The following is a 57,671-nucleotide window of genomic DNA, read 5'->3' on the forward strand; positions in this document are numbered from 1 at the left end:
CTTTTGTATAATGGGTCAGCGACTTATATTCAGTGGCGAGCTTAACCGAATAGGGGAGGCGTAGCGAAAGCGAGTCTTAATAGGGCGTTTAGTCGCTGGGTATAGACCCGAAACCGGGCGATCTATCCATGGGCAGGTTGAAGGTTAGGTAACACTGACTGGAGGACCGAACCGACTACCGTTGAAAAGTTAGCGGATGACCTGTGGATCGGAGTGAAAGGCTAATCAAGCTCGGAGATAGCTGGTTCTCCTCGAAAGCTATTTAGGTAGCGCCTCACGTATCACTCCAGGGGGTAGAGCACTGTTTCGGCTAGGGGGTCATCCCGACTTACCAAACCGATGCAAACTCCGAATACCTGGAAGTGCCGAGCGTGGGAGACACACGGCGGGTGCTAACGTCCGTCGTGAAAAGGGAAACAACCCAGACCGTCAGCTAAGGTCCCAAAGTCATGGTTAAGTGGGAAACGATGTGGGAAGGCTTAGACAGCTAGGAGGTTGGCTTAGAAGCAGCCATCCTTTAAAGAAAGCGTAATAGCTCACTAGTCGAGTCGGCCTGCGCGGAAGATGTAACGGGGCTCAAACCATGCACCGAAGCTACGGGTGTCACGCAAGTGACGCGGTAGAGGAGCGTTCTGTAAGCCTGTGAAGGTGAGTTGAGAAGCTTGCTGGAGGTATCAGAAGTGCGAATGCTGACATGAGTAACGACAATGGGTGTGAAAAACACCCACGCCGAAAGACCAAGGTTTCCTGCGCAACGTTAATCGACGCAGGGTTAGTCGGTCCCTAAGGCGAGGCTGAAAAGCGTAGTCGATGGAAAACAGGTTAATATTCCTGTACTTCTGGTTATTGCGATGGAGGGACGGAGAAGGCTAGGCCAGCTTGGCGTTGGTTGTCCAAGTTTAAGGTGGTAGGCTGAGATCTTAGGTAAATCCGGGATCTTAAGGCCGAGAGCTGATGACGAGTGTCCTTTAGGACGCGAAGTGGTTGATGCCATGCTTCCAAGAAAAGCTTCTAAGCTTCAGATAACCAGGAACCGTACCCCAAACCGACACAGGTGGTTAGGTAGAGAATACCAAGGCGCTTGAGAGAACTCGGGTGAAGGAACTAGGCAAAATGGCACCGTAACTTCGGGAGAAGGTGCGCCGGTGAGGGTGAAGGACTTGCTCCGTAAGCCCATGCCGGTCGAAGATACCAGGCCGCTGCGACTGTTTATTAAAAACACAGCACTCTGCAAACACGAAAGTGGACGTATAGGGTGTGACGCCTGCCCGGTGCCGGAAGGTTAATTGATGGGGTTAGCGAAAGCGAAGCTCTTGATCGAAGCCCCGGTAAACGGCGGCCGTAACTATAACGGTCCTAAGGTAGCGAAATTCCTTGTCGGGTAAGTTCCGACCTGCACGAATGGCGTAACGATGGCGGCGCTGTCTCCACCCGAGACTCAGTGAAATTGAAATCGCTGTGAAGATGCAGTGTATCCGCGGCTAGACGGAAAGACCCCGTGAACCTTTACTATAGCTTTGCACTGGACTTTGAATTTGCTTGTGTAGGATAGGTGGGAGGCTTTGAAGCGTGAACGCCAGTTTGCGTGGAGCCATTCTTGAAATACCACCCTGGCAACTTTGAGGTTCTAACTCAGGTCCGTTATCCGGATCGAGGACAGTGTATGGTGGGTAGTTTGACTGGGGCGGTCTCCTCCTAAAGAGTAACGGAGGAGTACGAAGGTGCGCTCAGACCGGTCGGAAATCGGTCGCAGAGTATAAAGGCAAAAGCGCGCTTGACTGCGAGACAGACACGTCGAGCAGGTACGAAAGTAGGTCTTAGTGATCCGGTGGTTCTGTATGGAAGGGCCATCGCTCAACGGATAAAAGGTACTCCGGGGATAACAGGCTGATACCGCCCAAGAGTTCATATCGACGGCGGTGTTTGGCACCTCGATGTCGGCTCATCACATCCTGGGGCTGAAGCCGGTCCCAAGGGTATGGCTGTTCGCCATTTAAAGTGGTACGCGAGCTGGGTTTAGAACGTCGTGAGACAGTTCGGTCCCTATCTGCCGTGGACGTTTGAGATTTGAGAGGGGCTGCTCCTAGTACGAGAGGACCGGAGTGGACGAACCTCTGGTGTTCCGGTTGTCACGCCAGTGGCATTGCCGGGTAGCTATGTTCGGAAAAGATAACCGCTGAAAGCATCTAAGCGGGAAACTTGCCTCAAGATGAGATCTCACTGGAACCTTGAGTTCCCTGAAGGGCCGTCGAAGACTACGACGTTGATAGGTGGGGTGTGTAAGCGCTGTGAGGCGTTGAGCTAACCCATACTAATTGCCCGTGAGGCTTGACCATATAACACCCAAGCAATTTGCGTCGAATGAGCAGATTGCGGTGTATGAAGACGAAGTGAACCGAAAGTTTGCCACGCACAAAGCACCAAAGACTGTCACGTACCCGATTCGCTGGAGCGTTGCCCAGGCAACGAGCTGGCTACCGAATTTCTTGACGACCATAGAGCATTGGAACCACCTGATCCCATCCCGAACTCAGAAGTGAAACGATGCATCGCCGATGGTAGTGTGGGGTTTCCCCATGTGAGAGTAGGTCATCGTCAAGATTAAATTCCAAAACCCCTATCTGCGCAGGCAGGTAGGGGTTTTGTCTTTTCTGGGCTCCGACGCGGCGCACCCCGACAAATTTGCACAGTTATTTTCGAGCCAGCCCACTAGAATAGGCTCAATTTCCTACAGAGTCAGAGCCTCTATCTATGCCGGATCCGGTTGACACCCCTCAGGTGTCGGAACTGCCCCTGGACGAGCTGGTGGCTTGCCACGAGTGCGATCTGCTGATGCGCAAGCCCCAGCTCGGCCTGGGTGAAAAGGCCCAGTGTCCACGCTGTGGCTACGAACTCTATGCCCACCGCCACAATGTCGTCGAACGCAGCCTGGCGCTGGTGATCGCGGCCCTGCTGCTGTACGTCCCGGCGAACTTTTTGCCCATCATGCAACTCAATCTTCTGGGGCGTACTTCCGACGACACGGTGTGGAGCGGCGTCCTGGGCCTGCACCACACCGGCATGACCGGCATCGCCGTCGTGGTGTTCCTGTGCAGCATGGGCATCCCCCTGCTCAAGCTGTTGTGCCAGCTGGCGGTGCTGCTGAGCATCCGCTGGGATATCGGCCGCAGCTATGGCCTGCTGCTCTATCGCATTTACCATCACCTGCGTGATTGGGGCATGCTCGAGGTCTACCTGATGGGCGTGCTGGTCGCCATCGTCAAGTTGGCGGACCTCGCGGAGTTGAGCCTGGGTCTTGGCCTGGCCTGTTTTGTCGGTCTGTTGTTGCTGCAGATCCTGTTGGAGGTGGTGATGTCTCCCCATCAGATCTGGCAGGCGTTGTCGGGAGAGGATGAACATGCGGGCGATTGATGCAGGTATCCTGATCTGCACGGAATGCCATGAGCTGAACCGGCACGAGCCGGATACCGACGGGCAGCTTTGCACCCGCTGCGGTGCCCAGGTGCATCCGCGCCGTCCCAACAGCCTGATGCGCACCTGGGCCCTGCTGCTGACCTCGGCGATTCTCTATATCCCGGCCAACATGCTGCCGATCATGACCGTCAGCTCCCTGGGCAAGGGCGACCCGGACACCATCATGTCCGGCGTCATCACCCTGGTGCAACATGGCATGTTTCCGATTGCCGCCGTGGTTTTTGTCGCCAGTATTCTGGTACCCACGTTCAAACTGGTGGGCATCGGCCTGCTACTGTTCTCGGTACAGCGTCACCAGCCGCTGTCGGCCCGGCAGCGAATCATCATGTACCGTTTCATCGAATTCATTGGCCGCTGGTCAATGTTGGATATTTTCGTGATCGCCATCCTGGTGGCGATCGTCAACTTCGGCAGAATCGCCAGCGTCGAGGCCAACCTCGGCGCGGTGGCCTTCGCCAGTGTGGTGATATTGACGATGCTTGCTGCAATAACCTTTGACCCCCGACTGATTTGGGACAACACGGAGTCGGACGACGACAATGAGTGATCTGCCAAAAGCCAAAACCCGCCCGGCATCGAACTGGTCGGCCATCTGGGTTCTGCCACTGATCGCCCTGATCATCGGCGGCTGGCTCGGCTGGCGGGCCTACAACCAGACCGGTATCGAGATCCAGGTACGTTTCGAGAGCGGCCAGGGCATCCAGGCCAACAAGACCGAAGTCGTCTACAAGGGCATGCCGATCGGCAAGGTCAAGGCCTTGACCCTGGACACCGAAGGCTCTACCAAGGGGGTGAACGTCACCATCGAGATGAACAAGGACGTCGAGTCGTCCCTGCGCACCAACACCCGCTTCTGGCTGGTCAAGCCGAATGTCTCCCTGGCTGGTATCACCGGCCTGGAAACCCTGGTCTCGGGCAACTACATTGCCGTCAGCCCGGGCGATGGCGAACCGGCGCGCAAGTTCAAGGCACTGTCCGAGGAGCCGCCGCTCTCGGACCTCAAGCCCGGCCTGCATATCACCATCAAGGCTGACCGACTGGGTTCGCTCAATCGCGGCAGCCCGGTGTTCTACAAGCAGATCCAGGTCGGCCAGATCAAGAGCTATGCACTGTCGCCGGACCAGAACATGGTTGAGCTGAAGGTTTTCATCGAGCCGGCCTATGCCAGCCTGGTGCGCAAGCACACGCGTTTCTGGAACGCCAGCGGCATCAGTATCGACGCCAACCTGTCGGGGGTGAAGTTGCGCAGCGAGTCCCTGGCCAGCATCGTCGCCGGTGGCATCGCCTTCGCCACGCCGGAAAACCGCAAGGACAGCCCGCCCACCGACCCGAGCCTGCCGTTCCGCCTCTACGAGGACTTCGATGCGGCCCAGGCGGGGATCCGGGTGAAGGTGAAGCTCAGCGATTTCGAAGGCTTGCAGGCCGGCCGTACGCCGGTGATGTACAAGGGTATCCAGGTCGGCAGCCTGAAGACCCTGAAGATCGATCCCGACCTGACCAGCGCCAATGCCGAACTGACCCTCGACCCCCTCGCCGAGGATTACCTGGTGGAGGGCACGCAGTTCTGGGTGGTCAAGCCGTCGATTTCCCTGGCCGGGATCACCGGCCTGGAAGCGCTGGTCAAGGGTAACTACATCGCTGTGCGGCCTGGCGACAAGGGCGGCCGTCCCCAGCGCGAGTTCGAGGCACGGGCCAAGGCGCCACCGCTCGACCTGCGTTCACCCGGCCTGCACCTGGTGCTGTTCACCGACAACCTCGGTTCGCTGGAAGTCGGCAGCCCGATTCTCTACAAGCAGGTCAAGGTCGGTTCGGTGCAGAGCTACCAGTTCTCCCGCGACCGCAAGCAGGTGGTGATCGGCGTCCATATCGAGAAAGAGTACGAGGGCCTGGTCAACGCCTCGACCCGCTTCTGGAACGTCAGCGGCATCACCCTGACCGGCGGCCTCACCGGCGGCATCCAGGTCAAGAGCGAGTCGTTGCAGACCCTGATCGCCGGCGGTATCGCCTTCGAGACCCTGCGCGAGAAGGCTCCGCTGAAACGGCGTATTCCACGTTTCCGTCTGTTCCCCAACCACGAGGCGGCCGAGCAGCAGGGTACCCTGATCACCATCCGGGTCGACCGTGCCGACGGCTTGCGCCCTGGTACGCCGATCCGTTTCAAGGGACTGGATGTCGGCAAGATCGAAAGCGCCGACCTCAGCGATGACCTGCAGTCGGTACTGCTGTCGGCACGCATTACCGAGGTGCCGGAGAAGATCGCCCGGGTCGGCAGCCAGTTCTGGGTGGTCAAGCCGGAGCTGGGCCTGATCAAGACCGCCAACCTGGAAACCCTGGTCACCGGCCAGTACATCGAGGTGCAGCCGGCGACGAAGAAGCAGGGTGCACAGACGAGCTTCGTCGCACTCAAGCAGCCGCCGGATGTACAGGTGGCCGAGGCCGGCCTGAGCCTGACCCTGAGTGCCCCGCGCCGTGGTTCGCTGAAGGAGGGTGTTCCGGTGACCTATCGCGAGGTGGCGGTGGGCAAGGTCACCGGCTACGAACTGGGCGCGACTGGCGACCGGGTACTGATCCATATCCTGATCGAGCCGCGTTATGCGCCGCTGGTGCGCACTGGCAGCCGCTTCTGGAACAGCAGCGGGTTCGGTTTCGATGTCAGCCTGTTCAAGGGCGCGACGGTGCGTACCGAGTCGCTGGAGACCCTGATCCAGGGCGGTATCGCCTTCGCCACGCCGGATGGCGAACGGATGGGCGCGGCGGCACGGCCGCAGCAGACCTTCGCGTTGTTCGACAAGTCAGAGGATGAATGGCTGACCTGGGCGCCGAAGATCCCGCTGGGCAAGTAGCCACGAATCCGGGACAAACAAGAACGCCGCGATCCAATGATCGCGGCGTTCTTGTTTACAGCCCGTGGAATCAGGCCTCGTCCAGCTCCGGCTCCGCAGCCTCGCTGTTGAGCGTGGCCCGAACCTGGTCCAGGCGACGAATGTACTTCCAGTCCGCTTCGTCGATATAGATCCCGTTCGGGCCGCTGCCGCCTTCCAGGTCGATGGCCACATGGGCCGAGACCTGCGGCTTCACGCTCGCCAGGATCGGCACGAAGCCCAGTTGCAGGCTGGTCTCCAGCAGCGCCGCCTGGTTGCGCTCGTCGATGTCCGCCGCCTCGTCGAGGTAGTACGGCAGGCGCACGCGACCGGCCAGGTCACGGTCCATCAGGTGCAGCAACAGGTACATATTGGTCAGCGCCTTGATGGTCATGGTGGTGCCGTTGGACGCCGCGCCATCGATGTCGGTGTGGATCACCGGCTGGCCATGGACCTTGGTGATTTCGAACGCCAGTTCGAACAGGTCCTTCAGGCCCAGCTGGTTGTGGTTGGCCGCCACCAGCCGCGCCAGGTATTCCTTGGCCTCTTCGTTCTTGTTGTCCTGCTCGGCGCTCTGGGTCAGGTCGAACACCGACAGCGTCTCGCCTTCCTCGTACTGGCCGGCGCTGTGGATGATCTGGTCGATGTGCTTGAGCGCTTCCTTGTTCGGCGCCAGAACGATGCGGAAACTCTGCAGGTTGGACACCTGGCGCTTGTTGATCTCGCGGTTGAACAGCGCCAGTTGGTGCTCGAGGCTGTCGTAGTCGCTGCGGATGTTGCGCAGGGTCCGGGCGATGTCGGTGACCGCGGCGCGACGGGCCTTGCCCAGGGTCAGGGCTTCGTCGGTGCGATGGTCATAGGCGTTGATCAGCAGTTGCAGGCGGCGCTCGACGTCGTCTTCGCTGTCGAACTTGGCCACGCCCTTGAGGCGGACCTGGGCATACAGCGCCTCGATCTGCCCATCGACCCGCTGCAGGCCCTGCCAGCTGTCCTGGTAGTCGTTGAGCAACGGCAGCAGGTTGTCCATGGAGTCATCGACCGGCTCCATGAACGGCGTACCGAACGGCAGGTCCGCCGGCAGCAACTGCCGACGACGCAGGGCATCGTCGAGGGTGCGTTGCTTGGCTTCCATGTCGCCGATCTGCCGGCCGACCAGTTGCAGCTTGGCCGACAGTTGCTGGACGCGTTCGGTGAAGGCATCGCTGGAACGCTTGAGTTCGTCCTGGGCGGCTTCCATCTGCGCCAGTTGTTCCAGCTTCTCGGGCTCTTCGGCGGACAATGTCTCGGCCCGGCGGAAGTCTTCCAGCGCCTTCTGCGCATCCAGCACCTGCTGGTACAGCGCTTCGGTCTGCGACTTGCTCGCTGCCCGGTCGGCGGCCACGGCCTGCTGGGTCTTGAGCTGCTTGAGTTCCTTTTCCAGGCGCTCCTTCTGGTCACGCAGGGCCGCGCGGTCGGCCAGGGCCTGCAAGGCCGGCGGTTCGATGTGCGACAGGTCGATGGCAAGGCCGGGAGCGACGAAGCGTTCACCCTTGAAGCCGTCGAGGATCAGTTCCAGCGACTTGACCCACTCGCCCTCGTCATCCAGGGCGATGCCATGTTCACCCAGCGGCAGGCTGAACAGCGAACTGTTGAACAGGCGCATCAGGCGCTCGACGTCCTGCTGCGAGAACTCTTCGCGCAGGCGGGCATAGCTGTTGTTGTCGGCGTGATCGAGTTGCTGCTTGACCGACTTGAGGCGTTTTTCCAGATCGCGCAGGCGCTCTTCCAGATCCTCGGCACTGAACTGCCGGGACTGGGCCAGGGCGCCGGCGAGTTCGTCGTGGGCATCCTTGGCGGCCAGCAGTTGCTGTTCCAGTACCTTGACGTCGTCGACCAGGGCGAAGCGATGCTTGAGCACCGACAACTCGCCGAGCCAGCGCTGGATACCGCTGATCTCCCGCTCCAGGCGCATCAGTTCCTGGGTACTGCCGCGCTGGTCGTTCTGCAGGGCGTCCTGTTCCCGGCGGTAGTGCTCGGACTGGATCACCAGTTCTTCCTTGCGCGCTGTGGCGTAGTCCGACCAGGTGCCCAGCAGCGAGTCCAGCAGCGGCGAGATGCGGTGCAGCTTGCCGCGCAGCACGTCGCGCTGGCGTACCCCGGCGGCCAGCGCCTCCACCAGCGGACCGGCGGCGACCAGCGAGTTGTAGTCCTGCTCCATGCGCCGCACATCGCGGAACGCTTCCTCGCAGGCGGCGATATAGTCGACGCTGCCGGAACGCAGGCTGTGCTCGAAGGCATCGAGGAACAGTTGCTTGAGCTTGGCCGCGGTGATCTCGCGCATGTGCAGCAGGTTGATGAACAGCGCGCGGAAGGTCTTCAGGCTCTGCTCGCTGGTGGAGCGCAGCGGGATCAGGGTCAGGTCCAGCGGGATCGAGGTGTGCCCGCCGACCAGCAGCCGCCGCAGCTCATCGGGCTTGAGCTCATAGGCCTTCAGGCCGTTGCGCTCAAGGTTGTTGAACAGCTCCTTCTGGCGCAGGCAGGTGTCGTCCTTCTGGTAGTGCGCCAGGTCCAGTTGTCCGGCATAGGCGAAGAACTGGTGGCCGAAACCGCCGCCCGGGCCGCGCCCGACCACGCCGATCACATGCGGGCCGTGGGGCAGCGAAACTTCCACGAGGATGTAGCTGGTGTCGCTGGCGAAGTAGAAGCGGCGCGACTGCTCCAGGCTGTACTTGCCGAAACTCATGTCCGACATGCGCGCCAGGATCGGGAACTGCAGGGCGTTGATCGACGCCGACTTGCCGAGGTTGTTCGCCCCGTACACCGACAGCGGGTTTTCCAGCGGGAACAGCCCGAGGCTGTAGCCGGCGGTGTTCAACAGGGCGAAGCGGCGAATGCCGTAGCGTTCCTGGCTCATGCATCCATCTCCTGCTGCTCGTCGGCGATGGCCCGGGCCAGCGCGTCTTCTTCACTTTCTTCCTGGCCTTCGTCGAATTCGCTGAGGTCCAGCGGGTCGTCGGTCTCCAGGAGTTTTTCGTCGCTGTCCTCGTCGACGATCACCGGCGTCGGCAACGGCAGCACGCTGTGCAGGCTGGCCGCCATGTCGCGGTCCTGCTGGACCGACAGGCAGACATCGAGGAAGCGGTGCATCGGCGGCAGGAAGCGGAACAGGCCAGGTTCCTCCAGGGCAAAGCCGAGTTGCGTCATGCGGCGCATGATCTTCTCTTCCAGCTCGTCCTGGCTGGTGACTTCAGCCTGGACGAACAGGTCGCGGTACTTCTCCAGCAGCGACGGCAGTTCATCGCGGCCGAGGCTGCCGCCGTCGAGCACGGCGATCGGGTCGCGGCCCTGGTCGGCCAGGTGCTCGACCAGGATGAAGGTGAACAGCGCCAGGCGCTGGGCGGTCTTGTTCACCTGCGCCGTGGCATTGTCCGGGACGAAGTAGTAGAAGCCGCGGGTATCGCAGACCAGTTCGAAGCCGAGCGCCTTGAACAGCGTGCGGTACTGGTCCTGGCAGTTCGACAGTTGGGCGTACAGCTCCGGATCGCGGCGGCTGATGTGATAACCCTTGAACAGCTCGCGAAAGATCGGCGCCAGCTGGGACAGTTCGGAAAGATCAAGATGCATGAGGTGTGCTCGCGGAATTCTCGGCGCTGTCTTCGACACGCGAGAGCAGGGCGAAGGAGCGCAGGCTGACCAGGTGCTCCTGTGTGTAGTAGTCGCGGCGTTCGAGACGCTCGCGCTGGAAACGTTTCTCCCGCGACAGGCGCGAGAACCAGTAGAGCAATTCGTCGGTGGCGCCGTCCGGCTCCTGTTCCAGCAGCCAGCTCATCAGGTCCGGCATCGGCAGGGCGTCGGTGCAGCGTTCGAGCATTTCCTTGACCGTGCGCGGGGCTCGTGGCGAATCGCCGCCGCGGGTTGCCTTGTGCGCCTTGGGGAAGCGCGACGGCTTGGCCTCGAAGCGGGCCAGCGCATAGACATAGGCTTCGACCTGGCCGGAACTGCCGAGGAAGGTGCTCTGCGGTCGGGTGAACATCGGCATCGCCGCCTGCGGCACGGCGTCGAGGCCCTTGCGGCGGATCACCGACAGTGCCAGCGCCGCGCCACGGGTCACGGCGTTGTGCCGGCGGGCTTCTTCACGCAGTGGCAGCAGCAGTTCGCGGGCATGACGCAGGGTCAGCTGGGCGCTGGTCTGCATTTCCAGGATGCGCGCGTGGGTGCGCAGCAGCATGTCGTCATCGACCAGGTGACCCAGGCGCTGCTGCTCGCCGAGCATGCGCAGCAGGACGTTCTCGACCTTGCGCACGCCCTGTTCGAAGGCACCGTCGGCGTTCACCAGCTGGATCATCGGCTCGACGTATTCGTCCCAGGTCGCCAGGACCTCGGCATAGCGCTGGCGCAGCGGGATCTGCCGGTCGCTGGTCTTGGCCCGTTCGGCCACGGCGACCAGGGCCTGTTCGTCGTTGGCGAGTTTTTTCAGCACGTCGCGCACGCGCATGTCGAGCAGGCGCAACTGGCGCGCCAGGTCGTTGCCATCGCGGATCTCGAAGGCATCCTGGATGTAGCCGGCCAGGCGTTCGAGGTGACGCAGGTAGGCTTCGATCTCCAGGCACAGGCCCAGGCGATGCTCGCGGCGCAGGTAGGCCAGGAAATCATGGATCTGCGCGTTCAGCTCGAAGCGGTTCGGGCTTTTCGCCACCGGCACCAGGATGTCGAGGCGGATCCACACGTCCAGCAGGCTGGTGATGTCCTGGGGCGTGCTTTCCAGTTGCTGGGCGGCCAACTGCTGACGCAGCTCGCCAAGGCTCATGGTGCCTTGGTCGAAGTGTTCGCACAGAGGCTCCAGGAGTGCCCAGTGTTCGGCGAGGGCGCGCAGGACGCGCTTGGGTTCGATCATGGGAATGGCCGACTGATTGGCAAATTAAAAGGGGAGATTGTACTGCATGAAACGGCTTGTTGACCCGCGGGCGATCAGAGGTACGCGGTTATTGCGATCAACTGCGGGCGATCTTGGCCGAAGGGCGGTAGAATCAGCGCCCTGAACTTATCCACAGATGGCCGCCCCTTGTTGATCGAGTCCCGCCGCCGCGCCTATCTGACCGCCATGCAGGTGGTCCACTGGCTGCCCCGCACCGAACTGCCGTTCGCCGCGCCGTCGCGCCCGGAACTGTTTGTCGAGCCCGAACCGCTGGTCGAGATACCGGCCGAAATCACCGCGCCGGCCCCTGAAGTGCGCAAGGTCGCGGAACCGTCGGCCAGGCCCGCCGAGCGGCCGAAAATCGAAGTGCCGCGGCCGTCCGCGAGTGCCCGTGCCGAAAGCAAGCCAAAGGTCGAGACAGAGGAAACTCCCGCACCGGTCAAGGCGCCCGTGGTGCCGCCGCCGCGTTTCTCCCTGCAATTGCTGCGGGCCGGGCGTTGCCTGCTGCTGGTCGAGCTGGTGACCGGCCAGCCGTTCCAGAGCCGCGATCCGTCCTACCTGCTGCTCAAGGACATGTTGCGTGCCGCCGGCCTGCCGGATGCGCCGCAGATCATCGGCGAGCCGGTACGTTGGCCGCTGCTGGCCCGCGGCAACCTGGACCAGGGCCCGGACGCGGCCCGCGAGTTCGTCCAGGGCTTTGTCCAGGCACGGCTGGAAGAGGCCGAGTGCGCCTGTCTGTGGCTGATCGGCCTGCCGGCGGTGCGTTTCGCCGGTGAGGTCGATGCCCAATCCTACAACCGCGAGCTGCAGGTCGAAGGCCTGGGCTCGGCCTGGGCGCTGCCTGGCCTGGAATTACTGATGGACGAGCCGCAGCGCAAGGCGGATGTCTGGCAAGCCATGCGTCGGCTGATGGCGCGTTGGAAACACAACGATGAGTGATGCGGTAAGTTTTCGCCTGGCCACCGAGGCGGACCTGGATGCAATCCTGAAGATCGAATACGCGGCGTTCAGCCATCCCTGGACCCGCGGCATCTTCACCGATGCCCTGAAGTCCTACCAGGTGTGGCTGATGTTCGAGGGCAACCAGCAGGTGGGACATGGGGTGATCCAGGTGATCATCGATGAGGCGCACCTGTTGAACATCACCGTCAAGCCGGAAAACCAAGGACGTGGCCTTGGCCTGCGGCTGCTCGAAGAGCTGATGAAACGGGCCTACGACCTCGGCGCCCGCGAGTGTTTCCTGGAGGTTCGCGACAGCAACCAGACCGCGTACCGGCTGTACGAGCGCTATGGTTTCAACGAGGTCGGCCGTCGTCGTGACTACTACCCGGCGGTCGGTGGGCGCGAGGATGCGCTGGTGATGGCCGCGACGCTGGTCGACTGATCCGGCCCGATTCGAGAGCGCTGCAAACGACGGCGTGACCCCGAGCGCGGGTCGGTTGTCAGAGAACAGTGCATCAATCTCGAGGCTTTACAGCATGAACGAACTACAAGACCTGATTGATAACAACGAGCGCTGGGCCGCTGCGATCAAGGAAGAGGACCCGGAGTTCTTCGCCAAGCTGGCACGCCAACAGACGCCGGAGTTCCTCTGGATCGGCTGTTCCGACGCCCGTGTACCGGCCAACGAGATCGTCGGCATGTTGCCGGGTGATCTGTTCGTCCACCGCAACGTGGCCAACGTGGTGCTGCACACCGACCTCAACTGCCTGTCGGTGATCCAGTACGCGGTGGACGTGCTCAAGGTCAAGCATATCCTGGTCACCGGCCACTACGGTTGCGGCGGCGTGCGTGCGTCGATGCAGGACCGCCAGTTCGGCCTGATCGATGGCTGGCTGCGCTCCATTCGCGATCTCTACTACGAGAACCGCGAAGCGCTGGCGAAGCTGCCGACCGAGGAAGAACAGGTCGACCGCCTGTGCGAGTTGAACGTGATCCAGCAGGTGGCCAACGTCGCCCACACCAGCATCGTCCAGAACGCCTGGCATCGCGGGCAGAGCCTGTCGGTGCATGGCTGCATCTACGGGATCAAGGATGGTCGCTGGAAGAGCCTGGACACTACCATCAGCGGCTTCGAGCAACTGCCACCGCAGTATCGCCTGCGGCCGGTCGGCGCGCCCTGAGTCAAGGCTGCCGGGTTCCGGCAGGAGAGAAAGACGGGGGAGCCGGCAAGCTGGCTCCCCCCGTCTGCTTTTCAGGGTCAGATATGGGGTGCTTCGGTGGTCGGTTTCGGCGCCGGCTCACGCAGTTGCTTGAGCTGGGTCTTGACTGAAGTCGTGGTGCATTTCTTCTGCGCATCGGCCTTGCTCAGGTTGCGCACCGAGACATAGAACAGCTCACAGGTCTGTTCCTTGTTGGTCACCTGCCAGTTCTGCGTGCAACTGGTGAGCAGGGTCTTCGGATCGCTACCCGGCTTCTGCCCCATGCCCGCCTGCCAGCAGGCCGCGCTCAGGTCCTGGCCCATCACTTTCAGGCCGGCCGCATCGGCCTTGGCCTGGTCGCCGTTGTAGTTCGACGGATCGGCCGCATACCAGATATAGCTCGGATGGTTGGAGCCCAGCACCGGTACCTTTACCCCAGTCGTCGGGCTGATCTCGGCCAGGCCGAGCACCGCCACCGTGGCGCCATACTGCTGCTTGATCCAGTTACGCACCGGCGCCCCGAACGCCACCATCGGCAGGGCCGTGCCCTTGGCGGTCACGCTGACTTGCTTGACCATGGTGGTCTGGTAATCGGTGAAGTAGCCGTACACGCCTTCCAGGGTGCTGCCGGCGCTGGCGGGTGCGGCGATCGGGGCGATGTCGATGATGGTCTGGTAACCCGGCGTCTGCTCCTTGGGAATGCCGTTGTCAGTCAGCAGTTCGGCCCAGCGGTCGGTGGTTTTCGACTCCAGGTAGTCCTGGGCCTGGGTCAGCGAGTAATCCGGCGGGAAGTGCAGCAGTTCGACGCTCTTGCGGTTGTCCAGGGCCATGCCCAGCGGCAGGAACAGGTACCAGCTGTATTCCCACTTGCCGTCGGCATTGAGTTTCGACGCCCCCTTGTAGGCCAGGTCGCCAGCGTCCAGCAGGGCCGCCAGCGGCTTTTCGTAGCCATCCGGAACACCGCTGAAGTGGGCGTAGAGCTGGCCGTTGTCGGTTTTCACCGTCACCTTGGCACTGCTGTAGCCGTCGCGTTGCACGCTCTGGTTCAGGTAGTGCTCGGCGGTCTGTTCCAGTGTCCAGTTGCGGTAGCAGATCACGTTGCAGTTGTTGGGGTAGGCGAACAGTTGGGTGACCCGTTCGGTGCTGCCCAGTTTCAGGTCGGCGTCGGCGTGGGCAGTGGCCATGCCCAGGGTCATGGCGGCGAGGGTGAACGTCAGTCCTGCGAGTTTCGACATGCTCATATCCTTTTCAGCGTAGGGCCCCCGTGTGGGGGAAGTACATAAAGGTACAGCCGGAACAGCGTGGAGCGGTTTTTCAGAAATCTTTTCTGATAATTTGCGGTGGCCAGGGACTAGTGCGACTTGGAGCTGGTCAACGGAAAACCGGGAAAGAAGTGCACGCAAAGGCTGCTGACGACCAGCATCAGTGCGGCGAAACACCACTGCCGCGTGCTCCACTGGGTCCAGTAGCAGACTGTCTGCCAGGGGCTGCGCCAGAACGAGCCCGCAGGCTCGATGGGCTTGCGCTGGCTGTCGGTCAGGCCGACCAGGCCAATGCCCAGCACCGAGACCATTCCCAGCAGCCCCAGGGCCGCCCAGAACACGCCGGTGATGATCAGTTGCAGCACACCGTGGCGGATCAGCAGGACACGACCGTTGGCAGAAAGACGCTTGGGCAGCAGGTGTTCAGTCAGCCAGACGTCGAGGGGGGAGAGGTTCCAGGCCAGCACCACCCACCAACTGGCCACGGTCCGCCCCAGCAGCGCCAGTGCGCCGGCGATGATCAGCGAGCCGAACACGGCACCCTCCATGGTTTGGCCCTTGCCCAGATGCCCGGCCATGCCCGGAACCAGTGCCAGCAGGTAGGCCAGCGTCAGCAGCAGCCCGAACAGAATCCAGCCATGGTCCGGCACGTTGCGGGGCAGGTACTTGTGCCAGAAGAATACATCCGGTTCGGGCAGGCGCTCGATCAATCGCGGGTGGCGGTGGGTCAGTTGTTCGCTCAGTTGCTGGCAGGCCTGCCAGTCGGCACCGGAGAACTTGCGGATCTTGCGGAATTTCTGCCAGCGACTGCCCGAACCGAGCAGCAGGTGCGCTGCCATGTGTTCCGACGACGGTGAAGGTTGCACCTGGGCGCGGGCCAGCAGGTTCTGATAGAAGCCTTCTTCATGGCAGCGGCCCAGCAGCGCCTGCCACAGCCACTCGGGCTCCGGCGTCACCCCGGTGCGCTCGTCCCAGCCGAACAACTGGCAGACCCGCTCGAACAACGGCAGGCTCCACTGGTTTTCGTGAAGCATCTGCAGCAGCAGGTGTTGCCATTGCAGGCGACGGTCGAAGATTCTCAGCCAGGGCTGCCCGCTGTAGTGCTGCAACTGGTTGATGAACTCGCGTTCCTGGCCGGCCTCCAGCTGTGCCTGGAGTTCCTGCCGGTACCCTTGCAGCAGGTCGGCGGACAAGGTCTGCTCCTGCTCCGGCGCCATCCGTACGGTCTGCCAGGGCGTCAGCCATTCCCGTTGCTGCACGGCCCAACCGAGAATGGCGCCGCGCAGGCCCGGCTGCTCGAAGCACAGGCGCAGCAACGCCTGCTCGAAGGCGCTGGCGCAGTCCTGCTGGACAGCCTGTTCCCAGCGTTCGGGCAGATGTTCGGGGCTCAGGCCGGACATCAGCGCCTGGGCCCGGTCCTCGGCCTGCTGCGCTGCGGATGGCCCGTTCGGCGGCTGCAGTGGCGGCAGCCTTGACCCGTCCGGCTGTTCGGGCGCCTCGACGACCACTGCGGGCTCGGGAGGACGTCTTTCGACCACGACCTCGTCGTCATCGCGCCAGCGGGCAATGTCCAGAGCCTCTTCATAGGCTTCGCGCAGGCGCTGGAAGGCCTCGGCATCCTCGTCCGGGCGGGTGACCTTCAGCAGTCGCGCATAGCTGCGCTTGATACTGCGCTCATCGGCGTCTTCGGTCAGTTGCAGGATCGACCAACAGTCCATGTCGCAACTCCCTTAGTGCCAGATGCCGTTGTCGAGCCTGCTCAACTGTTCGGTCAGTTCACTGCGTGCCTCGCGAATCCGCCGTTCGTCCTGGCTGTCCAGCACCTGCTGGAACTGGCCGGCCAGGTAGCCGATGCGCTCGCGCAGCTCGCCCAGGCTTTCCTGGTAGAGACGCTCCAGGCGGGCGGTCAGCACGGTATTGACCTGCTGGTCGCGTGGGTGGATCTTGAGCTGGCTCAAGGCCTGCAGGCGTTGCCGGATTTCCTCTGGAGTGAGCACGCCAGGGTTGTTCTCGATCACCAGCGAGTGCTGTTCACCGGTCAGCGGCACGGTGACCTGGGCTTCGAGCAGGCCGTTGTTGTCGTAGGTGAAGCGCACATCCAGCTCGACCTCGCCGGCCTTGCGCTTGGGCACCGGCATTTCCAGTTCGCCGAGGAAGACGTTGTCGCGCACCAGGCGGCTTTCGCCCTGGTAGATCTTCAGTTTCACCACTTCCTGGTTGTCGTGCAGGGTGTACACGTTCTTGACCCGGCTGACCGGGACAATGCTGTTGCGCTCGATGATCGGCAGGTAGTGCCCGCTTTCGATCTGCTGGCCGTACTGCTGGGAGGTCTCGATACCCAGGGTGTAGGAGCAGACATCGGTCAGCACCACTTCCTCGAGGGCCGCCGAGCGGGCCTTGAGCGCGGCCTGGACGGCCGCACCGTGGGCCACCACCTCATCGGGGTTGAGGCTGATGGACGGGAAGCGGCCGAACAGCCCGGCCGCCAGCTTGCGCACCAGCGGCATGCGGGTGGTGCCGCCGACCAGGAGGATCTCGTCGAGATCGCTGACGCGAATCCGCGCATCGCGCAGGGCGCGTTCGATCGGGCCGCGCAGGCGTTCCAGCAGCGGCGCGTAGAGATCGGCCAACTGCTGCTGGGTGAAGGTCTGGTTCCACTGGCGGCCATCGACCCGCAGGGTGAATTCGGCGCTCGGTTCCTGGCCGAGGGCCTTGCGTACCCGCTCGGCCTCACGGCGCAGGGGCTGGATCACGCTGGCCTGGTCCGGGAAGTCCGGTGCGTTGCGCTGGCTGTCGACAAAGCATTCGAGCAGCGCGGCATCGAAATCCTCGCCGCCGAGGAAGTTGTCGCCGGCGCTGGCGCGAACTTCCATCACGCCATCGAACAGTTCGAGGATCGACACGTCGAAGGTGCCGCCGCCGAGGTCGAAGACCAGGAACGAGGTTTCCTTGTCGCGCTGGTGCAGCCCGTAGGCGAGGGCCGCCGCAGTGGGCTCGTTGATCAGTTTGTCGACCTTGAGCCCGGCCAGTTCACCGGCGATTCGCGTGGCCTTGCGCTGGGCATCGCTGAAGTAGGCCGGGACGCTGATCACCGCTTCGTGCACGGTTTCGCCGTAGGCGCGTTCGACGTCTTCCTTGAGGCTCTTGAGCACCAGTGCGGAAAGCTCTTCGGGGCGGAACAGGCGATCGCCCAGGCGCACTTCCTGGGCACTGCCCATGTGGCGCTTGAACAGCGCGGTGGTGCTGCGCGGGTGGGTGTGCAGACGCTCCTTGGCGGCTTGGCCAACGAGGATCCGGCCTTCGTCGTCGAGTCCGACCACGCTCGGCGTGAGGAACTGGCCGAGTGCATTGGGCACCAACTCGCTGGCCTCACCGCGCCAGACGGCGACAAGACTGTTGGTGGTTCCCAGGTCGATCCCTACGATCATTGCGCTGAACTCCCTTTGCGATCTGCAAAAAACTGAAACAGAAATAATCCGCTCAGGATATTACCTGAGGATGGAGGGGGTAAAGAGGGTGGTAGCACTTGGCTATTATTGGTTTGGGGAGGGGGAAGTCCTGGTGGGCTTTGAGGGTCCTGTTCGCGGATGAACCGGGGCGCCGGCGGTCCGGCGCTCCGGTTTATGCGCGAACGGGGCCCCGAATCAGGCGGTAAAGCGCAGGGCGTTGGTCAGGTCGCCCATCGGCTTCTGCCCGCGGGCGGTCATCGCTTCATCGCGCTCCCTGATGCCGTCGAGTTTCTCCAGCTGGAACACGCGAGTGATCAGGCGCAGGATCGACGCGGTGTCGTACACCGTGTGGTCCACCGTGCCCTTGCGCGCGAAGGGCGAGACCACCAACGCCGGAATCCGCGTGCCCGGGCCCCAGCGGTCGCCCTTGGGCGGTGCCACGTGGTCCCACCAGCCGCCGTTCTCGTCGACCGTGACCACCACCACCATGTTCTGCCACTGCGGGCTTTCGCGCAGTACCTTCAGGGCCCGCACGATATGCCGGTCGCCGGCGGCCACGTCGGCGTAGCCGGCGTGCATGTTGAGGTTGCCCTGGGGCTTGTAGAAGGTCACAGCCGGCAGTTTGCCGGCTGCGGCGTCGGCGAGGAACCTGTTGGTGGCGGTCTCGTCGCCCAGCCCGCCATCACGCAGGCGCTTGGCTCGTTCTGCAGGATTTTCCGGGCCCTGGCGGGTGAAGTAGTTGAACGGCTGGTGGTGATACTGGAAGTTCGGGATCTTCGGAATGCCGCCCGAGTCCTTGAACTGCTCCAGGGTCACCTGCCAGGCACCGGCATACCAGGCCCAGTCGATGTTCTTCTTCGACAGCTTGTCGCCGATGTGCTCGTGGGTCTGCGGCACCAGCACGGTCGGCAGGTCCGGCTTGGCGTAGTCCGGACGCTCGGGGTCGCGGATCCAGGTCGGCCAGTACGGCGGCGCCATGGTGTTCACCGCGTAGCCGTCGGGGGTCAGCGCGCTCGGGCCGAACTGCGGCGGGCCGCTCATGGCGCTGGCCGGGGATTTCTCCAGCGGCATCAGGCGCGGGTCGGTCGGATCATCGCTTTGCACCTTGGCGATCTGCGACTTGGCCACCGAGTTGGCGGCATCCGGGTAGAACGGCACCTTGGCGCTGATCAGGTACTGGTGGTTGAGGAATGAGCCGCCGAAGGCGCCCTGGAAGAAGTTGTCGCAGAGCACGAACTCCTTCGCCACGTCCCACAGACGCAGGGAGTAGCGGGTCTGGGCGTAGTAGCCCATGGTCAGGCCGCCAGAGTCGGCCCAGGCGACGAAACGGTCGTTCTTGCCGCCGTTGATCTGCATCTGGTTCTGGTAGAACACGTGCCACAGGTCGCGGGTGACCAGGCCCAGGGGCAGGTCTTCGCCGTTCGGGCCCTTGAGGGCGTAGGGGGCGTTGGGCAGGTTTTCCTGGAACTGGGTGTCCACCGGGTAAGTCACGCCGTCGAGGCTTTGCGGGCCGACCTGGAGCACGCCGCCCCAGGTCGGAGGCAGGGTCTGCAGCAGGCTGCCATCGCGGTCGTATTGCTGGTAGTCGGCCGGCTTGAGCGAAGACAGCGGTTTCTCCACGCCCGGGAAGTCGCCGAACAGGTTGTTGAAGCTGCGGTTCTCGGCGTAGATCACCACCACGGTCTTGACCTGTTCCTGCAACGCCTTGTCCAGCGCGGCACCGGACAGCTCCTTGACCTCGGGCTGCTTGCCCGGCTCGCCTGGCGAGCCACAGGCACTCAGGGTCGCGCCAGCCCCCAGCACGGCGACACCACCGAGAAAACGGCGGCGGCTGGTATTGGTCGGGGTGTCGGCATCGGCGGCCGGCGACTGCTCGGGGGCTTTCTCGTCACTCATCCTGGGTTCCTGCTGGCTGGGTTAGACGTAACAAAATATTTCGCATCGCACGCTAGCAACGCAATATGACAGAACGGCGACGACCGCTCTGCGTCGGGCCATGCAGTATGCCTGTTGGGGACGGGGAGGAAAGTGCTGGCGTTAGGCCGACGAACGCTGGCCTGGCTGGCGCGTGTCTTGGCCAGCCAGGCTGAATGCCCCGCTACGGCATCACCGGCCCGCTATAGGCCAGGGTCGTCCCCAGCGCCCACAGCAGCACCAGCACCAGCGGCGCATGCACCAGCAACTGCACGAAGGAGAAACCGATCAGGTCGCGCGCCTTCAGGCCCAGCACGCCGAGCAGCGGCAGCATGTAGAACGGGTTGATCAGGTTCGGCAGGGCCTCGGCCGCGTTGTAGATCTGTACCGCCCAGCCCAGGTGGTACTTGAGTTCGTTGGCGACCTGCATCACGTACGGCGCCTCGATGATCCACTTGCCGCCACCGGACGGAATGAAGAAGCCCAGCACCGCCGAGTACACGCCCATCAGCAGCGCATAGGTGTCATGGGAGGCGATCCGGGTGAAGAAGGTCGAGATGTGATGCGCCAGGGTCTGGGCATCGCTGCCCTTGACCGTGGTCATCAGCGCCGCGATCGAGCCGTACAGCGGGAACTGGATCAGCACCCCGGTGGTGGTCGGTACGGCCCGCGATACCGCGTCGAGGAAACTGCGCGGGCGCCAGTGCAGCAGGGCGCCCACCATCAGGAACAGGAAGTTGTAGGTGTTCAGCCCGGAGATGGCGCTGATCGCCGGCTTGCTCGAGAACTCGTGGAACAGCCAACCGGCGGCCAGCAGGGCCAACAGCAGGGTCAGCAGCGGGCTGTGTTCCAGCCATTCGCCAGGCCGGGTGCGCGGGCTCAGCGGTGGCAGGTTGAAGCTCGGGTCGACGCCGCAGGCCCTGGCATCGCGAGCCGTGTTGGGTCCGGGCGCGGTGGCGTAGGCCACCACCAGCGAGACCACGATCAGCGCCAGCAGCAGTGCCCCGGATTGCCAGAGGAAAATGGTCTGGGTGAAGGGAATGACCCCGGTGATCGACAGGATCGACGGCGGCAGGCTGGCCGGATTGGCCTGCAACTGTGCGGCGGACGACGACAGGCCCAGTGCCCACACCGCGCCAAGACCGAGGTAGGCGGCGGCCCCGGCGGCGCGGTAGTCCATGTGCAGGTCGGTACGTCGGGCCAGGGCCCGCACCAGCAGGCCTCCGAACACCAGCGACAGGCCCCAGTTGAGCAGTGACGCGACCATCGAAATCAGCGCCACCCAGGCCACGGCCGAGCGGCCGTTGCCGGGAATGCGTGCCAGGCGGTCGATCAGCTTCACTGCGGGCGGTGAGCTGGCGACCACATAACCGCCAATGACCACGAAGGCCATCTGCATGGTGAAGGGAATCAGGCTCCAGAAGCCATCGCCGAACGCCATGGCGGCATCGGTCGGTTTGGCGCCCATGGCCAGGGTACCCAGGGCGACGACGATCACCGCCAGTGCGGCGAACACCCAGGAGTCGGGAAACCAGCGCTCGGCCCAGTTCGAGCAGCGCAGGGCAAAGCGGGCATAGCGGCTTTCATCAATGTCGGCAGCCACGGAAGTACCTCGGTTTTCTTATGATTGTAGGGAGGACAGCCGCCCCGATGGAGGCGACCGGAACCGCTCAAGAATGCGGTATTCACCGCTCGCTGCAAAGGGCTGGCGAATGAGTACGGACGGGTACTGATTGTCGAAAAATGGAACCGGCTACGCATATTTCTGCTAAAAAGTGACCCGATGACAGGTTTGAGGTTGTGGTCGCCGCCGAGTGCACTAACCTTTGCCCCTTGCCGGCCGAGTGCTGATTCGGCTCACTTGTCTGTTTCCGTTACAGGTTGGCCCGCCCCTGCGGCTGTCCCCGAATACGCTATTCCGAGTTCTTTATGACCGTTGATGCCTATCCACGAAACCGCCGTTTCTCCCGGTCCGACTACAAGACCCTGGGCCTCGCTGCATTGGGCGGTGCGCTGGAAATCTACGATTTCATCATCTTCGTGTTTTTTGCCCTGACTCTCAGCCAGTTGTTCTTCCCGCCGGAAATGCCCGAATGGCTGCGGCTGCTGCAGAGCTTCGGGATTTTCGTCACCGGTTACCTGGCGCGGCCGCTGGGCGGCATCCTGATGGCGCATTTCGCCGATCGGCTGGGGCGCAAGCGGGTGTTCAGCCTGAGCATCCTGATGATGGCCTTGCCCTGCCTGCTGATCGGGGTGATGCCGACCTACGCCCAGATCGGCTACTGGGCGCCGCTGCTGCTGTTGCTGCTGCGGGTGCTGCAGGGCGCGGCAGTGGGGGCGAGGTGCCCAGTGCCTGGGTGTTCGTGGCCGAGCATGCACCGCCCGCGCATCGGGGGTATGCCCTGGGTGTGCTGCAGGCCGGGTTGACCTTTGGGTACCTGCTGGGCGCGCTGACGGCGACCTTGCTGGCGCGGGTCTACAGCCCGGCGGAGATTCTCGATTTCGCCTGGCGCTTGCCGTTCCTGCTCGGTGGGGTGTTCGGCGTAATCGGGGTCTGGCTGCGCCGCTGGCTCAGTGAAACCCCGGTGTTCATGGCCTTGCAGGCCCAGCGCGAAGCGGGCGGCGAGTTGCCGCTGCGCACGGTGCTGCGCGAGCACCGGCGCTCGATCGTGCCGGCGATGCTGCTGACCTGCGTGCTGACTTCAGCGGTGGTGGTGCTGGTGGTGATCACCCCGACCGTCATGCAGAAGACTTTCGGCATGAGTGCCAGTCATACCTTTGCCCTGAGCAGCCTGGGTATCGTGTTCCTGAATATCGGCTGTGTACTGGCCGGCCTGCTCGCCGACCGCATCGGCGCCTGGCGCGCCGTGTCGTTCTACAGTCTGTTGCTGCCGGTGGGTATCGGCCTGCTGTATGCCTGTCTGATCCAGGGGGAGCCTGGATCAACCTGGCCTATGCCGTGGCCGGGCTGGCCTGTGGCGTGGTCGGCGCGGTGCCGTCGGTGATGGTCGGGCTGTTCCCCAGTCGCATCCGCGTGTCCGGTATCTCGTTCACCTACAATATTGCCTACGCTCTCTGGGCCAGTACCACGCCGCTGCTGCTGATCGGCCTGATGCCCTGGAGCCCGTGGGTCTGCGTGGGCTACTGCCTGGTCATGGGGGCGGTCGGGTTGCTCACGGCCTTGTATTTCGGCGGTCGGATCGCAATGAGTGTCGATTCGCGGCCTTGTATCGGGCACTGACCGGCAATGGAGGGGCATCCGCCGGAAAGCGGCTTTTCGAGGAGATAAAGGTTCTGACATTCTGAACAGGACAATGCACGGAGTGGCGGCGTCGGTTCAGGCATTTTCCCGCAAGAGGCATTTCGAAATGGATTTTCGTGTACTTCTGGCCGTGGGCATCACCTTCGGCATTTCCCTGGCAGCCCCGCTGGCGGGATCCGCCGACGGGCCGTTGCCCCGCAACGCGTCGTCCGGGGCCAGCGCCTCACCTGTCCCGGCCTGGCCGGCTTGTCCGCAAACGCCAGTGCCGCATGGCGTCGGTTACCCTGTCCGAACGGACTTCATCCAGCATTCCTCGTCCCTGACGAGAGCGGTGTTTCGTTCGGCTCTCCATCGGCGGCAGGCCGAAGGCGCGCGATTGAGCGGCCATCTCGATGAGCTGCCACTCAAGGAGCATTTGCCGGTGTGGGTGTTCTGAGCCGACTCAGCGGGTCTGCGTGACTTTTTTCAGGAAGCGCGGTTGATCCGGATTGCGCCCGCGCAACTCGGCCAGTTTCGCCGCCATCAGGTAGAAACCCTGGATCATGGTGAATGGCTCCAGCAGCGGATGGGCAGTGGCAACGCTGGGCAACTCTGCGCCGGGTGTGCCGTTGGGTGCGACCACCATGACCTGGGCCCCACGCAGGCGCATATCGTCGGCGAAGGCCAGGGTGCCGGCCTGCTCCGGTCCGGAGGGTGCGAATATCAGCACCGGATAACCGGCCTCGATGATTTCCATCGGTCCGTGGCGCACTTCGGCGCTGGAAAAGGCTTCGGCCTGGATACCCGAGGTTTCCTTGAGTTTCAGCGCGGCCTCCTGGGCGATCGGCAGCGCCGGGCCGCGGCCGATGACGATCATCTTATCGGCATGCCGCAGCACCTTCAGGGCCAGTGTCCATTCCTCGTTTGCCGCCTCGGCCAGGGCCCCGGGCAGGCTTTGCAGGGCTTCTTGCAACGCGCTGTCGTGGCCTCGCCGGGCGCCCAGGGCCGCGACGGTCTGCACGCCGGCCATCAGCATCGCCACGTAGCTCTTGGTCGCCGCCACGCTCTGCTCCAGCCCGGCCGGCAACAGCACCTCGGCATCACTGGCGGCGGCCAGCGGCGAGTCGGCGGTGTTGACGAAGGCCGCGACGCTGGCGCCCAGGCGCTTGAGATAGTCGACGCTGGCGATCAGGTCCGGGCTCCTGCCCGATTGGGACAGCGCCGCCACCCAGCATTTCTTCAGGCGCAGCGGTGGTTGTTGCAGGCCGACCAGCGACAGCGGGATCGACAGCCAGGGAATTCCCAACTGGCTCATCATGGCGTAGCCGAAGAAGGCGGCGGCGTGATCGGAGCTGCCGCGGGCGACACTGATGACCAGCTCCGGCAGGTCGCTGGCCAGTTGCTCCGCCAGTGAATGGATCGCGCGGTTCTCATCGAGCATGTGTTGCACGACGGCGGGGATCGACAGGGTTTCCTGGTGCATCAGCGACATGACAGTGTTACCTGGGTGCTTCAGCCACGGGGGCTGTCGGGTAGGGAGAGAAGGTCGCCGGGAATGAAACTCAACCCGGCGGCGTCCATGGCCATGCTCAGCGCGCCCCACAGCGGCGCGTCATGGGTGAAATGGGCGGCGACGATCTCTGGCGGAAACGGCACCACCTGGCGGATCAGTTGTTCGAGCACCGGGGCCAGGGTCGACGCCTGGTGGAACAGGCCGCCGCCAATCGCGATGCGGCTGACATCCAGCGCCACCGCAAGGTTGGCAACCTGCACCGCCATACCGGCGATCCGTTGTTCCAGGGCCTGGCGTACGGCGCGGTCGTCACTGTCGAACAGGTCCAGGGCACGGTGGCCTTGGCCGAGCATCTCGTTTGCCAACTGGGTGAGGGCGGTGCCCGAGAAGAACTCCTCCAGCGGCGCCGCGCCTTTTTCGTGGGTTCGCCACAGATCCGTGCGCGACGGGTCGAGAAAGGGTTCCAGCATATAGCCGATCTCCATGGCCGCGCCGTTACGACCACGAATCAGGCGGCCGTTGGCGATGGCCGCGGCGGCGAGGCCGGTGCCGAGGTTGAGGTAGATCGCATCCTCGATCCCCACCAGCGACCCCCAGCGTGCTTCCGCCAGGGCCCCGGCCTTGACATCGTTGTCGAGCATCACGGCGGCGGTGCCCAGGCCGCCGCCGAGCAGCGCCGGCAGGTCGAGTGCCTCGAACCCAGGCGTATTCGGTGCCATCAGCAGGCGGCTGCCGCGCACCACGCCGGGAAACACCGCCGCCACGCTGGCTACCGGCACCTCCCCAAAGTCGGCAATACAGCCACGGGCGGCCTGGAGGATACGCTCCAGCGCGGGCTCGCCCCGCAGGCCATCGGCATGGGTCGCCAGCCTGCGGGTACTCAGGTGCCGGCTCGACGGGTCATAACAGGCGACCTGGGTCTTGGTGCCGCCGACATCAATCGCCAGCAGCACGCCTTGGCTGGGCATCTGGGGGGCCGGGGTATTCAACGGCTCGAACATCGTCGCGATCACTTCTTGTCGAAAGGCCAGAGCCGGTGTGCCCGTGCCCAGAGCAGATAAGCCACGCAGCCTGCGGCGACCCACACCAGCGACCATTGGATCGGGTAGGCGCCGGGGGCGTTGTGGTTGGAGGCGAAGTAGATATAGACCCAGCCTACCAGCGCGACGAGCGCCGGGATCGGGTACAGCCACATCTTGTAGGGGCGCTCCAGGTGCGGCTTGGTCTGGCGCAGCACGAACAGCGAAATGATCTGGGCCACCGACTGCACCAGAATCATCACCGTGGTCAGCAGCTGGATCAGCGTGGTCAGGTCGGTGAGGCGGCCGATCATGAACCCGACCGAGGTCAGCACGCCCATGCTCAGGATGCCGTAGACGGGGAAATCATGCCTGGCGTGAGTGACGCTGAAGGCATTGAAGAACACCTTGTCCTTCGCCGCCTCGAACGGCACCCGCGAACCGCCCAGCAAGCCAGCGAATACCGAAGCGACGGCGGTGATCAGGATCAGCACGGTGACCACGCCCGCGGCGGTGCTGCCCCAGGTTTCGCTCAACACCACCGAGGCCACGGACTTGTAGGCTGCGGAGTCCGGGTCGAGCATGCGGTGCCAGTCCACCACACCCAGCACGCCGACCTGCATCAACAGGTAGACCGCGAGGATGCCGAGGATCGACAGCACGATCGACCTGGGAATCACCCGGCCCGGCTGTTCCACTTCACCGGCCAGATAGGCCGAGGTGTTGTAGCCCAGGTAATCGTAGATGCCGATGGTCAGGCCGCCGGCCACGCCTAGCCAGAAACTGCTATCGCCGAGGTTGAACGCGCCTTCCGGGAAGCTGAAGGCCAGGTCGGCATGGAAGTGGCTGAGGGCGGCGACAATCAGCGCGCCGATGCTGATCAGCATGATCACCCAGAGCCCGATGCTCAAGCGGGCGATCGACTCGATCCTGCGCCAGAGCAGGAAGATGATGCCCCAGATCAGGACCAGGCCGATCAGGTTGCCGGCGGTCTGGCTCATGTCCGGCCAGAACCAGGTCAGGTATTGCACGAAGCCGATGATACCGGTGGACATGATCAGCGGGATGAACAGCATCGCGGTCCACACGAACAGGAAGGGCAACAGCTGGCCCGTACGTCTGCCGAAGGCTTCGCGCAGGTAGACGTAGGTCCCGCCGGCGCCGGGCAGGCACGCCCCGAGTTCGGCCCAGACCAGGCCGTCGCACAGCGCCAGCAAGGCACCGAGGATCCAGCCGAGGTAAGCCTGCGGACCGCCCATGATGACGATCATGGTGGGAATGGTAATGAAGGGACCCACGCCGCACATCTGGCTCATGTTCAGGGCCGTGGCGGGAAACAGACCGATCTTGCGCTTGATGCCGGACGAACCCTGCCCGGTGGGAGTGGTTGTGCTCATGCGTGACGACCTCTTGTGCGAGCGACGGAAGGTGGAGGGCAGGTGGCAAGGGTGTTGCGCGCCGGCGGCGGCTTCCATCGACTCGGTATCATTATTGTTATGGGGTGCGCTGGCCCCTGAAGCGGCTGCGACCGATGCGTAGAGAAACACGCCAATAAAATTAATTCAACTTGATTTAATTAATTGACGGCAACGATCATCCGCCCATGAAAAATCCACAGCACACCCGTACGGTCACCACCGGCACCAACGCCGAACACGCCCGCCTGCACAACCGCCGGGTGATTCTCGAAGCGATTCGCCTGGGCGGACGCCTGACCCGCGCCGACCTCACGCGCCTGACGTCGCTGACGGCGCAGACGGTTTCGAACATCGTCACCGAACTGCAGGAAGAGGGCGTGCTGCTGGTGCATGCGGCCGAGAAGATCGGTCGCGGCCAGCCGCCGGTGCCGTTGTCGATCAACCCGCAGGGTGGGTATTCCATCGGCTTTCATGTCGAGCAGCACTCGATCATCGGTGTGCTGCTCGACCTGCTTGGCGACGCTCAGGCCCAGGTCACCCACGCGGTCAGCTATCCGAGTTTCGACGACGCGCTGCCGCTGCTGCTCGATACCGTGGGGCAATTCCGGGCGCTACGTCCTGATGGGCGTTTTCTCGGAGTAGGGGTGGCGTTGCCTGGGCCCTTCAGCGTCGAAGGCATGACCTCGGTGGGGCCGACGGCGATGTCCGGTTGGGATGATCCGCAGATTCCGACACGCCTGCACCAGGCCGTCGGCTTGCCGGTACTGATCGAGAACGATGCCACGGCCGCGAGCATGGGTGAACGGCTGTACGGGATTGCCAGCGACCTGCACCACTTCGTCCACCTGTTTATCGGCAGCGGCCTTGGGGCCGGCTTGTACCTGGGCAATCGCCTGTATTCCGGGCACTGGCACAACGCCGGGGAAATCGGTCACATGACGGTGGTACCCGGCGGCAAGGCCTGTCATTGCGGCAACCAGGGTTGTCTGGAGCGCTATATCTCGATTGCCGCGCTGCTGGAACATCTGGGGCAATCCGGCGACCAGGACCTGGCGGCCTGGAATTTCGACGATCCACGTTTCAAGGCCGGTGTCGACTCCTGGCTGGACGAGGCCGCGCCGGCGCTGCGCCAGGCGATCAACATCCTTGAATCGTTGCTCGATCCACAGACCATCCTGATCAGCGGTTTCCTTCCGCAGGCGATCCTCGCCCGGCTGGTGGCCCGGCTGGAACCCTTGCATCGCTCCATCAGCTGCCGCCCGGATCGTGAATACCCGCGCATCCAGCTGGGCACCGCCGGGCACGATGCGGTGGCGTTGGGGGCGGCGGCGTTGATGATCCTCGCGGAGATCAGCCCGGACTATGAAGCCTTGCTCAAACCGGAGTGAGCCGGCTTATAGTGACTTCATTCAAGAGATGATGCCGCGAAGTCTCCACTGATTTCGGCGTTGTGGCACTGGCACAGGAACGGGTCATGGCTCGGTTTGCTCACTATTCCCTCAACACCCGTGGCCGGGATTTCGCCGTGGGCGACATTCATGGTCATTTCAGCCGCTTGCAGGCCGCGCTGGACCAGATCGGGTTCAACCCCGAATGTGATCGGCTGTTCAGCGTCGGCGATCTGGTCGACCGCGGGCCCCAGAGCGAGTTGGCCCTGCAATGGCTGGAGCGCCCCTGGTTCGCCGCGGTCCAGGGCAACCACGAGGCGCTGGCGATCCAGCATGCCCAGGGCCTTTCGCTGGACCAGGCGATGTACCGTGCCAGCGGTGGCGGCTGGTTTATCGACAGCAGCGCGCAAAGCCAGCGCCGGTTCGCCGCCGGTTTCGCCCGGCTGCCGATTGCACTGGAGGTCGAGACCCGACTCGGGCCGGTGGGGATCGTGCACGCCGACTGCCCCTTTGCGAGCTGGGGTGAACTGCGGGACTACCTGTCGGGTGATACTCAGGCGCAGATCGCGGTAGAGGAGGTCTGCCAGTGGTCGCGCAGCCGTGTGAGGAACCATGACACCAGTGGTATCCGGGAGGTCAGGGCCGTGCTGGTCGGGCACACCACGCAGCGCCAGCCCACCGTGCTGGGCAATGTCTATCACATCGACACGGGCGGCTGGAGCAACGGGTGTTTCACGCTGGTGGAACTCGACGGGCTGGGCTTCGTCAGGCCTGACGCCAACTGACCGCTTCGATGCCGAACTTCTCGGCCACCGGCTTGCTGGTCTTTTTCACCCGTTCTCGGCCGAACCTGCCGATTCGGCCGACGCCGGCGTCGCAGCTGGCCCAGTGCCAGGCCTCGGCGTTGTCCATGCGTTCGCAGCGGATGATGAAGGACTTGGGGGTACCGTGAAGGGTGTAATCGATAACGTACAGCTTTGCCGTGCTCATGGATGTGGAACTCCTCCCTGTTGTCTTGGGAGTGATCCCCCTGTACCGGAAAAATTCCGTCGATCAGCCCGGCGGTCCGTTGTGGCAAATAACTCGGAACAGTCCTTCAGAAAAAATCCCGATAGCCGATGGCAAGGACAGATAGCCGTATTTCCCTTTTGCCATCGGTGCGCACCATGTTCAACAAACGCTTGAAGCAGGAGCTGTCGGCTCTTCGCGAGGAATTGTCCAGTCTCCATCAGGTCAGGGAAAGTCTTGAACAGGAAATGCTCGTGCTCACACTGGACGCCGATGGCCGCATCCAGTCCGTCAACAGCAACTTCATCACGGAAATGCTCTACCAGAGCAGCGCCCTGGTCGGTCGTCATATTGAGGACTTCGTGCCGGCGTACCTGAAAAGCTCGGATTTTCACCAGCGCTTCAAAAACGCGCTGACCCGCGCCGAACATTTCAGCGGGGCAATACGCCTGCTGCGCGGCAATGGCCAGGAAGCCTGGCTGCGCTCGATCATGCAGCCGATCCGTGGCTCCGATGGCCGAGTGCGGAGTTTCTCGATCTTTTCCAACGACCTGACCCGCACCATCGAAGGTTCTCGTGAGCACGAGAACCTGATCGGCGCCTTGCTGCGTTCCACGGCGGTGATCGAATTCAACCTGGCCGGTGAGGTCCTGACCGCCAATGATCGGTTCCTCAATGGCATGGGCTATAGCCTGGCGCAGATCAAGGGCAAGCATCATGGCATCTTCTGCGAACCGGGGGAGGTCAACAGCCCCGAGTACCAGGCGTTCTGGCAGCGCCTGAATGCCGGTGAGTTCATCGCTGGCCGTTTCAAGCGCGTGGACAGCCATGGCCGGGTGGTCTGGCTGGAGGCGTCCTACAACCCGGTGCTCGACTCCAACGAGCGGCTGTACAAGGTGGTGAAGTTCGCCACCATCATCACTGACCAGGTGAACCAGGAGCAGGCGGTGGCCGAGGCGGCGAATATCGCCTACAGCACTTCGTTGCAGACCGACGCCAGTGCCCAGCGCGGCACCACCGTGGTGACCCAGGCGGTCGACGTGATGCGTGATCTGGCCCAGCACATGCAACATGCCGGCGAGGGGATCGAGGCGCTCAACGCCCAGTCCCAGGTGATCGGCACCATCGTCAAGACCATCAGCGGCATTGCCGAACAGACCAACCTGCTGGCGCTGAACGCCGCCATCGAGGCCGCGCGGGCGGGTGAACAGGGGCGCGGGTTCGCGGTGGTGGCCGATGAGGTTCGCCAGTTGGCTTCGCGAACCAGCCAGGCGACCGACGAGATCGTCACCGTGGTGCGCCAGAACCAGGACATGGCCCGTGATGCGGTGTCGCTGATGAACAGCGGCAAGACCCAGGCCGAGGAGGGCCTGGCGTTGGCGGCCGAGGCCGGCACGGTGATCGTCGAGATCCAGGACGGCGCCCAGCGGGTGGTCAGCGCGGTCGGGCAGTTCGCCAACCAGCTGGGCACCTGATGCGGGCCCCGGTCAACGGCGATGGGCGGACGGTCGACTCCCGTCCGCCGGCTGCGACTTCTAGGGCTTGAGTGCCACGACCATATCGATCTCGACCGAGGCATTCTTCGGCAACTGGAACACCCCGACCGAGGTCCGGGTGTGCACGCCAGCTTCGCCGAAGACGGTATAGAGCACTTCCGAAGCGCCGTCGGCGACTTCGCTCTGCTGGGTGAAGTCCTCGGCGCTCTGGACGAAGACGCTGATCCGCAGTATCTTGCGGATCCGTTCCAGGTCGCCGTCGAGCATCTGCCGCAGAATCGCCAGGGCCCGCATGGTGCTGATCCGGGCACCGTGCCGGGCCTGCTCCAGGGTGGTCTGCGCGCCGACACGACCGGTCACCATCACCGTGTTGTCGACCCGCGGAATCTGCCCGCTGACATAAATCTCGAGATCGTTCTGCACCGCCGGCACGTAATTGCCGCCAATCTTCATTTCACCTTCGAAGCTGTAGCCGAGCTGATCGGCGACCTGGGCGAAGCGTTCGTTTCTGGATTGCGGCATCGTTATCTTCCTGATGATGGTGAGTGTCGTGGGGGTTGCCCAGCCTGGCTCGGCCGGGTCCGACATGCAGCAGATCATACGGCTCTCAGGCGCAACAATCACGATCAAGTCAGCGCTTGCACGCAAGCGCGGCCGCCGCAACACAGGTAAACTTGCGCCTTTCACAAAGGAGTTCCCATGAGCCACTACCAGCCCGGCATCCTCGCCAAGCCTGTACCCCCGCAGGCACGCCATCTGTTTTTCGCCCTGGAGTCCGCCGAGGCCTTGCCGGCTGCCCTCGACAACCTGGCCCGGCTGGTGGATGGGAAAAACGCCGTGGTCGGTTTTGGCGAGTCGCTGGTGCAGGTGCTGGGGGCTCGGATCGAGGGGTTGCGCACGTTCCCGGTGATCAGTGGCCCGGGTGTGGACAACCCTTCGACCCAGCAGGCGCTGTGGTGCTGGCTGCATGGCGAGGACCGCGGCGAACTGTTGCACCGCAGCCGCGAGCTGGAGCTGGCACTGGCGCCGGCATTGAAGCAGGTACAGATGACCGAGGCCTTTCGCCACAAGACCGGCCACGACCTGACCGGCTATGAGGACGGTACCGAGAACCCGGTGGACGAAGCCGCCGTCGAGGCGGGGATCGCCGCGGGCGATGTGCCCGGCCTGCACGGTGGCAGTTTTGTCGCGATCCAGCAGTGGCAGCATGACCTGGAGCGGTTTGCCGCCATGCCGTCCCATGAGCAGGACAACATCATGGGCCGCCGCAAGAGCGACAACGAGGAGTTGGAGGACGCGCCGGAGTCGGCTCACGTCAAGCGAACCGCCCAGGAAAGCTTCGCCCCCGAGGCGTTCGTCGTGCGCCGCTCCATGCCCTGGGCGAACGAGCAGGGCGCCGGTCTGATGTTCGTCGCCTTCGGGCGTACCCTGGATGCCTTCGAGGCTCAACTGCGGCGCATGAGCGGGCTGGATGACGGGATCACCGACGGCCTCTACCGCTTCAGCCGGCCGATCACGGGCGGCTACTACTGGTGCCCGCCGCTGAAGGATGGCCACCTCGACCTGAGCGTACTGCTGGCCGGTTAAGCCGAGTCGTTCGCATTTGTGTAAAAAAACGCCGGGTGCCGCGCACCTGGCGTTTTTTTTCGGCCTGGGAACTAGACTTGCAGTGTAGCTTGCTCGCAGTTGAGCCCGGTCGGCGATGCCTTCGCACTCTTGGCCCGCCCGCCGGCTGCGAGCCTGGCCCCTGGCGGAGGCGGCGGTGTTTGCTGGCGTCATCCGCCAGCGTGCAAGGGTGCGACTCAGGCCCTGTCAGGGCTGGGAGTTTTTCTCATGTTACCCGTACGTTCCCCCTTGTTCGTGGCGCTGGCCGTTGGGCTGCTGACCACGGGCGTCCTCCGGGTGCAGGCTGCACCTGCCGACAGTGAACCGATCAACATGGCAGTGGTGCAACTGGCGCCACAGCAGCAGAATGGCGTGGAGTACCTCAGCGGCGGTATCGGCGAGGATGAGCTGAAGGCACTGGCCCAGACCCGCGGCTACAACCTGCACGTCGTTTCTTCCTCGGGGCCGCAGGACAAGTACCTGGCCGATGTGAACATCTCGATCAACAAGGCCGGTGGCGAGTCGGTGCTGAGCCTGATCCAGGTCGGTCCGCTGGTCTACGTGAAGCTACCGGTGGGGCACTATCAGGTCGTCGCCAGCCACGACGGGCATCAAAGCCGCCAGGATGTCGTCATCGATGGCAAGGGCACCCAGACGCTGAACGTGCACTGGAAGGACGCCTATTGAGTGGGCGCCGCTTGCCGGCCGACTCAGGTTCGACTGATCCAGGCGTGCTGGAAGGTTTTCCTCGGGTCGGCTGTTCGTCGCAGGAAAACTCCGCTGACGAGCAATAGCCCGGAACATACCCGGATTGTCGATTTTGGGGATGCACAATCGACGTCTTGCGCATAGGCTGCGTACACCGGGGCCAGGGGTCCCGCAACCTATTCTGGAAACGAGGCGGGATGATGGGCAAGTTGCGAGTCGGGATCATTTTCGGTGGGCTGGGCGCGGAGCACGAGGTGTCGTTGCAATCGGCCAAAAACGTGGTCGATGCGTTGGACCGCGAGCGCTTCGAGCCGGTGCTGATCGGTATCGACAAGCAGGGACGCTGGCACCTCAATGACAGCTCCAACTTCCTGCTCAACGCCGAGAACCCGGCACTGATCGCGCTGAACCAGTCCAATCGCGAACTGGCCGTGGTGCCGGGCAAGGTCGGCCGGCAACTGGTCGAGGCCGGCAGCCAGGCCCTGCTGGACCAGGTCGACGTGATTTTCCCGATCGTCCACGGCACCCTCGGCGAAGACGGCTGCCTGCAGGGGTTGCTGCGCATGGCCGACCTGCCGTTCGTCGGCTCCGATGTGCTCGGCTCGGCGGTGTGCATGGACAAGGACATCAGCAAGCGCCTGCTGCGCGATGCCGGCCTGGCCGTGACCCCGTTCATCACCGTCAACCGCGCCACGGCTGCGCGGCTGGACTTCGATCAGGCCCGGGCCAAGCTCGGCCTGCCGCTGTTCATCAAGCCGGCGAACCAGGGCTCGTCGGTGGGGGTGAGCAAGGTCGAGGACGCCGGGCAATTCCAGGCGGCCATGGCGCTGGCCCTGGGGTTCGACGAGAAGGTACTGGTGGAGTCGGCGGTCAGCGGCCGGGAAATCGAATGCGCGATCCTCGGCAACGACCAGCCGATTGCCAGTGGCTGTGGAGAGATCGTCGTGCGCAGCGGTTTCTATTCCTACGACAGCAAGTACATCGATGCCCAGGCCGCCGAGGTGGTGGTACCGGCGGCCATCAGCGAGCAGGCCAGCGAGCGCATCCGCAGCGTGGCGCTCGAAGCGTTCCAGGTGCTCGGTTGCTCGGGGCTTGCCCGTGTCGATGTGTTCCTGACCGACAGCGGTGAAGTGCTGATCAACGAGATCAATTCGCTGCCGGGCTTCACCCGCATCAGCATGTACCCCAAGCTGTGGCAGGCGGCGGGGATGACCTACAGCGAGCTGGTCAGTCGCCTGATCGAACTGGCGCTGGAGCGGCACGAAGCACGGCGTGGATTGAAGAACAGCCGTTGAGGTCGGGGCACGACGTTACCTGGGTACGGGGTGCCGCTAGCGTACGGGGGCAACCCGGTTGCCATAGCCATTGTCAGGAGGACAGCATGTCGTTGAGTCACCGTCCGGTCGAGGCGCGGGATCTGCCCGTGATCTGTGGTTTTGCCCAAGGCGAGGAGGAACTGTTCTTCTTCTTTCCCAAGGCCCGTTACCCGCTGACCGTCGAGCAACTGCAGGGCTCGGTCGACCAGCGTTCGGACTCGACCGTGGTCGAGCTGGACGGCGAGGTGGTGGGCTTCGCCAACTTCTATCAGTGGGAGCAGGGCGGCACCTGCTCCATCGGCAACGTGGTCATTGCCCCGCATGTCCGTGGGCGTGGGGTGGGCGAGTACCTGGTCCGGCTGATGATCCGGATTGCCCGGGAACGTCACCAGGCCAGCGAAGTGCGCCTGTCCTGCTTCAACCGGAACCTGGCGGGCTTGTTGTTCTATCCGAAGCTGGGCTTCGTGCCCTATGGCATCGAGGAACGACAGGACTTCAAGGGGCGGAGGGTGGCGCTGATCCAGTTACGTTGGGCTGGTGAGCAATCAGCTCGCGCCATTCAGGCCAGGTGAAGCAGGTAATCTCGCCATTCCCGGCTGTTCGAGCATTTCTGTGCAGTTTTTCAGGCAGGTGTGGGTATCTTGGCAATCGCCTGTCTTCGCCTTGGGATAGCATGGGGTCTATCGAATGGGCCTGGAAGGCATGGGCGAGAGGCGAGGCATGCAGACCCTGATCAGCGATTACCAGCACGGTGAGGTGGTGGGCAGCCACTGTCACAACGAGGCGCAACTGGTCTATGCGACCCGGGGCGTGATGTATGTGTGCACCGAGCAGGGCAGTTGGGCCATTCCCACCGGTCATGCGCTGTGGGTGCCGGGCGGCGTTGCCCATGAGATTCGCATGAGTGGCGAGGTGCGCATGCGCACCTTGTTGATCGACCCGGCGCTGCACCCGGTGGCGGTGCTCCAGTGCCAGGTGATCCAGGTGTCGCACCTGCTGCGTGAATTGATCCTCGCTTCGGCGCAGGGCGGCAGCGAGGAACGACGCTATCATCTCGGGGCACTGATCCTGCTGGAGCTGCAGGCTGCCCGACAGGTCGACCTGTACATTCCGGCGCCCCGCGATGCCCGTCTGCGTACCTTGTGTACCCGCTTCATCGACCAGCCCGCGCAGGAGTGGACGCTGGAGCAGTGCGGTGCACAGTTGAACATGAGCTCGCGAACCTTCGCCCGGCTGTTCCAGCGCGAACTGGCGATGTCCTTCGGCGAGTGGCGCACCCGTGCGCGGCTGGTGCTCAGCCAGCAGAGCCTGGCCCAGGGCACGTCGATCCTCGACGTGGCGCTCGAGTACGGTTATCAGAGCGCCAGCGCCTTTGCCGCGGTTTTCAAGCGCGAACTGGGACACACGCCGCGGCAGTACCGCATGAACGAGCCGACAGGTTGTCCCGTTTGATGCTGCGGTTGTCCCGATCACGGGAGAACCGCCCCTAGGCCGCCACCTACTCTGGGATTCACGATCCTGACTGTGAATTCCGTCGATGCACTCACTCCCTTCCCTGCGCGCCAGGCCCATCGCCCTGGGCGCCTTGCTCGCCTTGTTGACCGCCTGCGGCGGTACCTCGGCACCCTCACCACTGGCTCAGCCGATTGCCAGCCAGGACAGCAATCCGCTGGCGACACTGCCGGCCGGTGCCAGCGATCAGCCACTGCCCGAGCGCTGGTGGCAGTTGTATCAGGACCCGGTTCTCGACCAGTTGGTACAACAGGCGCTGCGCCACAACCAGGACCTGGCCCGGGCTGATGCCAACGTCCAGGCGATGCTGGCGGGGATTGGCGAGCTGGATGCACAGCGCTGGCCTTCGACGCAAACCCGTTTTGCGGCGCAGTATGGCAAGACCGCCAACGACCAGACCCTGGCCCAGGCCACGGACAGTCATGCGCCGGCGCAGTGGACCTTCGAACCGGGCATCGAGCTGGCCTACCAGGTGGACATCTGGGGTCAGGTGCGTCGTGCCATCGAGCGTGCGCGGGTGCAGGCGGGCGCGGCGAGCGATGCCCGTGAGCTGCTGCGGATCAACGTGGCGGCACAGACCAGCCGGGCCTATCTGGATCACTGCACTTACGGCGCGCAGTTGGGCGTGACGAACCATTCGTTGCAGACCGTCGAGCACAGCCTTGAACTGACCGAGACCCAGCGCAGGGCCGGGATCGCCACCGAGCTGGATACCCTGCGGCTGCGTAGCCTGCGTGATCGCCTGCGGGCCGAATTGCCGCTGCTCGACGCCCGTCGGCGGGTGGCCGTGTATGAGCTGAACATGCTCACCGGCCAGGCTTCCGGCAGTGACCCGCAGTGTGCGGTCATCCCCAGGTTGACGGTGGCGTTGCCTGTCGGCGATGGCTGGCATCTGCTGGAGCGTCGTCCGGACATCCGCCAGGCCCGGCGCAACCTCGAAGCGGCCGTATTGGCCAGCGATATCGCCAGGGCGGATCTCTATCCCAAGGTGAGCTTCGGCGCGTCGCTGACTTCATCGGCCCAGTCACTGCACGAACTGGGCGACAGCCGCTCGGTGATGTTCGGCATCGGTCCGCTGATCAGTTGGGAGTTCCCCAATATCAAGGCCAACCGCATGCGAATCGACAAGGCCCGGGCACTGGAGCAGGCACAACTGGCCGGCTTCCGCAGTGCGGTCCTCGCGGCTCTTGCCGATGTGCGCCAGACCCTCGCCCTGTTCGATGGCCAGCGCCAGCGTGCGGCGGCGCTCCAGGCAACCCTGCAGGACAGTGAACGCAGCTATGCCCTGGCGCAAACCCACTACCGCGCCGGTACGGTCGACGCCCTGCAACTGCTCGACAGCGAGCGCGAGCTGATGAATGTGCGCAGCCGTGAAGTCCAGGCGCGAGGCGAGCTGGCGCGCAGCGAGATCAATCTTTTCCGGGCCCTGGGCGGCGGCTGGCAGCCGCTCGCCGTCGGTCACGCCAACACGCAATCAACGAGTCCCGAAGCTGGAGTAGAACCATGAACGTTGCCGTCGATGAACAGACCCTCGCCCAGGGCGAGCAATTGCGCAAGAAGGCCCGGCGGCGGCGCCTGATGCTGCTCGGCGGCGCAATCGCGGTGCTCGGGGCGCTGGGGTTCGGCAGTTGGTGGGCGACGACCGGGCGCTACCTGGAAAGCACCGATGATGCCTACGTGCGCGCCGATTGGGTGGCGCTCAGTGCGCGGGTGCCGGGTTACGTCGCCGAGGTGCTGGTGCAGGACGACCAGCCGGTAAAGGCCGGTGACGTGGTGGTGCGCCTACAGGACCGTGATTACCAGGCCCGGCTGGCCCAGGCCCAGGCTGCAGTCGCCGAGGCGCAGGCGGCGCTGGTTGCCGGGCGGGCGAGCCGCCAGGTTGCCGCCGAGCGCGTCGGCTTGCAGCAGCAGGCTATCGCCGTGGCCCAGGCGCAGGTGCGCAGTGCGGCTGCGGAGAACCAGCGGGCTGAGCTGGATCGACGGCGTTACCAGGGGCTGGCGCGGGACGATGCCGCGACCGTGCAGCGCCTGGAAAGCGCCAATGCCAGCGCGCAGCAGGCCATGGCGGCGTTGCAGGGCGCCCAGGCCGGCCTGCGCCGGCAGCAGGCCCAATTGGGGGAGTCCCGGGCTCGCCTGCAACTGGCCGAAGCCGAGATCCAGCAGCAGATCGCCGCGCACGCCAGTACCGTGGCTCGTGCCAGGCTGGCCGAACAGGACGCCGAGGACACCCTGATCCGTGCACCGATCGATGGCGTGGTCGGCCAGCGGCGGGTCAGGGCCGGGCAGTACCTGGTGGCCGGCCAGCCGATGCTGGCGGTGGTGCCGGTACGCCAGGCCTACGTGGTGGCCAACTACAAGGAAACCCAATTGGCGGACATGCGTCCCGGCCAGCCGGTGGAGATCCATGTCGACAGCTTCTTCCATCGGCCGCTGCACGGCCGGGTGGTCAGCTTCTCGCCGGGATCGGGCAATGTGTTCGCCTTGCTGCCTTCGGACAATGCGACGGGCAACTTCACCAAGATCGTTCAGCGTTTCCCGGTGCGGATCCAGCTCGACCCCGATAATGAGGTGCTGCCGATACTGCCCGGCATGTCGGTCACCACCGTCGTCGACACCCATCGTCAGGAGACGCGCAATGAGCGTTGAGGCACCGGTTTCGCCGCGCGCCTGGGTGGCGGTGATGGGCGGGTTGCTCGGCTGTTTCATGGCCGGCATGAACGTCCATGTCACCAGCGCCGCGCTACCGGAAATCGAAGGCGCGCTGGGGGCGACTTTCGAGGAGGGCTCATGGATTTCCACCGCGTATCTGGTGGCGGAAATCATCATGATCCCGCTGACCGCCTGGCTGGTCGAAGTGTTCTCTCTGAGACGGGTGATGTGGACCGGCTCGCTGATCTTCCTGCTGGCTTCGATCGCCTGTTCCTGGGCGCCGAACCTGCCGGTGATGATTGCCATACGTGTGGTTCAGGGCGCGGCGGGGGCGGTGCTGATTCCGCTGTCGTTCCAACTGATCATCACCGAGTTGCCGGCCAGCCGGATGGCCATGGGCATGGCGCTGTTCAGCCTGGCCAACAGTGTCGCCCAGGCGGCCGGGCCGTCGATCGGTGGCTGGCTGACCGACGCCTACTCGTGGCGCTGGATCTTCTACCTGCAACTGTTTCCCGGCATCGCGCTGCTGCTGGCGGTGGCCTGGGCGATCGAGGCCAGGCCGATGAACCTGGCGCTGTTGCGCCGGGGCGACTGGCTGGGCATCGGCGCCATGGTGGTGGGGCTGGGCGGGCTGCAGATCGTCCTGGAGGAGGGCGGGCGCAAGGACTGGTTCGGCTCCGGCGAGATTCGCTGGCTGTCGCTGGCGGCAGGCGTGGCCTTGCTGGTATTCGTGCTGTCGCAACTGTTTGGCCGGCGCGCGTTCATCAACCTGCGTTTACTGGGACACTACAACTTCGGCGTGGCCAGCGTGGCGATGTTCATCTTCGGTGGCGCGACATTCGGGCTGGTGTTCCTGGTGCCCAACTACCTTTCCCAGGTGCAGGGCTACAACGCCCATGAGATCGGTGTCAGCCTGATTGCCTACGGCGTGGTGCAATTGGTGCTGGCGCCGCTGATGCCGCGGCTGATGGGCTGGTCGAGTCCGAAGACCATGGTGGCGACCGGGTTCCTGATCATGGCCCTGGGCTGCTGGCTCGGGGCGTTTCTCGACGCCGATAGTGCGGCGAACGTGATCATTCCTTCCACCGTGGTCCGCGGTATCGGCCAGCCCTTCATCATGGTGGCCTTGTCGGTGCTGGCGGTGGCCGGGCTGGACAAGCGCCAGGCGGGTTCGGCCTCGGCGCTGTTCTCGATGTTGCGCAACCTCGGCGGGGCGGTGGGCACCGCGGCGCTCACGCAAATCGTGGCAATGCGCGAACGCTTTCATTCCGAGCGCATTGGCGAGGGAGTGAATGTCTTTGTCCCTGCCGTCCAGGAGCGCCTGGGACCGACGGTGGGCGACTGGCTGCCGGACCAGCAGCAGGCATTGGCGATGCTGGGCAAGACGGTGCAGCATCAGTCCTGGCTGATGGCTTATGGCGATGCGTTTTTTGTCGCCTGTGTGGCGCTGCTCGGTTGTGCCTGTGCGGCGCTGTTGATGCGGCGTCAGGGCGGTGGCTGATGCGTTGAGGCTCGCGGATAAATCCCCCACAAGTGCTCGCGCCGTGCATGAATCCTGCGAACGACGCTGTCACTGTGGGGCCAGGCGGTCCGGCGTCCCGGTTTATCCGCGAAGGGGGCGCAGGCCTCACCACCTGACTCTCAGGTGGCCAGCATTCCGGTGGGTGCTGGCAGCAGGCTTCAGGAGGGAGCCAGCACTTTTTCGGCGGGCATAAAAAAACGGCTTACCTTGCGGTAAGCCGTTTTTAGTACTTGGTGGCTACACAGGGACTTGAACCCCGGACCCCAGCATTATGAATGCTATGCTCTAACCAACTGAGCTATGTAGCCAAGTGGCGCGCATTATTCGCTCTGAACGATGATGTGTCAAGCAAATATCTGAAAATTTTCTCTACGCTATCAAAAACTTAACGCCCAACGGCGAAATCCGTGGGCGTTGCCCGTCTCAATTCAGGCGGAAGCGCCCGGTATTGTCACTCAGGGCCTTGCTGCCTTCGCTCAGGGTGTCCGCCGCGCGGTTCACCGCCCGCGCCCCTTCGAGCAGCCGGACCGCCGCCTGATCGACCTGCTGGATATTGCCGCTGACCTCGTCCGCGGTGCTGGCCTGTTCGTCCACCGCCGTGGCGATCTGGGCGAGGGTGTCGGTCACGCTCTGCACGGCGCTGGCGATTTCCACCAGGCGCTGGCCCAACCCGGTGACCGATTCGGCATCGGTCTGCGCCTGGACGCAAGCCGCTTCCATCAGGGCCACGGCCTGGCTCACGGTGGCTCGCAGGCTGTCGACGGTGCTGGCGATCTGTGCGGTGGAACTCTGGGTGCGTTGCGACAGGCTGCGCACTTCGTCCGCGACTACGGCGAAGCCACGGCCCTGTTCACCGGCCCGGGCCGCCTCGATGGCGGCGTTGAGGGCGAGCAGGTTGGTCTGTTCGGCCACGCCGCGGATGGTGTCGACCACCAGTTGGATCTGCTGGCCCTGTTCGCTGACCCGGCCCAGCGCCGTGGCGGTTTCGTTCAGGCGCTGGTTGAGCTGCTGGATGCTGGCGGTGGTGCGCTGGCTGTCGCGGCTGCTGTCCGAGGCGATGCGCCGGGTATTCTGGGCGCTGCCGGAGGCCTGCTCGCAGCTCTGGGCGACGCCCTGGGAGGTGGCCGCCAACTGCGTGGCCGCCGCGGCGATCTGGCTGATCTGTTGCTGCTGCGCCTCGACCTCGTTGAGCGCACCGCTGGAATGGCTGTTGAGGGTACGCACGGCGTCGCTCAGTTGCAGGGTTTCATGGTCGACGCCCTGCAGGCTGGTACGCAGTTGCACCACCGCCACGTTCAGCGCGGTGCTGATGGCCGCCAGTTCGTCACGGCCTTCGACCGGCACTTGCAGGCACAGGTTGCCGTCACGCAGGGATTCGGCCAGCAGGGTGATACCGCTGGCGCTGCGGCGGATCGAGGCCTGCAGGCAGATGAACAGGTACAGCGCAGCCAGCAGCAGGCAGCCGAAGATCGCCGCCACCAGGCTGAACTGGCCGGTGGCCGAGTCGTGGTAGTGGTCCAGGCGGCTGTCGAGGGTGTTCAGCGAGTCCTGGCGCAGGTCGGCCAACTGGCCGAGCAGGGTGTCGAGGGTTTTCTCGAAACCCTCGGGCTTGAGGGTGATGCTACCGCCGAACATGCCGTCATCCAGCGCCTTGAGGCCTTCGTCCAGGTGCTTGAGGTTTTCCTGGTAGCGTTCGGCCCAGTCCTGCAGGGCCGGCGGCAGGCGGGTTTGCAGCTGGGTGCCGGTCTTGGCCAACTGGTCGCGGGCGTCACCGATACGGCTGCGCAGGTCCTTGAGTTGCAGGCGGCTCTGCAGGCTGAACTGGCCGGAGACCACCGAGGCCTGGCCGACGCTGGCCAGGCGGCCGACCCGCTCGATCAGGTCGGGCGCGTATTGGGTGGAAATCTGGGTCAGCAGGTAGGTTTCCATCCAGGAGGCGAGGATCAGCCGGCTGTCCATGGCGATCTGTTCGCGCAGGCCTTGCAGGGCGCTCAGGGCGGAGGTGAAACGGTCATAACCGTCCGGCCACCAGCCGACCTTGCTCAGGCTGGCCGAGTCGAGGCCGGAGACGGTGGCTTGCAGCACCTGGTAACGCTTGAGGGTGTCGGCATCGGCGCCTTCGCGCTGCAGCGCCTGGCCCAGTTGTTCAAGGGCCTGGTTGATCTCGGGCTGGGCCTTGTCCAGCAGGGCCATGGCGGCGAGGGTGGCAGGCGTCGGCTGGCGATTGGTCTCCGTGGCCTTCCAGCGAGCCGCACGGTCGCGCTGGGCGGTGAGCAGGTTGTCCAGGCTGTCCAGCGCCAGCAACTGGCGGACGCCGGCACGTTCTTCGCCGATCAGTGCCAGTTTGCTGCGGTAATCCTGGCCGATCATGTAAAGGCTGCCCATCAGCGGGACGATGAACAGCAGGAACAGCACCTGAAATTTGCGGGCAAAACCGAATCGTCCGAGCAGTCGCATTCCCGGTGATAAAAAAGCGTGCATTGCCGACCACTCCTCAAGGCATCCGCACCGTTCGAGTGCGCTCATGACGGGTTGGTCATGACGGATGCCGTCGTTAAAGACCTTGGAAGTTTCGCCAGTGAGGGCGTTATCGGCCGGCCGCTGTAGCGAATCTTCCCATTCTCGTGGCCCTTTGTAAGGAACCGCGCTGTAGGAATCAGGGCAGGCAAGATTCAGACCAGTAGCAAAGAGCTATCAATGGTTTTTCGTCGGATTAAATTGATCGTTAGCTCAACAAGTATCTGGTCTTGATGCACTAAAAAATGGCACATTGACGCACCTGCACCTGTGCATCCATCCGCGTCACGGACTACCTCATGGCTCTCACTGAAACCTCTTCCGGCCCGATGCCGACGTCGGCGCCCGCGCAATCCAGCCCGCTGGTGATGCGCATCATCGGCGCCGTGGCGCTGGCCCACCTGATCAACGACCTAATCCAGTCGGTTCTGCCGTCGATCTATCCGATGCTCAAGGACAGCTACGGGCTGACCTTCACCCAGGTCGGGCTGATCACCCTGACCTTCCAGGTGACCGCATCGCTGCTGCAACCCTGGGTCGGCTTTTATACCGATCGGCATCCGAAGCCGTTGCTGTTACCGGCGGGAATGATCTGTACGCTGATCGGGATTCTGATGCTGTCCCAGGTCGGCAGTTTCCCACTGATTCTGTTGGCTTCGGCACTGATCGGCGTGGGCTCCTCGACCTTTCACCCGGAAGCCTCGCGTGTGGCGCGCCTGGCTTCGGGAGGGCGCTACGGGCTGGCGCAGTCGACCTTCCAGGTTGGCGGTAACGCCGGTTCGGCCTTCGGCCCGCTGCTGGCCGCGGCGATCATCATTCCGTTCGGTCAGGGCCATGTCGCCTGGTTCGGGCTGTTCGCCCTGTTTGCCCTCGGCGTGCTCTACGGCATCAGTCGCTGGTATCGCGCGCACCTGAACCTGTTCAGGCTCAAGCAGGGCCAGAAGGCCACCCACGGCCTATCGAAAGGGCGGGTGCTGGGGGCGCTGGTGGTGCTCGGCCTGCTGGTGTTTTCCAAGTACTTCTACATGGCCAGTTTCACCAGCTACTTCACCTTCTACCTGATCGAGAAATTCCAGCTGTCGGTCGCCAGTTCGCAACTGCACCTGTTCCTGTTCCTTGGCGCGGTGGCGGCGGGGACCTTTGCCGGCGGCCCCATCGGCGACAGGATCGGACGCAAGGCGGTGATCTGGTTCTCGATCCTCGGTGTCGCGCCGTTCACCCTGGCATTGCCGTATGTCGACCTGTTCTGGACCACCGTGCTCAGCGTGGTGATCGGTTTCATCCTGGCCTCGGCGTTCTCGGCGATCGTGGTGTTCGCCCAGGAACTGGTGCCGGGTAACGTCGGCATGATCGCCGGGGTGTTCTTCGGCCTGATGTTCGGCTTCGGCGGGATCGGCGCGGCGCTGCTGGGGCATCTGGCGGATATCCACGGCATCGAGTACGTCTACACGATGTGTTCGTTCCTGCCATTGTTCGGAGTGTTGGCAGTGTTGCTGCCAAGGACGAAAAAGGCCTGAGCCGGGCAGCGGGCCGGCTTGCCCCGGTCAAGGGCAGCCGGTTTGAACCTGCGGAAACGGACCGGGCGATCAGCTATCCGGGACAATTTATGATGTTTTTGTGCACGATAGCGCGATAAAGATTTTGATTCGCCAGCCGAAACAGGCTTAATAGCAAAGGGCCATAAACCTGTCTGGTCCGGCTGTTTGCCTCTCACTTCCCCGGATGGTGGTCGTCGCAATGAAAATAAAAAACAAACTCGTCCTGGCCTTTGTGCTGGTCGCCTTCATCCCCGTGAGCCTGGTGGCGGTCATCTCGGTGGTGAATATCCGGACTGAGGCGGTCGATCAGTTCATTGATGGCAGCACCCGGGAAATACGCCAGATCGACGGCAATATCCGGCAATTCTTCGACGGCACGCAGCAGAACGTCGATCAGATGGCGACCGATCCTGTATACACCTCCGTTGACAGCCTCAAGCACTACGAGACCGCCGATGCGGCCAGCCGGCCCCTGCCTCCGGCGGCCAGGCAGGTCATCGATGCGTTTGCCCGTTATGGCGCGACGCACCCGGCGGCCGCGATTCTTTCCATTGGCCTGGAGGACGGCACCTACGCCAAATGGCCGGACGATCCGCAGTTGGCCAACTACGATCCGCGCGTACGTCCCTGGTACAAGGCGGCCATGGCCAGCCCCGGAAAGACCGTTCGTACCCCCGCCTATTACTATGACAAGGACGCCGTGGCACTGGTGGGCAGCGCCCGGGCGATGCTCGATGCTTCCGGCAAGCCCAAGGGGGTATTCGTCGTCAGTGTTTCGCTGAAGAACCTCACCGAACTGGTCAAGAGCATCAAGCTCGGCCAGAGCGGCTACGTGATGCTGATCGAGGACGGCACCGTACTGGTCGACCCGCGCGATGCTGCCCACGGCTTCAAGAAGCTCAAGGACCTCGGCGAGCCTTACGCCAAGCTGGCGGCTACCGGAGAGGGCTCCACCGAAGTGCAGATCGATGGGGTCAACTATATGGCCAACATCTGGACTTCGCCGGGCCTCGGCTGGCGCTATGTCGGCCTGATCCAATACGACGAAGTGATGGCGGGGGCGACCCGCATGACCTATGTCACGGCGCTGATCGTGGTGGTACTGGCAGTGATTTTCGCCTTGCTGGCCGCAGCGTTCTCCAAGGTAATCGTCAAGCCGATCGGCCAGGTCAGTACCGGCTTGCAGTCGATTGCCGAGGGCGAGGGCGACCTGCGTCGTGATCTCGATGTTCAGGGCAAGGACGAAACCGCGGAGTTGGCCGGCTGGTTCAACAAGTTCCTGGCCGCCATTCGCCAGTTGATCCAGCGCATCGGCGCGGCCTCGACCAATCTGCAGGATGCCTCGCGGGTCAACAGTGAGGTGGCCAGCAACATGAACGAGGCTGCCGGTCGCCAGCGTGAGGCGGTGGAACTGGTGTCCACGGCCTTCAACGAGATGGTCGCCACCGCCAACGAAGTGGCCCGCTCGTGCAGCACCGCGGCCACCTCCGCCGAGAGCGGACATCAGCGTGTGGCGGAAGGCAAGCAGCAGATCGAGCAGACCACCGAGAACGTCAATCGCCTGGGGCGCCGCCTGACCGAGTCGTCCCAGGCCATGGTCGAACTGGAGGAGGGCAGCCGCAGCATCAACCAGATTCTGGGCACCATCCGCGCGATTGCCGAGCAGACCAACCTGCTGGCGCTGAACGCGGCGATCGAGGCTGCGCGGGCCGGTGACCAGGGGCGGGGTTTTGCGGTGGTGGCCGATGAAGTGCGGGCGCTGGCCAAGCGTACGTCGGATTCCACCGGCGAAATCGACCAGTTGCTCAACGCCCTGGGCAGCAAGACCCAGGAGGTTTCGCAGAAGATGGAAAGCTGCCTGGACCTGTCGCGAGCCAGCGTCTCCTCCATCGAGAGCGCGCGGGGCAGCTTCGAGGGTATCGAGCTGTCGGTCAACGAAATCCGCGACCAGAACCTGCAGATCTCGGCGGCGGCGGAGGAGCAGCATAGTGTCGCCGAGGAGATCAACCGGCATATCCAGCAGATCTACGATGAGGCACGTCTGGTCGAAAGCCTGGCCAATTCGGCGCAGGAAGACTCCGGTCGGCTGTCGCATCTGTCGGAGGAGTTGAATGGGTTGGTCGGGCGGTTCAAGTCGTAGAGGACATCGCCGGGGAGGGGGCAGCCTGATTCCCTCCCGGGTTCTGAACTTGAGGTAAGTCCAATCCCTGGTGTGACGCTATCCCGGATATACGGTTGTGAGCGTCGATGCTTTAAGGGGTGATGGTCTTCAGGCGAAAAGTCTTAGGCTATGTACGAAATCGCTTGAAACTTGGTTATGCGGCGTTAAAAACCGGCTCGGAATGCTCATTGACAACCAGTCAAGTCGGGCGCGACCCCGGGCGTTCCTCGCCGTTTTTTGCCTTGCCTAACCTGCGTTTCAAACAATTTCGTACACAGCCTAAGGCAGTATCGCTCTCGTGGAATTTTGTCGAGAGGAATCATGTGGTTACGGTTGTTGTAAGCAATCTTTCCACACTCCTCGCGTTTATTTTGTAATCGCTCTTCTAAACAATAGTGAATGACCTGTCATCTGTTTGAGAGTTTCAGTCTGAAGCTGTATGGCAACTATCAGGGATAACAACTAACCTGTCTCTTTGGCTCTCCCCTGAATCCCGGGGCGCTACGCCAATTGTCGCACAGCAATTGCGTAATATAGGGGAGCTGCTTTTGCACTCTCTTGGGGCGGGATGCCGCATTTTGAGCCATGGTGACTTGAATCGATCAGTGATGCGAAGGGAGCGGCCTTCTTGTGTCCCTGGTTGGTTGTCCAAGGCAATGCGGGAAGATAGCGGGGGTTATTCGTGGCGAGGCTGCGAAGCGTCTCTGTGCAGCCATTTCCTACTTTTTGTATCAGCTTTAGACACATTCGGGCATCTTTCGTTAGTGTCTGAGTGCCAGTATTTATGCGGTGCAGGAGTAGTAAATTTTTTCCAGTGCTATTGCAGGGTATTTCAATAACCTTATCCTGGTCAAGGACTTAATAGTGTAAGAAAAGGGCGTTAGACTTCTTCGGAAATTGTGCTTTAATCGAGTGCTTTCATGCCGCTGGCATATGAGTCTCCCTGTGTTGCAATACTTGTGGGCGTCAGTTTGTTTTTCATGGCTTGGAGCCTTGGGCAGCAAGAAACGGAAGAAAAGCACCTATGGATGCACTATTTGTAACACCTGATTCTTCGGCAAAGGCCTATCAGGGGCTGGCAAGCGTATATTCCGCGATAGAGCCGCCGACGTGGTCGTTGCTGCTGGCCGAGTCCTGTCGCAGCAAGGGCTTCGAGGTCGGTATCCTGGACTGCGATGCCGAGAAGCTGACACTTGAACAGGCCGTTCTGCGTGTCGAGTCCCACCGGCCGAGGCTGGTGGTGTTCGTCGTCTACGGACAGAACCCCAACTCCGGCACGACCAGCATGATTGGCGCCCTCGAACTGGCCGCCGCGCTCAAGGAACAGTCGCCCCTGTTCAAGATCTGCTTCGTCGGCTCGCACATCAGCGCCTTGCCCAGAGAGGTTCTGGCACATTCCTGTGTCGATCTGGTACTGCTCAACGAAGGCGTCTATGCCCTGCATTCGCTATTGGCGAGCAATCTGGGCGATGACCTGTCTTCGATCCGGGGAATCGGTTACAAGCAACGTGGTCCGGCGAACTTCCCCATGCCAGTGCTCAATCCGCCCGAGCGATTGGTTCCCCAGGAGCGCATGGACATCGACATGCCAGGGTATGCCTGGGACCTGTTGCCCTACAAGGAACGTCCCCTGGACCTCTACCGGGCGCATTTCTGGCACGCCGGTTTCGACCATGCCCAGCGTACGCCTTTCGCGGCGATCTATACGTCGCTGGGCTGCAACTTCGGTTGCAACTTCTGCATGATCAACATCGTCAACCGGACGGACAACTCGGAGTCCGCCGATGCCGCCAGCTTCCGTGGCATGCGCTTCTGGAGCCCGGCCTGGGTGATGCGCGAGATGGAAAAGCTGGCCAGGCTTGGCGTGCACACGTTGCGTATCAGCGACGAGATGTTCTTCCTCAACCGCAAATTCTACGAGCCGGTCCTGCGCCAGGTGATCGAACGCGAGTTCGATTTCAACATGTGGACCTACTCGCGCGTGGACACGGTACGTCGTGACGCCCTGGAGCTGTTCAAGCAGGCAGGGGTCAACTGGTTGGCGCTGGGGGTCGAGGCGGGCAACCAGATGGTTCGCCAGGAGGTGTCCAAGGGCTCCTTCAAGGAAGTCAACATTCGTGACGTCTGCGACGTGATCCGGCAGACCGACATCAATGTGATCAGCAATTTCATTTTCGGCTTTCCGGACGATACGTTGGAGACGATGCAGGAAACCCTGGATCTGGCCATCGAGTTGAACTGCGAAATGGCCAACATGTATCCCTGCCAGGCATTGCCGGGCAGCCCGATGAACCGGATCGCACGAGAGGAAGGCTGGAAGCTGCCCTCGAGTTATGAAGGGTATGCGTTTCTGTCCTATGAATGCGAGCCCTTGCCCACCAAGCACCTGTCGGCGGCACAGGTACTGAAGTTCAGGGATGAGGCCTGGCAGCGTTATTTCACCAATCCGACCTACCTGAATCTTGTCGAGCAGAAATTCGGGCCCACGCAGCGCCTGAATATCGAAGACATGACTCGTATCAAGTTGCGGCGGAAACTGCTGGGGGACTAGCCTGTGATCATAACGCGTACACCCTATCGTATTTCGTTCTTCGGCGGTGGCACCGATTATCCAGGCTGGTTTCGTGAGCAAGGGGGCTCGGTCATCTCCACCTCCATCGACAAGTATTGCTACATCAGCTGTCGTCACCTGCCACCGTTCTTCGACCACAAGTACCGGATCGTCTACTCGACGATCGAAAACGTGATGGAGCCGGAAGAAATCAAGCACCCCGCAGTGCGTGCCGTATTGCGGCACATGGAGTGCGACCGTGGCCTGGAGATACACCATGATGGCGACCTGCCGGCGCGTTCCGGGCTAGGTTCAAGCTCATCGTTCACCGTGGGCCTGCTGCATGCGTTGAAGGCGCTCGATGGGAAACAGGTGTGCCAGGACTCCCTGGCGAAACTGGCCATTCATGTCGAGCAGGATGTCATCAAGGAAAGTGTCGGCTCGCAGGATCAGATCGCAGCAGCCTATGGTGGTTTCAATCGCATCGATTTTCTGCGTGATGGCAACTTCAAGGTATCTCCTGTCATCCTGCCCGAGTCGCGGCTGCGCCACCTGCAAAATCACCTCATGCTGTTCTTCACCGGATTTTCCCGGATTGCTGCGGAAATCGCACAATCGAAAATCCAGAACATATCCGTACGTCATAGCGAACTGACGCAAATCATGCAGATGGTCGACGAGTCCTTGTCGATCCTTCAGTCCAACAGTTCGCTGGACGAGTTCGGTGAGCTGCTGCATGAGGGCTGGAAGCTGAAGAAGGGCCTGTCTGACCGGGTCAGCAACCCCGACCTGGATGCGATCTATGAAGCCGCCCGATCAGCCGGCGCGACCGGTGGGAAGTTGCTGGGTGCGGGTGGGGGCGGTTTCATGCTGTTTTTTGTCAAGCCAGAGCTGCAGTGGCGGGTTCGCGAACGCTTGAAGGCTCTGATTCATGTGCCTTTCCAGTTCGAGAGTTCCGGTAGCCGGGTCGTTCTTTATCAGCCTAACGGACTTTAAGCATGTCACAGCGTCTCTCAAGGCACTCGCGAATCTACATCGCGGGGCACCGTGGAATGATTGGCTCGGCATTTGTCCGGCATTTCACCGCAGCCGGTTTCACCGATCTGCTCCTGCGTGGGCACGACCAGTTGGAACTCACCGACAAGTCGGCAGTCGATGCGTTTTTCGCCGAGCAGCGTCCCGAGATCGTCATTCTCGCGGCGGGCAAGGTGGGAGGTATTGTCGATAACGTCAATTATCCGGCCGACTTCATTACCCGTAACCTGGAAATCCAGGCCAATGTCATCCAGAGCGCCCACCGCCATGGTGTGCGGCGACTCGTGTTCTTCGGCTCGTCCTGCATGTACCCGCGTGAGTGTCCGCAGCCCATGGCTGAGGACGCGCTGTTGAGTGGAAAGCCGGAGATGACCAGCATCGCCTATGCGATGGCCAAGCTGGCCGGGGTTCATATGTGCCTGGCGTACAACCGGCAGTATGGCGAGCAGCGTTTCATTCCCGTGATTCCGAACAGCGTATACGGCGAGAACGACAACTTCGATCCCCAGTCCGGGCATGTGCTTTCGGCGTTGATCAGCCGCTTTCATGCCGCTCACAAGGCGCAGCAACCGCTGACCACGTTGTGGGGTACCGGCACGCCGCGGCGCGAATTCCTGTGTGCCGATGACCTGGCCGCCGCCTGTCATGTGTTGCTGGAAGCGGATCTTTCGACCGTCGAGCTGCCGATCAATATCGGCTCGGGGCATGACCTGTCCATCCGGGAGTTGGCCCAGCTGATCGCGACTGTCGTCGGCTACCGCGGCGAGATCGCCTGGGACACCCAGCGACCGGATGGCACTCTGCGCAAGTTGCTGGACAGCTCGCGCATCCTTGAACTGGGTTGGCAGCCGTCGATCTCCCTGGAGGCGGGCATCCGCCGAACCTATGCATCTTTTCTGGAGAGCAGCCATGCATGAACCTGAACCCGTGCTCGCCACTTACCTGGAGGAGAAGGCGCATTGGGTCTGGCGGGAGACCTTGAAGATCCACCGGCATACGCCGGAGACCCGGGTCGCCTCGTCGTTATCGCCCATCGAGATTTTCGTGGTGCTCTACTACGGTGGCTTCCTGCGGCAGAATCCGGCCGATCCCCTCTGGCCAGGACGTGACCGCTGCATCATCAGCAAGGGCCATGGTTCGTTGTGCATGTACCCGATTCTTGCCGACCTCGGCTATTTCCCCGCCGATGAGCTGGAGCGTGTGTGCCAGGAGGGCAGTTTCCTCGGCGGAATACCCGACCCGGTGATTCCCGGCTATGAAACGGTCAATGGTTCTCTGGGGCACGGCGTCGGTGTCGGTGCCGGCATGGCCCTGGGCCTGAAACGGCGTGGCCGTGACCAGCAGGTCCATGTGGTCACCGGCGATGGTGAATTGCATGAGGGCTCGAACTGGGAGGCCTTCATGTTTGCTGCGCAGCATCAGCTGGATAACCTCACGGTGATTGTCGACAACAACCAGATCAGCATGCTCGGCCCCACCGACAGCATCGTTTCCCATCGTGACCTGCATGCCAAGTTCACCGCATTCGGCTGGCAGGTTCAGGTCGTGGAGGATGGCCATTCTCCGCAGGCCATTGCCGCTGCGCTGAGCGCCAGCCGGGCCTCCGGCGAGCCGCAACCCCGGGCGATCATCGTCAATACCCGCAAGGGGCATCGGGTGCCGGGCCTGGAAAACGCGCCGTTGTCGCACATCACCCCGATTGCGCCGCAGTTGATTGATGAGTTGCTGGGAGTCGAATCATGAGTGACACGCTGCAGTCGATAAAGCCACGGGCGATGCGTGACACGCTGCTGGCGTCCATCGTCGAGGCCATGGAAGCCGATGACGACATTTTCTTTGCCACCGCCGACTTCGGTTCGCCGGTGCTCGACCAGATCCGCGAGCGTTATCCACAACGGTTCGTCAATGTCGGGATCGCCGAGCAGAACCTGATCAATGTCTCGGCGGGGCTGGCTCTCGAAGGGTTCAAGGTGTTCGCGTATGCGATTGCCCCCTTCATCACCATGCGCTGCTTCGAGCAGATTCGCGTGAACCTGGCGCTGCTTTCCACCGTGCGGCCCATGAACGTGAACCTGATCGGGGTGGGGGCCGGCTACAGCTATGTGGTCTCCGGTCCGACTCATCAGTGTTACGAGGACCTCACACTGATGCGCAGTCTGCCGAACATGCAGGTGCTTTCGCCGGCCGACCAGGTGACGTCGGCCGCACTGGCCTCCCGCTGCCTGGAGCGTCCGGGGATCAAGTACCTGCGTCTGGATGCCCAGGTCCTGCCGGTGGTCTACACACAGGGCGCGCCGGATCTTGCACGTGGTTTCCAGGTTCATGGTGACGGTGACGCGCTTTGCCTGGTCTCCACCGGATACATGACACAGACCGCTCTCAAGGCCGCCGAACGCCTGGCAAGCGATGGGCTGCGCGTCACCGTGGTCGACCTGTTCGACCTCAGCGGTTTTGATGAGCAGGCGCTGATTACCCTGTTCGCCAGGTTTCGTGGTGTCGTTTCACTGGAAGAGGGGTTCGAGGGGCGTGGTGGCCTGGACGCCCTGCTCTTCAATCTGCTGGCTCGGCGCCTGCCCGAAACTCGCCTGTTCAACGTGGGCGTGGCTCCCCAGTACCGGTTCGAGCTGGGTGAGCGGACCGCGCTGCACGAGCAGGTCGGTATCGGGGTCGATGCAGTGACCCACAAGGTCCGCGATTTTCACGCTTCACTCTCTCTTTGATTCCATGCCCAGTAGCAAGACGGAGCAATCTTCGATCATGAAATACCCCTTGATGCGCAACAACATCCTGCGTGAAGACCTGGACGCGGTCATCGAACATCTGCGCCAGGATGATCCCAAGCTCACCCATGGCGAGCATGTGAAAGCCTTCGAGGCGGAGTGGTCGCAGTGGCTTGGGGTCAAGTACAGCGTTTTCGTCAACTCGGGGGCCTCGTCGAACCTGTTGACCATGGCCTTGCTGAAATTGCGCTATCCACAGGGCGGCGAGGTGATCGTGCCATCCCTGACCTGGGTATCGGATATCGCCAGCGTCCTGCAGAACGGTTTTACCCCGGTTTTCACCGATATTGATCCGCGTACCCTGTCCATGGACCCCAGGCAGATCCTCGACAAGCTGAGCGAGCATACCCGGGCGGTGTTCCTGACCCATGTCCAGGGCTTCGATGGCATCGATGACGAGGTGCTGGCGGAACTGGATCGCCGGGGTATTCCGCTGATCGAGGACGTGTGCGAGTCGCACGGTGCCGAACACGCCGGACGGCGCTTGGGCAGCATCGGCTGGGTGTCGAACTTCTCTTTCTACTATGCCCACCACATGAGCACTATCGAGGGCGGGATGATCTGCACCAATGACCCGCTCGTCTATCAGCAGGCCCGCATGCTGCGTTCCCATGGCATGGTGCGCGAGGCCAATGATCCGCAGACCCAGGCCGAATACCGGGCAGCCAACCCTGAGCTCAATCCCGACTTCATCTTCGCGTTTCCCGCCTTCAACACCCGTAACACCGAGATCGGCGGAATTCTCGGGCGCAAGCAACTCAAGCGCCTGTCGGCCAACGTCGAGCGCCGCACGCAGAATCTGCATCGCTTCCTCAGCCAGATCGATCCGCGCAAGTACCGTACCGATTTCAAGTTGGAAGGTTCGAGCAACTACGCCTTCAACCTGGTCCTGCGCGAGCCCGATGACGAGTTGGTCGAGCGGCTCATGGTCCACATGCGCGAGGGCGGTATCGAGTTTCGCCGTGGCAGTGCCGGTGGCGGTAACCAGCTGCGCCAGCCATACCTGAAAGGGATCGTGCCGGACGGCTACTATCGCGAGTTCCCCGAGACCGAACACATCCATTTCTACGGCTTCTACATCGGCAACTTCCCGGATCTGCGTGATGAGGAAATCGATGAGTTGTGCCGCTATCTCAATGATGTCTAAGCCATGACGGTCCGTACCGCGATTATCCTCGCCGGGGGACTGGGTACCCGGCTGCGCAGCGTCGTCTCCAGCGTTCCCAAACCGATGGCACCGATCAATGGCCGGCCGTTTCTGGAGTACCTGCTCGATTACTGGATCGAGCAGGGCATCTCGCGCTTCATTCTGTCGGTGGGGTACCAGTGCACGGTCATCACCGAGCACTTTGGCGGGCGCTATCGTTCTGCCGAAGTAGAGTATGCGATCGAGCACGAGCGCCTGGGGACCGGCGGTGGCCTGTTGTTGGCGGCGGCGATGCTCAAGGATGAAGACGCGTTCGTGCTGCTCAACGGCGATACGTTCTTTGCCGTCGAGCTCGCGGCACTCGACCGTTTTGCCCGCAAGGCCGGTTCGGACTGGGCGCTGTCGCTGTTCCGGGCCGAGGAGGCGAACCGCTACATGGGCCTGGAACTGACCGATGAGCAGCGGATTCTCTCGCTGGCATCGCAGCGCGGGTTGCCGGGTTGTCTCGCCAACGGTGGCGTCTACTGGGTACGCCGGGACAGCCTGGCCAGTTCGCCGTTCGTGGCCGGCAACAGCGTGTCGCTGGAGGATGAGCTCTTGCCGACATTGTTGGCGCGCGGGGCCTGCCTGTCCGGGTTCGCCGCCGAGGGTTCGTTCATCGATATCGGCATTCCCCATGATTACCAGCGTGCCGGGCAGGTGCTGAACACGTCGGAGCTGCGCGGTTGATGCTCCCGGGGGTGATGGCCGCCCAGGGTTGCCACGGCATTTACATTTCTTACTCACTCGAAAAAGGAAGCAGACGATGAGTCTCAATATTCTCGTGACCGGCGGAGCCGGCTATCTGGGGTCCACGCTGGTCCCCGCGCTGTTGGCTGCTGGGCACAAGGTCACGGTACTGGATAACTTTCTGTTCAAGCAGGCCAGCCTGAACCATGTATGCCACGACCCCAACTTCACGGTGGTGAGGGGCGATATTCGACTGGAGAGCGTCATGGCCCCCCTGTTGAGCAAGGCCGATGTGGTCATCCCCCTGGCCGCTCTGGTGGGGGCGCCGATCTGCAATGCGGACCCGGTGGGAGCCTCGAGTATCAACCACGACGCGATCAAGTTGATGCTGCGCCTGATGTCGCCGCAACAGCTCGTGCTCATGCCGACCACCAACAGCGCGTATGGCACCGGCGATGCCGACAACTTCTGCAACGAGGACTCCCCGTTGCGGCCGATTTCCCAGTACGCCAAGGAAAAGGTCGAGGTCGAAAAGCACCTGATGCAACGTGAGAACGCCATCAGCTTCCGCCTGGCAACCGTCTTCGGCATGTCGCCACGCATGCGCACGGACCTTCTGGTCAACGACTTCACCTATCGTGCGGTGTATGACCGATTCGTCGTGTTGTTCGAGAGTTCGTTCAAGCGTAACTACATCCATGTGCGGGATGTCGCGCGAGTCTTTCTGCATGGCCTGGAGAACTTCTCGTCGATGAAGGGCGAGGTCTATAACGTCGGCCTGTCGGACGCGAATATCTCCAAGCGCGAGCTGTGCGAGCGGATTCAGGCACATATTCCTGATTTCGTGTTTCTCGAAGCGCCCGTCGGCAAGGATCAGGATCAGCGCAACTACGTGGTTTCCAATGCCAAGGTGGAGGCAACCGGCTTTTGTCCCATCATGTCGCTGGATGACGGCATCCGGGACCTGATCAAGGGCTTCACCATGATCAAGAACTCTGTCTACGGTAACGTCTGACCCTGTCGCTCTCCCTGGTTGAATGAAAGGATCGTCATTTGCTCAAGAACCCTTCGCGGCAACACCTGGTACGCAATGTGATTCGCCATCGTTCCATGATCCAGGCGCTGGCGGTCCGCGATCTGCAGAACCGTTATGCGGGAACCCTGGGCGGGATGGTGTGGACCTTCATGCATCCGCTCGCTGTCGTGGTGGTGTTCTATTTCGTCTTCGCGGTGGGCTTTCGTGCCCAGGGGCCGGTAGGGACCCCCTTCGTCCTCTGGTTCGTCTGTGGCCTGGTGCCGTGGTTCTTCTTCAGTGAAGCGCTGCAGGCCATTACCCACTCGATCACCCGTAACGATCACCTGGTGAAGAAGACCGTCTTTCCGACGGAGGTCCTGCCGGTGGTCCACCTGGTGTCCGGGCTGGTCCCCCATGGGGTGTTCCTGCTGGTGTTGGCGGGCATGATGCTGTTCTATGACGTGACGTTCCTTTGGCAGCGCCTGCTGTTCGTCTACTTCCTGCTCTGCATGAGTGTCCTGCTGTTGGGGCTGGGCTGGTTGCTGGCGGCCTTGCAGGTGTTCTATCGGGATATCGGCCAGGCGCTGACGATCCTGCTCAATCTGTGGTTCTGGAGTACCCCGATCGTCTGGTCGCTGGAGATCATGCCTCCCGCCATCCGCGAGTGGGCGGTCTATAACCCGATCTACTACATCATCCAGGGCTATCGTGGGCTGTTGATCTTTCCAACGGTATCCTGGCCGCCGATGAGCCAGACACTGGTTTTCTGGGGTGTGAGCCTCAGCCTGTTTTTCCTTGGCTCAGCCATTTTTCGCCGGCTTAAGCCGGAATTCGCGGATGTTCTCTAAACGCCATGCCGAACGATATCGCCCTCTCCGTGACGGATGTCTCGAAGAAATTCAGGTTGTTCGCTTCACCCCGCGAGCGTCTTGTCGAGGCGCTGCATCCGTTGCGCAAGCAGTATCATCGGGAGTTCTGGGCACTGCGCGGGGTTTCCTTCGACGTGATGAAGGGGGAGATCATCGGCGTGCTCGGGCGCAACGGCTCGGGCAAGTCGACGCTGTTGCAGATCATTTGCGAGGTGATGCAGGCGACCACCGGCAGTGTCCAGGTCAATGGCAAGATCTCTGCCCTGCTGGAGCTGGGGGCGGGGTTCAACCCGGAGTTCAGTGGACGCGAGAACGTGATTCTCAATGGCGCCATCATGGGGTTTTCCCGGAGCGAGATGATCGCAAGGATGCCCGCCATCGAGGCTTTCGCCGAGATTGGCGAACACTTCGACCAGCCGGTGAAAACCTACTCGTCCGGGATGTTCGTCAGGGTCGCCTTTGCGGCGGCGATTCATGTCGAGCCGGAGATTCTGGTGGTTGACGAGGCCCTGAGTGTCGGCGATGCGAAGTTTCAGCATCGCTGTTTCCAGCGCATTCGCGAGTTTGTCGAGCAGGGCAAGACCATTCTGTTCGTGTCCCACAGTGTCGACACGATGCTGCGCTTGTGCAGGCGCGGGCTGGTGATCGACCACGGGAACCTGTGTTACGACGGTCCGATTGCAAGTGCGGTGAACGTGTACCAGAACCTGTTGTTCGGGACACAGGCAGTAGAACCGCCGACTGCCGGTGAGCTGGAATCGTCCCATGCCGAGCAGGCCCGGCTGCTGGGCAGCGGGCGTGCGGATGTCGTCGCTGGCCGGCCTTTCTACAACGACCATGAGACGCGTCTGGGCAGTGGCCAGGTGCAGGTCATCGATATCGAGATTCTCGCCGATGGGCGTTGCGATCCGCCCCGGATTCCGGCGAATCAGCCTGTGC

The 57,671-nt window shown here is 62.8% G+C and carries 43 protein-coding genes, 1 tRNA gene, 2 rRNA genes and 4 pseudogenes (2 of these 50 running past the window's edge); 35 read left to right on the plus strand and 15 right to left on the minus strand.

The annotated features are described in order from the left end of the window. From ACM62G_RS16380 to ACM62G_RS16400, 5 genes are all read left to right on the plus strand, one after another. Positions 1-2,336, plus strand: a 23S ribosomal RNA gene (locus tag ACM62G_RS16380) (it extends 555 nt beyond the left edge of the window). A gap of 149 nt (positions 2,337-2,485) precedes the next feature. After that, positions 2,486-2,601, plus strand: a 5S ribosomal RNA gene (gene rrf / locus ACM62G_RS16385). Between the two features lie 150 nt (positions 2,602-2,751). Further along, positions 2,752-3,411, plus strand: coding sequence for a paraquat-inducible protein A (locus ACM62G_RS16390; RefSeq protein WP_054063335.1), 660 nt, complete (start codon positions 2,752-2,754; stop codon positions 3,409-3,411). Further along, positions 3,398-4,021 carry a paraquat-inducible protein A gene (locus ACM62G_RS16395; RefSeq protein ID WP_054059590.1) on the plus strand — a complete coding sequence of 208 codons (624 nt, stop codon included), beginning with the start codon at positions 3,398-3,400 and terminating at the stop codon, positions 4,019-4,021. Before ACM62G_RS16390 ends, ACM62G_RS16395 begins: the two co-directional genes overlap by 14 nt. Continuing rightward, positions 4,014-6,317, plus strand: a complete 2,304-nt coding sequence (locus tag ACM62G_RS16400) for an MlaD family protein (RefSeq protein WP_419735172.1) — start codon at positions 4,014-4,016, stop codon at positions 6,315-6,317. The genes ACM62G_RS16395 and ACM62G_RS16400 overlap by 8 nt, the downstream gene beginning before the upstream one ends. Positions 6,318-6,387: 70 nt before the next feature. Here ACM62G_RS16400 and mksF read toward each other — a convergent pair whose 3' ends face one another. Genes mksF through mksB form a run of 3 tightly spaced genes read right to left on the minus strand, consistent with a single transcriptional unit; the run spans position 6,388 to position 11,208 of the window. Further along, positions 6,388-9,228, minus strand: coding sequence for an Mks condensin complex protein MksF (gene mksF, locus ACM62G_RS16405; RefSeq protein WP_054063336.1), 2,841 nt, complete (start codon positions 9,226-9,228; stop codon positions 6,388-6,390). Further along, positions 9,225-9,938, minus strand: a complete 714-nt coding sequence (mksE, locus tag ACM62G_RS16410; protein ID WP_273826341.1) for an Mks condensin complex protein MksE — start codon at positions 9,936-9,938, stop codon at positions 9,225-9,227. The genes mksF and mksE overlap by 4 nt, the downstream gene beginning before the upstream one ends. Beyond that, positions 9,928-11,208, minus strand: a complete 1,281-nt coding sequence (mksB, locus tag ACM62G_RS16415) for an Mks condensin complex protein MksB (RefSeq protein ID WP_054059586.1) — start codon at positions 11,206-11,208, stop codon at positions 9,928-9,930. The genes mksE and mksB overlap by 11 nt, the downstream gene beginning before the upstream one ends. A 168-nt stretch (positions 11,209-11,376) precedes the next feature. Between mksB and ACM62G_RS16420 the strand changes: the two genes are divergently transcribed. The 3 genes from ACM62G_RS16420 to can all read left to right on the plus strand — a co-directional run bounded on the left by ACM62G_RS16420 (position 11,377) and on the right by can (position 13,352). Next, a complete protein-coding gene (locus tag ACM62G_RS16420; RefSeq protein WP_054063338.1) occupies positions 11,377-12,168 on the plus strand; it encodes a hypothetical protein in 792 nt (263 codons plus the stop codon). Next, positions 12,161-12,613 (plus strand): ribosomal protein S18-alanine N-acetyltransferase, encoded by a 453-nt coding sequence (rimI, locus tag ACM62G_RS16425; RefSeq protein WP_054059584.1) that lies wholly within the window; start codon positions 12,161-12,163, stop codon positions 12,611-12,613. Before ACM62G_RS16420 ends, rimI begins: the two co-directional genes overlap by 8 nt. Positions 12,614-12,707: 94 nt before the next feature. Next, complete coding sequence (gene can / locus ACM62G_RS16430) at positions 12,708-13,352, plus strand: carbonate dehydratase (RefSeq protein WP_054059583.1); 645 nt, start codon at positions 12,708-12,710, stop codon at positions 13,350-13,352. 77 nt (positions 13,353-13,429) lie between these two features. On the opposite strand, the gene ACM62G_RS16435 is transcribed toward can, so the two are convergent. From ACM62G_RS16435 to ACM62G_RS16455, 5 genes are all read right to left on the minus strand, one after another. After that, on the minus strand, positions 13,430-14,605 hold the full coding sequence (locus ACM62G_RS16435) for a hypothetical protein (protein WP_273826339.1): 1,176 nt from the start codon (positions 14,603-14,605) through the stop codon (positions 13,430-13,432). A gap of 116 nt (positions 14,606-14,721) precedes the next feature. Beyond that, entirely contained in the window at positions 14,722-16,350 is a 1,629-nt protein-coding gene (locus ACM62G_RS16440) for a J domain-containing protein (RefSeq protein ID WP_419735173.1), read from the minus strand. A 12-nt stretch (positions 16,351-16,362) separates the two neighbouring features. Then, complete coding sequence (locus ACM62G_RS16445) at positions 16,363-18,060, minus strand: molecular chaperone HscC (RefSeq protein WP_419735174.1); 1,698 nt, start codon at positions 18,058-18,060, stop codon at positions 16,363-16,365. A 216-nt stretch (positions 18,061-18,276) separates the two neighbouring features. Then, positions 18,277-19,977, minus strand: a complete 1,701-nt coding sequence (gene acpA / locus ACM62G_RS16450) for an acid phosphatase (protein ID WP_054059579.1) — start codon at positions 19,975-19,977, stop codon at positions 18,277-18,279. Between the two features lie 202 nt (positions 19,978-20,179). Next, positions 20,180-21,598 (minus strand): short-chain fatty acid transporter, encoded by a 1,419-nt coding sequence (locus ACM62G_RS16455; protein WP_273826335.1) that lies wholly within the window; start codon positions 21,596-21,598, stop codon positions 20,180-20,182. A 326-nt stretch (positions 21,599-21,924) separates the two neighbouring features. On the opposite strand from ACM62G_RS16455, the pseudogene ACM62G_RS16460 reads away from it, so the two are divergent. After that, positions 21,925-23,236 (plus strand): annotated as a pseudogene (locus ACM62G_RS16460) (MFS transporter). Between the two features lie 127 nt (positions 23,237-23,363). Beyond that, on the plus strand, positions 23,364-23,693 hold the full coding sequence (locus tag ACM62G_RS16465) for a hypothetical protein (protein WP_419735175.1): 330 nt from the start codon (positions 23,364-23,366) through the stop codon (positions 23,691-23,693). Positions 23,694-23,699: 6 nt separating this feature from the next. Here ACM62G_RS16465 and ACM62G_RS16470 read toward each other — a convergent pair whose 3' ends face one another. Genes ACM62G_RS16470 through ACM62G_RS16480 form a run of 3 tightly spaced genes read right to left on the minus strand, consistent with a single transcriptional unit; the run spans position 23,700 to position 27,165 of the window. Beyond that, positions 23,700-24,728 carry an SIS domain-containing protein gene (locus ACM62G_RS16470; protein ID WP_419735176.1) on the minus strand — a complete coding sequence of 343 codons (1,029 nt, stop codon included), beginning with the start codon at positions 24,726-24,728 and terminating at the stop codon, positions 23,700-23,702. A gap of 20 nt (positions 24,729-24,748) precedes the next feature. Continuing rightward, positions 24,749-25,750 carry an ROK family protein gene (locus tag ACM62G_RS16475; protein WP_273826332.1) on the minus strand — a complete coding sequence of 334 codons (1,002 nt, stop codon included), beginning with the start codon at positions 25,748-25,750 and terminating at the stop codon, positions 24,749-24,751. An 8-nt stretch (positions 25,751-25,758) separates the two neighbouring features. After that, positions 25,759-27,165 (minus strand): APC family permease, encoded by a 1,407-nt coding sequence (locus tag ACM62G_RS16480; protein ID WP_054063345.1) that lies wholly within the window; start codon positions 27,163-27,165, stop codon positions 25,759-25,761. 206 nt (positions 27,166-27,371) lie between these two features. On the opposite strand from ACM62G_RS16480, the gene ACM62G_RS16485 reads away from it, so the two are divergent. Together ACM62G_RS16485 and ACM62G_RS16490 are read left to right on the plus strand one after the other, a co-directional pair. Next, the gene (locus ACM62G_RS16485; protein ID WP_054063346.1) at positions 27,372-28,574 is read left to right on the plus strand and encodes an ROK family transcriptional regulator; all 1,203 of its coding nucleotides are present in this window, start codon (positions 27,372-27,374) and stop codon (positions 28,572-28,574) included. Positions 28,575-28,660: 86 nt separating this feature from the next. Continuing rightward, positions 28,661-29,359: a metallophosphoesterase gene (locus ACM62G_RS16490; protein ID WP_419735177.1), complete on the plus strand. Its 699-nt coding sequence runs from the start codon at positions 28,661-28,663 to the stop codon at positions 29,357-29,359. Here ACM62G_RS16490 and ACM62G_RS16495 read toward each other — a convergent pair. Then, positions 29,340-29,564 (minus strand): DUF6555 family protein, encoded by a 225-nt coding sequence (locus tag ACM62G_RS16495; protein ID WP_054060183.1) that lies wholly within the window; start codon positions 29,562-29,564, stop codon positions 29,340-29,342. The genes ACM62G_RS16490 and ACM62G_RS16495 overlap by 20 nt on opposite strands. Positions 29,565-29,830: 266 nt before the next feature. Here ACM62G_RS16495 and ACM62G_RS16500 point away from each other — a divergent pair. Then, positions 29,831-30,517 (plus strand): annotated as a pseudogene (locus ACM62G_RS16500) (PAS domain-containing protein); the annotation flags it as partial. Positions 30,518-30,625: 108 nt separating this feature from the next. Continuing rightward, positions 30,626-31,057 (plus strand): annotated as a pseudogene (locus ACM62G_RS16505) (methyl-accepting chemotaxis protein); the annotation flags it as partial. 60 nt (positions 31,058-31,117) lie between these two features. On the opposite strand, the gene ACM62G_RS16510 reads toward ACM62G_RS16505, so the two are convergent. Further along, positions 31,118-31,600: a RidA family protein gene (locus ACM62G_RS16510; protein WP_054060182.1), complete on the minus strand. Its 483-nt coding sequence runs from the start codon at positions 31,598-31,600 to the stop codon at positions 31,118-31,120. 177 nt (positions 31,601-31,777) lie between these two features. Between ACM62G_RS16510 and ACM62G_RS16515 the strand changes: the two genes are divergently transcribed. The 8 genes from ACM62G_RS16515 (at position 31,778) to ACM62G_RS16550 (ending at position 40,369) form a co-directional block, all read left to right on the plus strand. Continuing rightward, positions 31,778-32,665 carry a Dyp-type peroxidase gene (locus tag ACM62G_RS16515; RefSeq protein ID WP_054063347.1) on the plus strand — a complete coding sequence of 296 codons (888 nt, stop codon included), beginning with the start codon at positions 31,778-31,780 and terminating at the stop codon, positions 32,663-32,665. 246 nt (positions 32,666-32,911) lie between these two features. After that, on the plus strand, positions 32,912-33,370 hold the full coding sequence (locus ACM62G_RS16520; RefSeq protein ID WP_419735178.1) for a carboxypeptidase regulatory-like domain-containing protein: 459 nt from the start codon (positions 32,912-32,914) through the stop codon (positions 33,368-33,370). A gap of 221 nt (positions 33,371-33,591) precedes the next feature. Beyond that, positions 33,592-34,686 (plus strand): D-alanine--D-alanine ligase, encoded by a 1,095-nt coding sequence (gene ddlA, locus ACM62G_RS16525; protein ID WP_054060191.1) that lies wholly within the window; start codon positions 33,592-33,594, stop codon positions 34,684-34,686. A gap of 86 nt (positions 34,687-34,772) precedes the next feature. Beyond that, on the plus strand, positions 34,773-35,279 hold the full coding sequence (locus ACM62G_RS16530; RefSeq protein WP_419735179.1) for an N-acetyltransferase family protein: 507 nt from the start codon (positions 34,773-34,775) through the stop codon (positions 35,277-35,279). Positions 35,280-35,427: 148 nt separating this feature from the next. Next, positions 35,428-36,159 carry an AraC family transcriptional regulator gene (locus ACM62G_RS16535; RefSeq protein ID WP_054060178.1) on the plus strand — a complete coding sequence of 244 codons (732 nt, stop codon included), beginning with the start codon at positions 35,428-35,430 and terminating at the stop codon, positions 36,157-36,159. A gap of 85 nt (positions 36,160-36,244) precedes the next feature. Further along, the gene (locus ACM62G_RS16540; RefSeq protein WP_419735180.1) at positions 36,245-37,726 is read left to right on the plus strand and encodes an efflux transporter outer membrane subunit; all 1,482 of its coding nucleotides are present in this window, start codon (positions 36,245-36,247) and stop codon (positions 37,724-37,726) included. After that, the gene (locus tag ACM62G_RS16545; RefSeq protein WP_419735181.1) at positions 37,723-38,865 is read left to right on the plus strand and encodes an HlyD family secretion protein; all 1,143 of its coding nucleotides are present in this window, start codon (positions 37,723-37,725) and stop codon (positions 38,863-38,865) included. The genes ACM62G_RS16540 and ACM62G_RS16545 overlap by 4 nt, the downstream gene beginning before the upstream one ends. After that, complete coding sequence (locus ACM62G_RS16550; RefSeq protein WP_419735182.1) at positions 38,855-40,369, plus strand: MDR family MFS transporter; 1,515 nt, start codon at positions 38,855-38,857, stop codon at positions 40,367-40,369. Before ACM62G_RS16545 ends, ACM62G_RS16550 begins: the two co-directional genes overlap by 11 nt. Positions 40,370-40,621: 252 nt before the next feature. Here the strand turns inward: ACM62G_RS16550 and ACM62G_RS16555 are convergent. Beyond that, a tRNA-Met gene (locus tag ACM62G_RS16555) sits at positions 40,622-40,698 on the minus strand. A 115-nt stretch (positions 40,699-40,813) separates the two neighbouring features. Continuing rightward, positions 40,814-42,916: a methyl-accepting chemotaxis protein gene (locus ACM62G_RS16560; protein ID WP_419735183.1), complete on the minus strand. Its 2,103-nt coding sequence runs from the start codon at positions 42,914-42,916 to the stop codon at positions 40,814-40,816. A 290-nt stretch (positions 42,917-43,206) separates the two neighbouring features. Here ACM62G_RS16560 and ACM62G_RS16565 point away from each other — a divergent pair, with 290 nt between their 5' ends. From ACM62G_RS16565 to ACM62G_RS16625, 13 genes and pseudogenes are all read left to right on the plus strand, one after another. Further along, positions 43,207-44,424, plus strand: coding sequence for an MFS transporter (locus ACM62G_RS16565; RefSeq protein WP_273824019.1), 1,218 nt, complete (start codon positions 43,207-43,209; stop codon positions 44,422-44,424). Positions 44,425-44,644: 220 nt separating this feature from the next. Then, positions 44,645-45,682: pseudogene (locus tag ACM62G_RS16570) on the plus strand (cache domain-containing protein); the annotation flags it as partial. Positions 45,683-45,880: 198 nt separating this feature from the next. Continuing rightward, positions 45,881-46,585, plus strand: a complete 705-nt coding sequence (locus tag ACM62G_RS16575; RefSeq protein WP_419737533.1) for a methyl-accepting chemotaxis protein — start codon at positions 45,881-45,883, stop codon at positions 46,583-46,585. 1,045 nt (positions 46,586-47,630) lie between these two features. Continuing rightward, entirely contained in the window at positions 47,631-49,157 is a 1,527-nt protein-coding gene (locus tag ACM62G_RS16580; RefSeq protein ID WP_273824018.1) for a B12-binding domain-containing radical SAM protein, read from the plus strand. Between the two features lie 3 nt (positions 49,158-49,160). Then, positions 49,161-50,153, plus strand: a complete 993-nt coding sequence (locus ACM62G_RS16585; protein ID WP_054060609.1) for a kinase — start codon at positions 49,161-49,163, stop codon at positions 50,151-50,153. A gap of 2 nt (positions 50,154-50,155) precedes the next feature. Continuing rightward, positions 50,156-51,109, plus strand: coding sequence for a GDP-L-fucose synthase family protein (locus ACM62G_RS16590; protein ID WP_054060610.1), 954 nt, complete (start codon positions 50,156-50,158; stop codon positions 51,107-51,109). Then, positions 51,102-51,935, plus strand: coding sequence for a transketolase (locus ACM62G_RS16595; protein WP_054060611.1), 834 nt, complete (start codon positions 51,102-51,104; stop codon positions 51,933-51,935). Before ACM62G_RS16590 ends, ACM62G_RS16595 begins: the two co-directional genes overlap by 8 nt. Beyond that, on the plus strand, positions 51,932-52,912 hold the full coding sequence (locus ACM62G_RS16600; RefSeq protein WP_054060612.1) for a transketolase family protein: 981 nt from the start codon (positions 51,932-51,934) through the stop codon (positions 52,910-52,912). The genes ACM62G_RS16595 and ACM62G_RS16600 overlap by 4 nt, the downstream gene beginning before the upstream one ends. Positions 52,913-52,949: 37 nt before the next feature. Next, positions 52,950-54,119 (plus strand): DegT/DnrJ/EryC1/StrS family aminotransferase, encoded by a 1,170-nt coding sequence (locus ACM62G_RS16605; protein ID WP_204375752.1) that lies wholly within the window; start codon positions 52,950-52,952, stop codon positions 54,117-54,119. 3 nt (positions 54,120-54,122) lie between these two features. Further along, positions 54,123-54,848, plus strand: coding sequence for a sugar phosphate nucleotidyltransferase (locus ACM62G_RS16610; protein WP_054060614.1), 726 nt, complete (start codon positions 54,123-54,125; stop codon positions 54,846-54,848). A gap of 76 nt (positions 54,849-54,924) precedes the next feature. After that, positions 54,925-55,863: an NAD-dependent epimerase/dehydratase family protein gene (locus ACM62G_RS16615; protein WP_054060615.1), complete on the plus strand. Its 939-nt coding sequence runs from the start codon at positions 54,925-54,927 to the stop codon at positions 55,861-55,863. Positions 55,864-55,901: 38 nt separating this feature from the next. Further along, positions 55,902-56,711, plus strand: coding sequence for an ABC transporter permease (locus ACM62G_RS16620; RefSeq protein ID WP_054060616.1), 810 nt, complete (start codon positions 55,902-55,904; stop codon positions 56,709-56,711). Positions 56,712-56,716: 5 nt separating this feature from the next. Further along, positions 56,717-57,671: the 5' portion of an ABC transporter ATP-binding protein gene (locus tag ACM62G_RS16625; RefSeq protein WP_054060617.1), read on the plus strand. Its footprint extends 368 nt past the window's final position; only the first 955 of its 1,323 coding nucleotides appear in the window; it begins with the start codon at positions 56,717-56,719; its stop codon lies off the right edge, out of view.

The organism is Pseudomonas sp. COR18 (assembly GCF_048568395.1).
Classification (GTDB): Bacteria; Pseudomonadota; Gammaproteobacteria; order Pseudomonadales; family Pseudomonadaceae; genus Aquipseudomonas; species Aquipseudomonas fuscovaginae_B.

Coding starts and splice junctions, on each gene's coding strand:
- ACM62G_RS16490 (WP_419735177.1), top strand. CDS start 28,661: ATGGCTCGGTTTGCTCACTATTCCCTCAACACCCGTGGCCGGGATTTC.
- ACM62G_RS16435 (WP_273826339.1), bottom strand. CDS start 14,605: ATGTCGAAACTCGCAGGACTGACGTTCACCCTCGCCGCCATGACCCTG.
- can (WP_054059583.1), top strand. CDS start 12,708: ATGAACGAACTACAAGACCTGATTGATAACAACGAGCGCTGGGCCGCT.
- ACM62G_RS16445 (WP_419735174.1), bottom strand. CDS start 18,060: ATGATCGTAGGGATCGACCTGGGAACCACCAACAGTCTTGTCGCCGTC.
- mksE (WP_273826341.1), bottom strand. CDS start 9,938: ATGCATCTTGATCTTTCCGAACTGTCCCAGCTGGCGCCGATCTTTCGC.
- ACM62G_RS16575 (WP_419737533.1), top strand. CDS start 45,881: ATGGTCGCCACCGCCAACGAAGTGGCCCGCTCGTGCAGCACCGCGGCC.
- ACM62G_RS16510 (WP_054060182.1), bottom strand. CDS start 31,600: ATGCCGCAATCCAGAAACGAACGCTTCGCCCAGGTCGCCGATCAGCTC.
- ACM62G_RS16610 (WP_054060614.1), top strand. CDS start 54,123: ATGACGGTCCGTACCGCGATTATCCTCGCCGGGGGACTGGGTACCCGG.
- ACM62G_RS16470 (WP_419735176.1), bottom strand. CDS start 24,728: ATGTCGCTGATGCACCAGGAAACCCTGTCGATCCCCGCCGTCGTGCAA.
- mksB (WP_054059586.1), bottom strand. CDS start 11,208: ATGATCGAACCCAAGCGCGTCCTGCGCGCCCTCGCCGAACACTGGGCA.
- ACM62G_RS16485 (WP_054063346.1), top strand. CDS start 27,372: ATGAAAAATCCACAGCACACCCGTACGGTCACCACCGGCACCAACGCC.
- ACM62G_RS16395 (WP_054059590.1), top strand. CDS start 3,398: ATGCGGGCGATTGATGCAGGTATCCTGATCTGCACGGAATGCCATGAG.
- ACM62G_RS16550 (WP_419735182.1), top strand. CDS start 38,855: ATGAGCGTTGAGGCACCGGTTTCGCCGCGCGCCTGGGTGGCGGTGATG.
- ACM62G_RS16535 (WP_054060178.1), top strand. CDS start 35,428: ATGCAGACCCTGATCAGCGATTACCAGCACGGTGAGGTGGTGGGCAGC.
- ACM62G_RS16440 (WP_419735173.1), bottom strand. CDS start 16,350: ATGGACTGTTGGTCGATCCTGCAACTGACCGAAGACGCCGATGAGCGC.
- ACM62G_RS16495 (WP_054060183.1), bottom strand. CDS start 29,564: ATGAGCACGGCAAAGCTGTACGTTATCGATTACACCCTTCACGGTACC.
- ACM62G_RS16600 (WP_054060612.1), top strand. CDS start 51,932: ATGAGTGACACGCTGCAGTCGATAAAGCCACGGGCGATGCGTGACACG.
- ACM62G_RS16520 (WP_419735178.1), top strand. CDS start 32,912: ATGTTACCCGTACGTTCCCCCTTGTTCGTGGCGCTGGCCGTTGGGCTG.
- acpA (WP_054059579.1), bottom strand. CDS start 19,977: ATGAGTGACGAGAAAGCCCCCGAGCAGTCGCCGGCCGCCGATGCCGAC.
- ACM62G_RS16480 (WP_054063345.1), bottom strand. CDS start 27,165: ATGAGCACAACCACTCCCACCGGGCAGGGTTCGTCCGGCATCAAGCGC.
- rimI (WP_054059584.1), top strand. CDS start 12,161: ATGAGTGATGCGGTAAGTTTTCGCCTGGCCACCGAGGCGGACCTGGAT.
- ACM62G_RS16615 (WP_054060615.1), top strand. CDS start 54,925: ATGAGTCTCAATATTCTCGTGACCGGCGGAGCCGGCTATCTGGGGTCC.
- mksF (WP_054063336.1), bottom strand. CDS start 9,228: ATGAGCCAGGAACGCTACGGCATTCGCCGCTTCGCCCTGTTGAACACC.
- ACM62G_RS16540 (WP_419735180.1), top strand. CDS start 36,245: ATGCACTCACTCCCTTCCCTGCGCGCCAGGCCCATCGCCCTGGGCGCC.
- ddlA (WP_054060191.1), top strand. CDS start 33,592: ATGGGCAAGTTGCGAGTCGGGATCATTTTCGGTGGGCTGGGCGCGGAG.
- ACM62G_RS16605 (WP_204375752.1), top strand. CDS start 52,950: ATGAAATACCCCTTGATGCGCAACAACATCCTGCGTGAAGACCTGGAC.
- ACM62G_RS16390 (WP_054063335.1), top strand. CDS start 2,752: ATGCCGGATCCGGTTGACACCCCTCAGGTGTCGGAACTGCCCCTGGAC.
- ACM62G_RS16595 (WP_054060611.1), top strand. CDS start 51,102: ATGCATGAACCTGAACCCGTGCTCGCCACTTACCTGGAGGAGAAGGCG.
- ACM62G_RS16400 (WP_419735172.1), top strand. CDS start 4,014: ATGAGTGATCTGCCAAAAGCCAAAACCCGCCCGGCATCGAACTGGTCG.
- ACM62G_RS16465 (WP_419735175.1), top strand. CDS start 23,364: ATGGATTTTCGTGTACTTCTGGCCGTGGGCATCACCTTCGGCATTTCC.
- ACM62G_RS16590 (WP_054060610.1), top strand. CDS start 50,156: ATGTCACAGCGTCTCTCAAGGCACTCGCGAATCTACATCGCGGGGCAC.
- ACM62G_RS16530 (WP_419735179.1), top strand. CDS start 34,773: ATGTCGTTGAGTCACCGTCCGGTCGAGGCGCGGGATCTGCCCGTGATC.
- ACM62G_RS16565 (WP_273824019.1), top strand. CDS start 43,207: ATGGCTCTCACTGAAACCTCTTCCGGCCCGATGCCGACGTCGGCGCCC.
- ACM62G_RS16515 (WP_054063347.1), top strand. CDS start 31,778: ATGAGCCACTACCAGCCCGGCATCCTCGCCAAGCCTGTACCCCCGCAG.
- ACM62G_RS16475 (WP_273826332.1), bottom strand. CDS start 25,750: ATGTTCGAGCCGTTGAATACCCCGGCCCCCCAGATGCCCAGCCAAGGC.
- ACM62G_RS16545 (WP_419735181.1), top strand. CDS start 37,723: ATGAACGTTGCCGTCGATGAACAGACCCTCGCCCAGGGCGAGCAATTG.
- ACM62G_RS16560 (WP_419735183.1), bottom strand. CDS start 42,916: ATGAGCGCACTCGAACGGTGCGGATGCCTTGAGGAGTGGTCGGCAATG.
- ACM62G_RS16580 (WP_273824018.1), top strand. CDS start 47,631: ATGGATGCACTATTTGTAACACCTGATTCTTCGGCAAAGGCCTATCAG.